This is a genomic window from Bacillus sp. JHAA (assembly GCF_036961585.1).
GTDB lineage: Bacteria > Bacillota > Bacilli > Bacillales > Bacillaceae > Bacillus > Bacillus velezensis.
Genome location: NZ_JBAMDE010000009.1, coordinates 57,672 through 115,342, shown reverse-complemented (window position 1 = coordinate 115,342; position 57,671 = coordinate 57,672). Strand labels below are relative to the sequence as shown.

The 57,671-nt window shown below is 46.5% G+C and carries 52 protein-coding genes and 1 pseudogene (2 of these 53 cut by a window edge); 29 read left to right on the top strand and 24 right to left on the bottom strand.

All coding sequences use genetic code 11. From position 1 onward, the window contains the following. Positions 1-865 (bottom strand): annotated as a pseudogene (locus V7728_RS18635) (ATP-binding protein) (its annotated part extends 449 nt beyond the left edge of the window); the annotation flags it as partial. An 804-nt stretch (positions 866-1,669) separates the two neighbouring features. Between V7728_RS18635 and V7728_RS18630 the strand changes: the two are divergent. From V7728_RS18630 to nosA, 9 genes are all read left to right on the top strand, one after another. After that, positions 1,670-2,746, top strand: a complete 1,077-nt coding sequence (locus V7728_RS18630; protein WP_099566487.1) for a response regulator — start codon at positions 1,670-1,672, stop codon at positions 2,744-2,746. Between the two features lie 179 nt (positions 2,747-2,925). Beyond that, the gene (locus V7728_RS18625; RefSeq protein ID WP_099566488.1) at positions 2,926-8,835 is read left to right on the top strand and encodes a SpaA isopeptide-forming pilin-related protein; all 5,910 of its coding nucleotides are present in this window, start codon (positions 2,926-2,928) and stop codon (positions 8,833-8,835) included. Between the two features lie 107 nt (positions 8,836-8,942). Then, a complete protein-coding gene (locus V7728_RS18620) occupies positions 8,943-9,596 on the top strand; it encodes a class A sortase (protein WP_025284410.1) in 654 nt (217 codons plus the stop codon). A 241-nt stretch (positions 9,597-9,837) separates the two neighbouring features. Further along, positions 9,838-11,442, top strand: coding sequence for a sensor histidine kinase (locus V7728_RS18615; RefSeq protein ID WP_085341813.1), 1,605 nt, complete (start codon positions 9,838-9,840; stop codon positions 11,440-11,442). After that, entirely contained in the window at positions 11,439-12,119 is a 681-nt protein-coding gene (locus V7728_RS18610) for a response regulator (RefSeq protein ID WP_012117060.1), read from the top strand. Before V7728_RS18615 ends, V7728_RS18610 begins: the two co-directional genes overlap by 4 nt. A 12-nt stretch (positions 12,120-12,131) precedes the next feature. Beyond that, positions 12,132-13,094: a tripartite tricarboxylate transporter substrate binding protein gene (locus V7728_RS18605; RefSeq protein ID WP_012117061.1), complete on the top strand. Its 963-nt coding sequence runs from the start codon at positions 12,132-12,134 to the stop codon at positions 13,092-13,094. Positions 13,095-13,286: 192 nt separating this feature from the next. Then, positions 13,287-14,585, top strand: a complete 1,299-nt coding sequence (locus V7728_RS18600) for a citrate:proton symporter (protein ID WP_099566489.1) — start codon at positions 13,287-13,289, stop codon at positions 14,583-14,585. A gap of 51 nt (positions 14,586-14,636) precedes the next feature. Next, a complete protein-coding gene (locus V7728_RS18595) occupies positions 14,637-15,431 on the top strand; it encodes an MBL fold metallo-hydrolase (protein WP_099566490.1) in 795 nt (264 codons plus the stop codon). Positions 15,432-15,554: 123 nt separating this feature from the next. Continuing rightward, positions 15,555-16,646, top strand: a complete 1,092-nt coding sequence (gene nosA, locus V7728_RS18590; protein WP_007408487.1) for a nitric oxide synthase — start codon at positions 15,555-15,557, stop codon at positions 16,644-16,646. Here nosA and V7728_RS18585 read toward each other — a convergent pair. Beyond that, the gene (locus tag V7728_RS18585) at positions 16,640-16,912 is read right to left on the bottom strand and encodes an acylphosphatase (protein WP_025284412.1); all 273 of its coding nucleotides are present in this window, start codon (positions 16,910-16,912) and stop codon (positions 16,640-16,642) included. The genes nosA and V7728_RS18585 overlap by 7 nt on opposite strands. 67 nt (positions 16,913-16,979) lie before the next feature. Between V7728_RS18585 and V7728_RS18580 the strand changes: the two genes are divergently transcribed. Next, positions 16,980-17,639, top strand: a complete 660-nt coding sequence (locus V7728_RS18580; RefSeq protein ID WP_015239385.1) for an MOSC domain-containing protein — start codon at positions 16,980-16,982, stop codon at positions 17,637-17,639. A gap of 39 nt (positions 17,640-17,678) precedes the next feature. On the opposite strand, the gene V7728_RS18575 is transcribed toward V7728_RS18580, so the two are convergent. The 4 genes from V7728_RS18575 to map form a co-directional block, all read right to left on the bottom strand. Beyond that, positions 17,679-17,813, bottom strand: a complete 135-nt coding sequence (locus tag V7728_RS18575; protein WP_003155609.1) for a YflJ family protein — start codon at positions 17,811-17,813, stop codon at positions 17,679-17,681. 179 nt (positions 17,814-17,992) lie between these two features. Beyond that, positions 17,993-18,148, bottom strand: coding sequence for a hypothetical protein (locus V7728_RS18570; RefSeq protein WP_007610027.1), 156 nt, complete (start codon positions 18,146-18,148; stop codon positions 17,993-17,995). 82 nt (positions 18,149-18,230) lie between these two features. Beyond that, positions 18,231-18,542 (bottom strand): DUF3243 domain-containing protein, encoded by a 312-nt coding sequence (locus V7728_RS18565; protein ID WP_003155607.1) that lies wholly within the window; start codon positions 18,540-18,542, stop codon positions 18,231-18,233. A 56-nt stretch (positions 18,543-18,598) separates the two neighbouring features. Further along, complete coding sequence (gene map, locus V7728_RS18560) at positions 18,599-19,348, bottom strand: type I methionyl aminopeptidase (RefSeq protein ID WP_007408490.1); 750 nt, start codon at positions 19,346-19,348, stop codon at positions 18,599-18,601. Between the two features lie 164 nt (positions 19,349-19,512). Here map and nagE point away from each other — a divergent pair, with 164 nt between their 5' ends. Both nagE and V7728_RS18550 read left to right on the top strand, forming a co-directional pair. Continuing rightward, positions 19,513-20,895 (top strand): N-acetylglucosamine-specific PTS transporter subunit IIBC, encoded by a 1,383-nt coding sequence (nagE, locus tag V7728_RS18555; protein ID WP_012117066.1) that lies wholly within the window; start codon positions 19,513-19,515, stop codon positions 20,893-20,895. 126 nt (positions 20,896-21,021) lie between these two features. Next, entirely contained in the window at positions 21,022-21,465 is a 444-nt protein-coding gene (locus V7728_RS18550; RefSeq protein WP_007408492.1) for a YfmQ family protein, read from the top strand. A gap of 40 nt (positions 21,466-21,505) precedes the next feature. Here the strand turns inward: V7728_RS18550 and V7728_RS18545 are convergent, their stop codons facing one another. Continuing rightward, positions 21,506-23,443 carry an LTA synthase family protein gene (locus V7728_RS18545; RefSeq protein WP_007610031.1) on the bottom strand — a complete coding sequence of 646 codons (1,938 nt, stop codon included), beginning with the start codon at positions 23,441-23,443 and terminating at the stop codon, positions 21,506-21,508. A 245-nt stretch (positions 23,444-23,688) separates the two neighbouring features. Here V7728_RS18545 and V7728_RS18540 point away from each other — a divergent pair, with 245 nt between their 5' ends. Beyond that, complete coding sequence (locus V7728_RS18540) at positions 23,689-24,066, top strand: J-domain-containing protein (RefSeq protein WP_007610033.1); 378 nt, start codon at positions 23,689-23,691, stop codon at positions 24,064-24,066. 9 nt (positions 24,067-24,075) lie between these two features. Here V7728_RS18540 and V7728_RS18535 read toward each other — a convergent pair whose 3' ends face one another. The 3 genes from V7728_RS18535 to V7728_RS18525 are packed head-to-tail and all read right to left on the bottom strand — an operon-like array spanning position 24,076 to position 25,040. Continuing rightward, on the bottom strand, positions 24,076-24,507 hold the full coding sequence (locus V7728_RS18535) for an Hsp20/alpha crystallin family protein (protein WP_003155596.1): 432 nt from the start codon (positions 24,505-24,507) through the stop codon (positions 24,076-24,078). A 15-nt stretch (positions 24,508-24,522) separates the two neighbouring features. Next, positions 24,523-24,765, bottom strand: a complete 243-nt coding sequence (locus V7728_RS18530; RefSeq protein WP_003155595.1) for a spore germination protein — start codon at positions 24,763-24,765, stop codon at positions 24,523-24,525. 14 nt (positions 24,766-24,779) lie between these two features. Continuing rightward, positions 24,780-25,040 (bottom strand): spore germination protein, encoded by a 261-nt coding sequence (locus V7728_RS18525; RefSeq protein WP_007408496.1) that lies wholly within the window; start codon positions 25,038-25,040, stop codon positions 24,780-24,782. Positions 25,041-25,310: 270 nt separating this feature from the next. Between V7728_RS18525 and treP the strand changes: the two genes are divergently transcribed. The 4 genes from treP (at position 25,311) to V7728_RS18505 (ending at position 30,023) form a co-directional block, all read left to right on the top strand. Beyond that, positions 25,311-26,726, top strand: a complete 1,416-nt coding sequence (gene treP / locus V7728_RS18520) for a PTS system trehalose-specific EIIBC component (RefSeq protein ID WP_021493878.1) — start codon at positions 25,311-25,313, stop codon at positions 26,724-26,726. A gap of 75 nt (positions 26,727-26,801) precedes the next feature. Then, on the top strand, positions 26,802-28,487 hold the full coding sequence (treC, locus tag V7728_RS18515; RefSeq protein ID WP_099566491.1) for an alpha,alpha-phosphotrehalase: 1,686 nt from the start codon (positions 26,802-26,804) through the stop codon (positions 28,485-28,487). A 21-nt stretch (positions 28,488-28,508) separates the two neighbouring features. After that, positions 28,509-29,225: a trehalose operon repressor gene (gene treR, locus V7728_RS18510; protein ID WP_012117069.1), complete on the top strand. Its 717-nt coding sequence runs from the start codon at positions 28,509-28,511 to the stop codon at positions 29,223-29,225. Between the two features lie 132 nt (positions 29,226-29,357). Then, entirely contained in the window at positions 29,358-30,023 is a 666-nt protein-coding gene (locus tag V7728_RS18505; protein WP_003155588.1) for an NAD(P)H-dependent oxidoreductase, read from the top strand. A 35-nt stretch (positions 30,024-30,058) separates the two neighbouring features. On the opposite strand, the gene V7728_RS18500 is transcribed toward V7728_RS18505, so the two are convergent. The 3 genes from V7728_RS18500 to V7728_RS18490 form a co-directional block, all read right to left on the bottom strand. Continuing rightward, positions 30,059-30,820 carry a YibE/F family protein gene (locus tag V7728_RS18500; protein ID WP_007408500.1) on the bottom strand — a complete coding sequence of 254 codons (762 nt, stop codon included), beginning with the start codon at positions 30,818-30,820 and terminating at the stop codon, positions 30,059-30,061. Then, entirely contained in the window at positions 30,817-31,956 is a 1,140-nt protein-coding gene (locus tag V7728_RS18495) for a YibE/F family protein (RefSeq protein WP_046702352.1), read from the bottom strand. The genes V7728_RS18500 and V7728_RS18495 overlap by 4 nt, the downstream gene beginning before the upstream one ends. A 209-nt stretch (positions 31,957-32,165) precedes the next feature. Further along, positions 32,166-36,458 (bottom strand): multifunctional 2',3'-cyclic-nucleotide 2'-phosphodiesterase/3'-nucleotidase/5'-nucleotidase, encoded by a 4,293-nt coding sequence (locus V7728_RS18490; RefSeq protein ID WP_099566492.1) that lies wholly within the window; start codon positions 36,456-36,458, stop codon positions 32,166-32,168. A gap of 220 nt (positions 36,459-36,678) precedes the next feature. On the opposite strand from V7728_RS18490, the gene V7728_RS18485 reads away from it, so the two are divergent. After that, positions 36,679-37,194, top strand: a complete 516-nt coding sequence (locus V7728_RS18485) for a type 1 glutamine amidotransferase domain-containing protein (RefSeq protein WP_003155578.1) — start codon at positions 36,679-36,681, stop codon at positions 37,192-37,194. 20 nt (positions 37,195-37,214) lie between these two features. Here V7728_RS18485 and V7728_RS18480 read toward each other — a convergent pair whose 3' ends face one another. The 5 genes from V7728_RS18480 to V7728_RS18460 all read right to left on the bottom strand — a co-directional run bounded on the left by V7728_RS18480 (position 37,215) and on the right by V7728_RS18460 (position 41,866). Further along, complete coding sequence (locus tag V7728_RS18480) at positions 37,215-38,246, bottom strand: LacI family DNA-binding transcriptional regulator (RefSeq protein ID WP_015417030.1); 1,032 nt, start codon at positions 38,244-38,246, stop codon at positions 37,215-37,217. A gap of 136 nt (positions 38,247-38,382) precedes the next feature. Continuing rightward, positions 38,383-39,267 carry a shikimate dehydrogenase gene (locus V7728_RS18475; protein WP_085341822.1) on the bottom strand — a complete coding sequence of 295 codons (885 nt, stop codon included), beginning with the start codon at positions 39,265-39,267 and terminating at the stop codon, positions 38,383-38,385. Between the two features lie 65 nt (positions 39,268-39,332). Continuing rightward, positions 39,333-40,094, bottom strand: coding sequence for a type I 3-dehydroquinate dehydratase (gene aroD, locus V7728_RS18470; RefSeq protein ID WP_099566494.1), 762 nt, complete (start codon positions 40,092-40,094; stop codon positions 39,333-39,335). A 26-nt stretch (positions 40,095-40,120) separates the two neighbouring features. Further along, entirely contained in the window at positions 40,121-41,314 is a 1,194-nt protein-coding gene (locus tag V7728_RS18465) for an MFS transporter (RefSeq protein WP_007408506.1), read from the bottom strand. 336 nt (positions 41,315-41,650) lie between these two features. After that, positions 41,651-41,866 carry a DUF1128 domain-containing protein gene (locus V7728_RS18460; RefSeq protein ID WP_003155571.1) on the bottom strand — a complete coding sequence of 72 codons (216 nt, stop codon included), beginning with the start codon at positions 41,864-41,866 and terminating at the stop codon, positions 41,651-41,653. Between the two features lie 155 nt (positions 41,867-42,021). Here V7728_RS18460 and V7728_RS18455 point away from each other — a divergent pair, with 155 nt between their 5' ends. Genes V7728_RS18455 through V7728_RS18445 form a run of 3 tightly spaced genes read left to right on the top strand, consistent with a single transcriptional unit; the run spans position 42,022 to position 43,686 of the window. After that, positions 42,022-42,495 carry a low molecular weight protein-tyrosine-phosphatase gene (locus V7728_RS18455; RefSeq protein WP_012117078.1) on the top strand — a complete coding sequence of 158 codons (474 nt, stop codon included), beginning with the start codon at positions 42,022-42,024 and terminating at the stop codon, positions 42,493-42,495. 13 nt (positions 42,496-42,508) lie between these two features. After that, positions 42,509-42,835: a hypothetical protein gene (locus tag V7728_RS18450; RefSeq protein ID WP_015239397.1), complete on the top strand. Its 327-nt coding sequence runs from the start codon at positions 42,509-42,511 to the stop codon at positions 42,833-42,835. An 11-nt stretch (positions 42,836-42,846) separates the two neighbouring features. Continuing rightward, the gene (locus tag V7728_RS18445; protein WP_007408509.1) at positions 42,847-43,686 is read left to right on the top strand and encodes a YihY family inner membrane protein; all 840 of its coding nucleotides are present in this window, start codon (positions 42,847-42,849) and stop codon (positions 43,684-43,686) included. A gap of 185 nt (positions 43,687-43,871) precedes the next feature. On the opposite strand, the gene V7728_RS18440 is transcribed toward V7728_RS18445, so the two are convergent. Further along, entirely contained in the window at positions 43,872-45,050 is a 1,179-nt protein-coding gene (locus tag V7728_RS18440) for an MFS transporter (RefSeq protein ID WP_025284425.1), read from the bottom strand. Positions 45,051-45,208: 158 nt separating this feature from the next. On the opposite strand from V7728_RS18440, the gene cax reads away from it, so the two are divergent. Together cax and V7728_RS18430 are read left to right on the top strand one after the other, a co-directional pair. Beyond that, the gene (cax, locus tag V7728_RS18435; protein WP_007408511.1) at positions 45,209-46,264 is read left to right on the top strand and encodes a calcium/proton exchanger; all 1,056 of its coding nucleotides are present in this window, start codon (positions 45,209-45,211) and stop codon (positions 46,262-46,264) included. 70 nt (positions 46,265-46,334) lie between these two features. Beyond that, on the top strand, positions 46,335-47,129 hold the full coding sequence (locus V7728_RS18430; protein WP_099566495.1) for a YfkD famly protein: 795 nt from the start codon (positions 46,335-46,337) through the stop codon (positions 47,127-47,129). A 28-nt stretch (positions 47,130-47,157) separates the two neighbouring features. Here V7728_RS18430 and V7728_RS18425 read toward each other — a convergent pair whose 3' ends face one another. Next, complete coding sequence (locus tag V7728_RS18425; protein ID WP_043020670.1) at positions 47,158-47,991, bottom strand: mechanosensitive ion channel family protein; 834 nt, start codon at positions 47,989-47,991, stop codon at positions 47,158-47,160. 6 nt (positions 47,992-47,997) lie between these two features. After that, positions 47,998-49,119, bottom strand: a complete 1,122-nt coding sequence (yfkAB, locus tag V7728_RS18420) for a radical SAM/CxCxxxxC motif protein YfkAB (RefSeq protein ID WP_045206980.1) — start codon at positions 49,117-49,119, stop codon at positions 47,998-48,000. 146 nt (positions 49,120-49,265) lie between these two features. Here yfkAB and V7728_RS18415 point away from each other — a divergent pair, with 146 nt between their 5' ends. Beyond that, a complete protein-coding gene (locus V7728_RS18415) occupies positions 49,266-49,451 on the top strand; it encodes an SE1561 family protein (protein WP_003155558.1) in 186 nt (61 codons plus the stop codon). A gap of 100 nt (positions 49,452-49,551) precedes the next feature. Next, entirely contained in the window at positions 49,552-50,343 is a 792-nt protein-coding gene (gene pdaA / locus V7728_RS18410; RefSeq protein ID WP_003155556.1) for a delta-lactam-biosynthetic de-N-acetylase, read from the top strand. 37 nt (positions 50,344-50,380) lie between these two features. Here the strand turns inward: pdaA and V7728_RS18405 are convergent, their stop codons facing one another. From V7728_RS18405 to corA, 3 genes are all read right to left on the bottom strand, one after another. Then, positions 50,381-51,241 (bottom strand): NAD(P)-dependent oxidoreductase, encoded by an 861-nt coding sequence (locus V7728_RS18405; RefSeq protein WP_099566496.1) that lies wholly within the window; start codon positions 51,239-51,241, stop codon positions 50,381-50,383. Positions 51,242-51,291: 50 nt separating this feature from the next. Next, on the bottom strand, positions 51,292-51,939 hold the full coding sequence (locus V7728_RS18400; protein WP_015239402.1) for a hypothetical protein: 648 nt from the start codon (positions 51,937-51,939) through the stop codon (positions 51,292-51,294). A 63-nt stretch (positions 51,940-52,002) separates the two neighbouring features. Continuing rightward, the gene (corA, locus tag V7728_RS18395; RefSeq protein ID WP_007408518.1) at positions 52,003-52,962 is read right to left on the bottom strand and encodes a magnesium/cobalt transporter CorA; all 960 of its coding nucleotides are present in this window, start codon (positions 52,960-52,962) and stop codon (positions 52,003-52,005) included. A 106-nt stretch (positions 52,963-53,068) separates the two neighbouring features. On the opposite strand from corA, the gene V7728_RS18390 reads away from it, so the two are divergent. The 4 genes from V7728_RS18390 to V7728_RS18375 all read left to right on the top strand — a co-directional run. Further along, positions 53,069-53,932 carry a DNA-3-methyladenine glycosylase family protein gene (locus V7728_RS18390; protein ID WP_015239403.1) on the top strand — a complete coding sequence of 288 codons (864 nt, stop codon included), beginning with the start codon at positions 53,069-53,071 and terminating at the stop codon, positions 53,930-53,932. Between the two features lie 134 nt (positions 53,933-54,066). Then, positions 54,067-55,467: a 23S rRNA (uracil(1939)-C(5))-methyltransferase RlmD gene (gene rlmD, locus V7728_RS18385; RefSeq protein ID WP_099566497.1), complete on the top strand. Its 1,401-nt coding sequence runs from the start codon at positions 54,067-54,069 to the stop codon at positions 55,465-55,467. 792 nt (positions 55,468-56,259) lie between these two features. Beyond that, entirely contained in the window at positions 56,260-56,559 is a 300-nt protein-coding gene (locus V7728_RS18380; RefSeq protein ID WP_099567261.1) for a YfzA family protein, read from the top strand. Between the two features lie 795 nt (positions 56,560-57,354). Next, positions 57,355-57,671 carry the 5' end (the start) of a tRNA dihydrouridine synthase gene (locus V7728_RS18375; protein WP_060562266.1) on the top strand. The gene runs 667 nt beyond the window's last position, so 317 of the gene's 984 nt are visible here — the first part of the coding sequence; its start codon is at positions 57,355-57,357; its stop codon lies off the right edge, out of view.

Here is a 57,671-nt window from a genome sequence, read left to right as displayed (position 1 = left end):
TACCCTGCTTCATTTTTTCCAAATCAAGAATATCATTTACGAGATCGGAAAGTCTGTAGCCCATACGGATGATCAGCTGCATATTTTCTTTCTCTTCCTCTATCGTCTTCTTTTTTCTGCCGGCTACAAGAGTTTGGCATATATTAATAATGCTGTTCAGCGGCGTCTTGAATTCGTGTGAAGTTTTGGCGATAAATTCATCTTTCAGTTGGTCGATTTTGACTAATTTCCGTGAGAGGACTTCATTGTCCCGGAAAGCTCCGGCGAATTGCTGCGCCATCAGAAGAACCACCGCCAATAAAGCGATGACTGTCGGCAATGAATAGAGCGAATTAAAAGAAAAAGCCGTTTTGCCGCTGTAAGCTGAAATGGTCGTAAGAATCACAAAAGCGCTCATCGAGACGGATGCGAGTGTAAGGTACGTGCTTCCTTTTATTTTTCTTATGGCGGCAATCGTAAAAATATATGTAATATAAAACAGAGTCGTAACGGCAAGCACAGAATGTAAAATGTATGAGAGATGGTCAATGAAACTTCCGGACATAAAATCAGTGATCAAGATGGTCCCGGATAAAGCGGTTAAAATGGTGATCGTCGTTTTTGAAACAATTTCTCTGTATGCATAAAAGAGATAAAGAAAAACCGCCATGCTGACAAGCACGGTTGAGATGATACGCAAGGAATTCAGCAATGAAAATGAAATAGACGGAAAGAGGAGAAAGATAATTCTTTCTTTCCCGATCATAAGAATAATGGCAGAAAAAAGCAGACACATCACGGAAAAGAACAATAAATGTTTATCCTTTGTCCGTTGCAGAAAAAAGCCGAGAAAATATAAACCGGTAATGAAAAAAGCCGTAATCATAATGGAATCATTGAAAAAGGAAATTTGATTCTCACGTATAATTTGTTCTTGAGTCCCAAACGTTATTGGTTTTGCGATCCCCCAGCCGGGAACTTTTCCGAAATTCGAAAAATGCAGGACAAGTTCATTGTCACCCTTGTGAAGCCTGAAAAAACTGCTGTACGGTTTGTTCTGCGCCTTAAAATCAGCTTTTTCTGAAGGATTGCCGCTCTGTCCGATTACTTTTCCATTAAGGTAAAGGCGGTTTGAACTGTAGATAAAAGATGTGCTGATCCCCAAAACCTGATTGTCTTCATTTGATCGGATTGTCAGTTTGTACGTCCCGTAATCCACATCGGCCGTTTTGCCGAACAGCTTCACATTGACAGGGACATCAACGAGTACGGGATTTTTTCCTTTTGCTGAATGAAGCGCCTGCGGTGACAGCATCTGATTTGGATATAGAATCCATTTCCCGTTCAGCTGGACATTTCCATCCTTTTGAAAATCCCACTTTTCCAGATTGATCACGCCCTGTTCCGCTTGGGGGAGGGATGATCCTGAAAAATGATTCAGGACCATAAAAATCATAAAGAAAGCAGCGTAGCCGCAAATAATCGAAATGGAAATAAATTTTTCTTTCACATCATTACTCCTTTATCCCATTCAGGGGCATTCTATTATCCTATGTAATGTATAAATATTGTAATCACAAACGTTGTAATACAACAAGAGAAAGAAAAAGAATCCAACTATATAGGGCATTGGACATGGTATAATTGAAATTATTTTCAGATATATCTATATTGACGGGTGGGATGCGGTTTGAAAGCGTTAATTGTGGATGATGAGGAACTGGCATTGCTTCATTTTAATCGTATGCTTGAGCGGACAAACGCCTTTCAATCTATTATAACGTTTCAAGATCCGGCGGAAGTTCTGGAGCATTCGGAGCTTTCATCAGCTGATGCGGTGTTTCTTGACATTGAAATGCCCGGGATAAACGGTATTGAGCTTGCTGAATCGATTCAGGAGGTCAATGAAAATATCCAAGTTATTTTTATCACCGCTTATAATGAATTCGCGATCAAAGCGTTTGAATTAAATGCTGTCGATTATCTTTTGAAACCGGTTGACAATGCCCGGCTGCTGACAACTGTTGAGCGAATCCGAATGAATAAAAAACTCAGGACGGCAGAAGAGAATACCGGGACGGATTATGTTATACAATGTTTTGGGAACCTGGACTTTTATCAATCGGTAAATGGTGTCAAAACATACATAACAGTCAAGTGGAGAACATCCAAAGCCCGTGAACTGTATGCATTTTTACTTCTTAATCAAGGGCGCACGGTCAGTAAAGACATGCTGATGGAAATGTTTTGGCCTGCTTATGATATATCAAAAGCAAGCACCCAGCTCTACTCGACAATATATCAGATACGGAAATTAATCGGTCAGCTGCCCTTCAGCCAATCAATAGAAAATACCGATATAGGATACATTCTCCGGCTTTCCGGGGTAAAGGTTGATACAGTTGAATGGGAAAAAACATTAAAAGAGGCTCCTCCGCTCAGCGCAGCTGCACTAACCCGGCATATGGACATTGTCATGTCATATGAAAACCATTATCTCATGGAGAATGGCTATCTGTGGGCGGAGCCGGAAAAAGCGCGTCTGGCCCATTTGTGGCTCAGCAAAGCGTACGAACTGATTGGTTTTCTCATCCAAGAGAAGAATGATCATCAAGCGATGGACATTTGCCTGCAGGTTGAGAAAATAGAGCCCGGTGACGATAAAATTATACAATACAAACTGCAGTTATTTAATAAACTGGGAAAGGTAGAAGAGGCGATAAAGGAATACGAACGCTATAAACAATTAAAAGATAAAATCAATTGACGATTGAATGACCGGACCGGCTGATGCCGGTCTTTTTTTGTGCGCTATTTCTGAAATGATCCCATGTACAGAATTTGTATAGGCCGATTTCATACAATGTAGTTTGGTTCGGATAAGGAGAATCCCATGCTTACCGGCTTGTTCGAACGTAAGTCTATATAAAAGGGGAGGAATAAGACTTGGGAGTGAGGAACTTTTCGTTCAGCCCGAAAAAAAGCAAAAGGCTGAGGCCGGCATTGATTTCATGCTTCACGCTGTTTTTCATCTTCAGCCAGGTTGTCAGCTTTACTCCGATCGCAGCCGCTTCCGGATCACAACAAAGCGAGAGCGGGTTCTTTGATTCAGTTGCAGTCAAAGACGGCAGACAGCAGACTGTTGACGGGTCAAAAGCCAGTGAACCGGCTTTAGCACCGGGAGATAAAGTGACACTGACATACGAATGGTCACTAAAAAACAAGGAAGATGCAAGCGACCGGAATATCACCATAAAGATTCCGGAAAGTTTTACATTAGATAACGATGCCGAAGGTGAGCTGACATCAGCTGATCGGGTGATCGGTATATATAAAGCTGAAGCAAACAGCAGCACGCTGGAAGTGAAAGTGAACGATGCTGGAGCGGATGCCGGGGATGCCAAAGGCTCCATTACACTGTCGGCGAAGTTTACTCCCGACATAACAGATGAGACGAAAATGGCAAAAGCTCTTTTTCAACTGGATGCCGGCAAGACCCAGCAGGTGTTAATACCTGTGAAGAAAGACGGAACAACGGATTCCGAAACAGAAAAAAACACCTCTTCAACACCTGCTGAACCTCAGGAAAAGACAGAGAAAAAATCAGCATCTGCAGACGGCGGGGAGAAAGCAGAACAGACAACGAAACCAAAACCTTCTGCTAAACGCAGTCAATCAAAAATGGCGGTTTCAAGCAAATCTGCCGCTAAAAGCCTTCAATCAGGCGGAAGCCGGATTACGCAAAATATTTTAACTGATGTGAAATTGACTGATGAAAAAGGAAAACCATATGACAAAAACAACCCTGCGAATACGAACTCTCCGGCAAATATCACCATTCAATGGGCGATTCCGAATGAGCTGGGGAAAACAATAAACGACGGTGATCGATATGAATTTGATCTGCCTAAAGAATTTATCATGCATAATGACATTACGAACCAGCCATTGACCGACGGCGATAGTACGTACGGAACTTTTTCCATTAATACGAGCGGCCATGTCATCATGACGTTTAACGGCGAGGTAAAAGAAGATTCTAACGTCAAGGGGTCATTGTATGTAAACACCCAATTCAATCAGAAAGAAATAAAAGGATCAACCACACAAAAGATTAAGTTTCCGGTTAACTCTGATACGCCGGACGTAACGGTTTATTTTAAACCGAATGTCAATAAAACCATTGAGAAATCAGGGTCATTCGATAAAGGTATTAATCCCGGAAAGGTAACGTGGACGGTTGATCTTAATAAAAAGGAAGAAGAAGTTAAAAATGCGAAATTGACTGAAAGCCTTCCGGACGAATTGATTTTCCGCTCTGTGAAAGTGTATGAACTTGATGTGAATATTGACGGCTCGGTGAGTCAGGGAAATGAGATAACTTCAGGTTATACCGTTGGCGAAAACGGTAGTGTCACCTTCGCCGGGACGATCGATTCAGCCTACCGGCTCATATATGACACGGAAATTAAAGATGAGGCAAAGCCGGGTAAAGGCGGAAACATCACGCTGACAAACAAGGCGGCATTCAGCGGAGACAATGCGGAGCCGATTTCTGCGGAAGCTTCCGTAACAGCGGGTTACGGAAAAATGATAGAAAAATCTTCGACAGGTTATAAAGGAGAATCCCAAACGTTCAGCTGGGCTGTTATGTACAACTACGGTGAGAAAAAGATTGATCAATCCAAAGCCGGCATCAAGGATACGTTCGGATCAGACGATCTGCATCTTGTTCCCGGTTCATTGAAAATCCTTCCGATTACATTCAGCCAGAACGGCAGCGAACAAGAGGGCGCCCCATTAAAAGAGGGTGAGGATTATACGCTGACTGATAACGGGAACGGGTTTGAAATAAAATTCAAGCAAACTGTCACAGGAGCATATAAGATCATTTATCAATCTCAAGTCAACGATGGGGTCATTATTGACAGTCCTGTCAAATACACCAATACAGCAATGACAGATACAGGGGAATCAAAGGAAACTCCGGGAACCGCCATTCAGCAGAATCTGATCAAAAATTATTCAAATGCAGACTATGAGAAGAAGACGGTTGATTGGACAATCACAGTTAATAAAAACGGTTACACAATGAAAGACTGGACGCTGGATGATCAATTCACCAGCGGAGGCCTGGCGCTCATTGACGATTCATTTCACATGCAAGACACGACTGATAACAAAACGCTGAAAGAAGGAACAGACTATACATTAACAAAAAAACCCGGAAATCAAGGCTTTACAATAGCATTGATCGGGGATTATGCAGAAACAAACAGTCAGTTTAAGATCACGTATAAGACAAAATTCAACGCTGACTTTTCAAACGAACCCATTAAGAATACGGCTGAGTCGACATGGACGGATAAAAACGGCGGCAAACGCACAAATAAGGAATCGAGCGGCTTCACACCGAACAATCAGACGTCCCATAATGGATTCAAAAACGGCTCATACAACGCCGTTTCAAAAGAAATCACATGGAAAGTCGGCATTAATTACAATGGCGAACCTTCAAAGAATCCTTATATAAAAGATACGATCACAGATGGTCAGCAATTTTTGCATGGGTCGGTTGCTGTTAAAACGTATACCATCAGCAAAAACGGCTCCATCACTGAAGGAGAGGCGCTGGATTCTTCAAAATATGAAATAGAGGAGCCGTCAGACGGCAACAAAAATACGTTAACCGTACGTCTCAAAACAGATGACGCTGTACCATACCTGATTGAATTTAAAACGTCATTAAAAGGCCAGGTCATTAAACAGAGTCAATACACAAACAAAGCAGAGTACTTTAATAATGACCACGCAGACCGAACGCTGACGGGTTCAGTTTCCATCGCAAACGGAGGAAACCTGATTTCTAAAGGCGGCAAACAGAACGGAAACGATATCGATTGGAGCATCAATGTCAATGCCAGCCAATCGACACTGGATGACGTAAAAGTCAAAGACACCCCGGATGAGAATCAAATAATAGATGAAGATTCTTTTAAAGTATATCAAGCAAAATATAATGAGAACGGCGTTATGAAAGACAGCAGCGGAAACCTTATTCCGGGTGATGTGAAGCTTGAAAAAGATAAGGACTATAAACTAGATATAAAAACTGACAATGCCACCGGCGAACAATCATTTGTCCTTACCTTTACAGGCAGCTATAAACAAATCGACCGCGCGTATGTCATACAATATCGTTCTCTCATTAATATTTCCGGCAGCAGCGGTCAGGTCAGCAACAAAGTGTCGATATCAGGGACAAATGTTGAGGAGCAGACCCAAGAGAACAACAGCTCAGTGTTTGTCGCCATTTCAAGCGGCGGCGGCTCAGGATCAGGAGAGAAGGGAAGCCTGACGATATCTAAAACAGGATCAGACGGAACATCTCTTTCAGGAGCCGGCTTTCAATTATGGTCTAAAGACGGCAAGCAGCTGCTGCGTACGGGCACAACAGACGATGCCGGTAAACTTACGTTTGGGAATATCCGTTACGGAACCTATGTACTGAAAGAAATAAAAGCTCCGGACGGCTACACCATCAGCGATGCTTATGTAAACGGGGTCTCCGTTACGATTGACGGCAAATCCTCCGCTGCAGGAGCACTCTATAAAGTCATAAATCAAAAAAATAAGGTGACGCTTATCAAAAAAGACGAAAACAACAAGCCTTTGGCCGGTGCTGTATTTAAGCTTGAGAAAAAATCAAGCGACGGCACCTATACTCTGATAAAAAATAATATTGAAAGCGATAAAAATGGGAAAGTTGAGATCAACGGTTTGCCCGCCGGATACTATCGGCTGATGGAGACGAAAGCCCCATCAGGGTTTATCGTAAACACAAAAGCCATTCACTTCTCAATCGCAAAGAACGAAAAGAATCAAGTACCTGATGTTGAATTGGGATCAATGGTGAATTATCAAGGAAAAGCCGCATTAACGAAGAAAGATGCAGACGGCGGGAATCTTGAAGGCGCAGTTTTCAAAATCATCGACAGTGATGGAAAAACGGTTCAGAAAGATCTGGTTTCAGATAAGGATGGAAAAATAGAAACATCCGGCCTTGCACCCGGTCATTACGCCTTCATCGAAACGAAAGCGCCCAACGGATATGTGTTAAATACGGAGAAAGTGGAGTTTACCATCTCAGAAACAGCGGAAGGAAAGCCGGAGTCAACTGACGCAGGAACGGCCGTCAACTATAAAGGCTCTGTCCGGCTGACGAAGGAAGATGCGGAAGGCCGAAACCTTGAAGGCGCAGTCTTCAAAATCGTCGACAGTGATGGAAAAACGGTTAAAGAAGATCTGGTTTCAGATAAGGACGGAAAAGTAGAAACATCCGGCCTTGCACCCGGTCATTACGCCTTCATCGAAACGAAAGCGCCCAACGGTTATGTGTTAAATACGGAGAAAGTGGAGTTTACCATCTCAGAATCGGCGGAAGGAAAGCCGGAGTCAACTGACGCAGGAACGGCCGTCAACTATAAAGGCTCTGTCCGGCTGACGAAGGTAGATGCGGAAGGCAAGAAGCTTGAAGGTGCAGTCTTCAAAATCGTCGACAGTGATGGAAAAACGGTTAAAGAAGATCTGGTTTCAGATAAGGACGGAAAAGTAGAAACATCCGGTCTTGCACCGGGTCATTACGCCTTCATCGAAACGAAAGCACCCGACGGTTATGTGTTAAATACGGAGAAAAAAGAGTTTACCATCTCAGAAACAGCGGAAGGAAAGCCGGAGTCAACTGACGCAGGAACGGCCGTCAACTATAAAGGCTCTGTCCAGCTGATCAAGAAGGATCAAGACGGAAACGTTTTAGACGGTGCAGTATTTAAAATCATTGACAGTGATGGAAAAACCGTAAGAGACGATCTGATGACAAAAGAAGGCGGCAAAATTGACGCCGGCGGTTTGGCGCCCGGAAACTATCAATTTGTTGAAACAAAAGCGCCGGATGGTTATCTGCTGTCAACAACCCCTGTGCCGTTTACGATTAAGGCTGAGAACAGCGGAAAACCGAATCAGGCTGCCCTGACTGCAGTTAACATCAAGAACAGCGTTGTTCTCACAAAATTGGATCAAGGTGACAAACGGAAAGTCCTGCAAGGTGCGAAGTTTAATCTGACAGATGCAAACGGCAAAGTACTGACAGAGGGTCTGACGACAGATGAGCACGGACAAATTATTGTACGGGGACTGAAAGCGGGCGAATATCAATTTATCGAAACAAAAGCGCCTGAACTTTACAGTTTGGATCAAACGCCAATATCATTCAAGATCACAAATACCGACATAAAACCAGTCGAAATCAGTGCGGAGAATACACTGACGCCTGGTGATGTCACACTGACAAAAGTGGATCATGACGATAAAAATAAGGTGCTGGAAGGTGCTGAATTCAAGATCACGGATTCTGCCGGACATCCGGTAAACACCGGCGGCAGCAAAGAACGGCCGGCGGTATGGAAGACGGATCAAAAGGGCCGGTTTACGGTGAAAGGATTAGCGCCCGGGCAGTATCGATTTATCGAAACAAAAGCGCCTGACGGCTATCAGCTGAACGAAAAACCAATTGAATTCACAATTGAAAAAGGACAGTTAAAAGCCGTTGAGGTCGTCGTTTCTAATAAGAAATTAAAAAATCCCGCACCTGGGAAAGACACACCGAATCATCAAACGAATCAAGGCGGGCATCATCCTGATACCAATGGTAAAACCAATCACTCGGATACAGGCAAAAACCTGCCGAAAACCGGTGATACGGACGGTATGATGCCGGTCACGGCCGGTATTCTGCTGCTATTAGCCGGCGGAGCCGCGGCTGTTGTATCAAGAAAGAAGAAAGCAAGGAATAGATAGACGTTATCGCACCTGATCATGTAAGAATCGATCAGGTGCTTTTTTAAAAAGAGAATCATTTCTCACCAAATATTCACCGCATGACGTACAAGAAAGGAATTTTCTTCATGGTTAAAAAAATGATCATTGCCGTTCTTATTTTGTCCGGGCTGCTTCTCATTTCCTCTCCTCTCATGAAAGGCTGTTTGATCGCGTACCTCAGTAAAAGCCAAATTGAATCGGAATTGACCGCAGAACAAGCGCGGAAAAATAACATGAAAAAAGCGGACTATGATTTTGAATCCATTCATCCGCCCGGTTTCAGGGAAACAGTTCAGTCAAGTTTTAATCGCAAACCAAAACCGATAATCGGACGGATAACCATCAGCAGCATCGATTTAGACCTTCCGATTTTAAAAGGCACAACCAATGAAAACCTGCTGATCGGCGCGGCAACTATGCGTCCGGATCAGAAAATGGGCGAGGGAAACTACCCGTTGGCAGGCCACCATCTGAAGCAGGAGAACCTATTGTTCGGCCCTCTTTTACACATAAAAAAAGGCGCGCAAATCGTGATGACCGACTTTAGAAAAGACTATATTTATTCTGTAACATCAAAAACCATGATTTCAGAAATAGAAGCAAACGCAATTCAGGAGACAAAAGATAAAGAGATTACATTAATCACATGCGACAAAGCGGTAAGAACCGAAGGACGCCTGGCCGTCAAAGGGAAATTGATTGATATTTCCGGTCATTCAAATGTATCTCGGCCATCATAGAGAAACACTTTTTCAACTGAATATACGTCCGCTGTTAAACATCCCGAGACTGGCTTCTGTCAGTCTTTTTTTGCGCAGCGATTATAAAAAGTTCATCCTTCTTATCTCTCTTGAGGGAAATTATACCAGACTGCACTTTTTGAAAGAAATGACAAGAGAAAAAGATCACGAAAATTCTAAAAAGTGAGAAACAAAGATTTAAAAAGTGGTATGATTTTAGGAGGAAAGGACGGCTGGTGCTGTGTTGGAAGCGAAGCGGTTTTATGTCTCTCTGCAAATGAAAATCGCCGGATTAATTGCGGCTTTATTAATACTTGTCATCGGAACGCTCACAGTTATATTTGCCTTTCAGCAATTAAAGGAAGGCCAGAAGCAGGCTGAACAGCTGGCGGTGCAAACGGCAAAAACCATTTCATACATGCCTCCTGTAAAAGAGGCGTTCCGGCTTGCGGATCAAGAGGCTTTTACAAAGTTAGATGTCATTGAACAAATGAAAGAACAGGCAGGCGCGCACGCCGTCTACATCACTGATCAAAAAGGGCATGTTGCATTTCATTCGGCCCGAAGCAGTATTCCGAAAGAAAATCAAAATCTGCAAAATAAAACCGTCATGTTCGGCGGGTCACCGGTTTCCGACGGAATGAAGGCTGTCCGGGGGAGCGCCCCGGTTATTTTGGAGGAAAAAAATCATAACGAAGTCGTCGGAACGGTGACAGTCGAGTTTTTACAAGATGAGATAGAAAAAGATATGAAAGCGCATCTGCGGCATTTAGGCTATTTTGCATGTTTGGTGTTTCTTATCGGCATCGGGGGAGCGGCGGCGCTCGCAAAAAGCATCCGTAAAGATACACTCGGCCTTGAACCGCATGAAATTGCAGCGCTGTACAGGGAGCGCAATGCGATGCTCCTTGCGATTAAAGAAGGGATTATCGCCGTAAACAAAGAAGGCGCGGTAACCATGATGAATTTATCTGCGGCTGATATGCTGAATCTTCCGGAACCGATGATCGGAAGGCATATAAAAGAAATCATGCCGGGCGCAAATCTCATGCCGGTGTTGGCAGGGGGAGAATTACCGCCGAACGTGGAGGTGCGTGCCGGAGATAAAGTATTTATCTTAAACGTGAAAGAAATGAAGCAGACCGGACAAGTATACGGAGCGGTGATCAGCTTCCGCGAAAAAACGGAGCTCAAGAAACTCATTAACAAGCTGACTGAAATGAAAAAATACTCAGAGGATCTTCGGGCGCAAACGCATGAATTCTCGAATAAGCTTTACGCGATCCTCGGTCTGTTAGAGCTGGGAGAATATAATGAAGCCATTGAACTGATAAAAGAAGAGTACGCCATCCAGAATGAACAGCACGAAATCCTCTTTCAAAACATTCATTCACAGCGGGTTCAGGCCATACTATTAGGAAAAATGGGAAAGGCGTCTGAGAAGAAAGTGAAGCTTTCAATAGATGAAAACAGCTTTTTAGAATCGCTGCCGGAGCATGTGGGTTCATCTCAGCTCATTACGATCATCGGAAATCTTATTGATAACGCTTTCGAAGCCGTCGCCGAAAAAGAGAAAAAAGAGGTCGCCTTTTTTATGACCGATATCGGCAGGGATATCGTCATCGAAGTGGCGGACTCAGGAGACGGCGTGCCTCAGGAAAAAACAGAAACGATATTTGAAAAGGGCTACTCTTCAAAGGGGACGAGGAGAGGATACGGCTTAGCCAATCTGAAAGAAGCCGTCAGTGAATTGCAGGGATCGATAGAGATTTCGCAGCAAAAGAGCGGCGGTGCCGTATTTACGGTGTTTATACCGAAAGAAACGCCAAAGGGGGAATCTTTGTGATTAACATCGCGATTGCAGAGGACGACTTTCGAATAGCGCAAATTCACGAAAAATTTATCGAACATCTTGATGGATTCAATGTCATCGGTAAAGCAATCAATGCCAAAGACACCATATCGCTGCTTGAGAAACGGCAGCCTGATCTGCTGCTTTTGGATATTTATATGCCTGATGAGCTGGGGACAGATCTGCTTCCCCTTATCCGCGGCCGTTTTCCTTCCGTTGATATCATCATTATTACGGCTTCTGCCGAAACAAGACTGCTGCAGGAAGCGCTCAGGTCAGGCGTTTCCCACTATGTCATAAAGCCGGTGTCGGCACATAAATTTACAGAAGTGCTTTTGCAGTACCGGGAAAAAAGAGAATGGCTGCACTCACAGCCGGAGCTGAGCCAGTCCGTTATCGACATGTTTTTCGGAAGCGGTCAGAAAGAACAAAAACAGCTCAATGATCTGCCGACCGGGATTAATTCGATTACACTTCAAAAAATCAAAAACGCGCTCAGGGAAGCCCAAAAAGGGATGACGGCCGAAGAACTGGGCGAAAAAATGGGCGCCTCCAGAACAACGGCGCGGCGCTACGCCGAGTTTCTCGTTTCTCAGGAAGAAGCGCTCGCTGAATTAGAGTACGGCATTATCGGCAGGCCGGAACGGAAATATTATTTAGCACATGAATAAGGGATGGGAGAAATGAAGCGGTTGGGAGTGCTTCTTGTCATGCTGGCGGCGCTGGTTTCTTTTGACGGACGGCAGATGGCGGGCATCCGTTCAGCCGAAGGGCCGGTTGAAATTGTCGTCCCGGCGGCGCCTCAAGGGGGCTGGGACGTAACGGCAAAAGCTTTGCAATCGGTTATAGAGCGGAAGCAAATATTAGGCCGTCCCGTAAAGATCGTCTATAAACCCGGCGGAGGCGGAGACAGCGGCTGGAAATATGTAAACGAACGAAAAACGGATGTCATCAGTATGAATTCAAGCCTGCTGTTAAGCAATGAAATTTTGGGACAAAGCCGGCTGAAGGCAGCTGATTTTACGCCTTTGGCCATTATCGCAAAAGAGTGGCAGACCGTCGCTCTTCCGAAGGATTCAAAGATAAAAAGCGGAAAGCGGCTGCTCGGCGATATTAAAGCACATCCGGGCGGCATAAAAATCGGATTTGCGCCCGGCCTCGGAAATGATGACCAGCTCTCCTTTGCGAGAGCGGCGGAAATGGCCGGAATTTCTCCGTTTGATATCCGCTTTTTTCAATACGGGAGCAGCAATGAAGTCATTGAAGCTCTTATCAGCCACGAGATAGACGCCGCCTCAATGACCATTTCAGAAGCGAGAGACGCCTATCGGAAAGGGAAAATCACATTGGCGGCCGTTACGTCGGACAAAAGGCTCTCCGGCTTCAGCGATGTGCCGACATGGAAAGAGCAGGGGGTGCCGTTTGTCTTTGCGCACTGGAGAGGCATCATGGGGCCGAAAGACATGACCGAAGGCGAGATCGCCTATTGGGATCAGGCTTTGAAACAGATTACCTCATCCGCGGAGTGGAAGCAAATGTTGAAAAAACGGGATTGGGAGAGCTTTTATAAAAACAGCAGCGGCGCAAAACGCTTTTTAGAAGAGCAGACCGAGTTTTATAAAGAGATGATGAGCAGCGAAAAATAAGCCTTCCGCATATTTGCGGGAGGCTTTTTATTTATAAATGAACAAAATGAACGAAAAGGTTATAAAAAATTAAAAATCTTTAAAATCCAAAATATTTACTTCAATATCCAATTCTCATAAGATAGCAAAAAGGCGGATAAAGGGGATCGGGCCTTTAAAATGTAAGCGTATTCATGATAAGGGGGACATACTGTGTTAGCAATCTTAGGCTTTCTTATGATGCTTGTTTTTATGGTGCTGATTATGACAAAACGGCTTTCAGTGTTAACGGCGCTCGTATTAACGCCGATCGTGTTTGCGCTGTTTGCCGGGTTTTCTTTTAACCGGGTCGGCGAGATGATGATTTCCGGGATTGAACAGGTGGCGCCGATTGCAGTCATGATTATGTTTGCGATTCTTTATTTCGGCATTATGATTGATACCGGTTTATTTGATCCGATGGTGTCGCGTATTTTAAAGCTGGTTAAAGGCGACCCGCTCAAAATTGTAGTCGGAACAGCCGTTTTAACCATGCTTGTCGCACTGGACGGAGACGGCTCGACGACGTATATGATTACGACAAGCGCAATGCTGCCTTTGTATATCATGCTCGGAATCCGTCCGATTATTTTAGCGGGAATCGCCGGTGTCGGCATGGGTATCATGAACACGATACCATGGGGCGGCGCGACGCCGCGTGCGGCGAGTGCGCTCGGCGTTGACCCGGCAGAGCTGACGGGGCCGATGCTGCCTGTCATTGCCAGCGGAATGGTGTGTATGATTGTGGTCGCTTATGTACTCGGAAGGATGGAAAGGAAACGGCTCGGGGTGATCGAATTAAAGCAGCCGTCCCATACAAATGAAACGGCTGCGGCTGAGGAAGATGAATGGAGGCGGCCGAAACTGTGGTGGTTCAATTTACTGTTAACGCTTTCTTTAGTGGGATTTTTAGTGTCAGGAAAAGTGAATTTAACCGTGCTGTTCATCATTGCGTTTTGTATCGCGCTGATTGTCAACTATCCGAAGCTTAACGATCAAAGGGAGCGTATTTCAGCCCATTCGAGCAATGTGCTTGCGATCGGTTCGATGATTTTTGCCGCAGGCGTGTTTACCGGAATTTTAACGGGGACGAAGATGGTTGATGAGATGGCCATTTCCCTCGTATCGCTTATTCCGGAACAGATGGGGGGATTTATTCCGGCAATTGTTGCCTTAACGAGCGGTATTTTTACATTTCTGATGCCTAATGACGCCTATTTTTACGGCGTGCTGCCCATTTTATCCGAGACCGCCGTGGCGTACGGTGTAGATAAGGTGGAAATCGCCCGCGCTTCGATCATCGGCCAGCCGATTCATATGTTAAGCCCGCTCGTGCCGTCGACGCATTTATTAGTCGGGCTTGCCGGGGTCACCATTGATGAACACCAGAAATTTGCCATGAAATGGGCGGTTCTTGCCGTTATCGTCATGACGGCCTTTGCGCTCATCATCGGCGCAATCACGATTTTTTAACATAAAACACCCGGTTCGTCGCACACTAAAGGCATCAGAGGAGGTGCCATGATGAGTGATCCGTTTATGCCGCTTTTTTCAGTGAGAAGCGGGGCCGGTTTTAAAGCGGCGGACGGCGTTTACGGACTGACCGTGCAGATTGCGAATGTTTACTTTATCGAAAATCCCTCAGCTCCGCGGGAAATCATTCTGGTTGACGCTGGAATGCCTCAATCGGCGGAGATGATAACAGAAGAAATGAAACGCCGGTTCAAAGAGGGGTATCAGCTGAAGGCGGTCATTTTGACACACGGTCATTTTGATCATGTCGGTGCGATTGAAGAGCTGCTTGAGCTTTGGGATGTGCCGGTTTACATTCATGAAAAGGAGCTCCCGTACGTCACGGGGAAAGCGGATTATCCGCCTGCCAGGCCCGATGTGAAAAAGGGGCTTGTCGCAAAGCTGTCACCGCTGTTTCCGCGCCATACGATCCGCATTCCGTCCGTTCAGGCACTGCCTTCAGACGGTACCGTTCCGTTTCTTGAAGAATGGAAATGGGTGCATACGCCCGGCCACACACCCGGCCATATTTCATTATTCCGGGATAAAGACCGCGTTCTGCTTGCCGGTGATGCCGTGATCACTGTTGAACAGGAATCGCTTGCGGACGTTGTCATTCAAAAGCAAGAGCTTCACGGGCCGCCCGCTTATTTTACAGCGGATACGCAGACGGCGGCCGCATCCGTTCAGAAACTGGCCGAACTGGAGCCGGAAGCGCTTTTGACGGGTCACGGAATTCCGATGACGGGAAAAAACTACCGTGAGGATTTGCTTACACTGGCTGAAAAACTGCATTCCGTTTTGTAAAACACCTGCGAACATCACAGGTGTTTTTTCTTTGCAGTTTCCAGTATGATACAAAAAAACCATTGTGTTCACTCCTAAAAACGATACAATGGGAAACAGATGTAAATTGAAGGAGAGAGTTTTTTGAAACATACGGAAATACTTTGGGATGAGGCGAAGGATTTTATTGATGTCTGCTATCAGGAACTCGGAATGGAATCGCAAATCAACGCGCGTCTGCACGCGATAAAAGATGAGATAGATCGGACGGGAAGTTACGTCCATACGGCGGAAGAGCTTGAACACGGGGCGAAAATGGCGTGGCGCAACAGCAACCGCTGTATCGGGCGTCTGTTCTGGCAATCGCTGAACGTCATTGACCGGCGCGGTGTGAACACGAAAGAAGAGGTTCGCGACGCATTATTTGAACATATCAAAATCGCCACGAACGGCGGAAAAATTAAACCGACGATTACGATTTTCCCTCCTGAGAAGAATGGGGAAAAACAAGTGGAGATCTGGAATCACCAGCTCATCCGCTATGCGGGATATGAGACTGAAAAAGGAAGAGTCGGTGATCCGGCATCATATGAGCTGACGGCTGTCTGCGAAAAACTCGGCTGGCGCGGGAAGCGGACCGATTTTGATATTCTGCCGCTGCTTTTCCGGATGAAAGGGGACGGGCAGCCGGTCTGGTATGACCTGCCTCAGACGCTCGTGAAAGAAGTGCCGATCACCCATCCGGATATTGAAGAGTTTGCCGATTTAAATCTCAGATGGTACGGGGTTCCGATTATCGCCGATATGAGGCTTGAAATCGGCGGGCTGTCGTACAACGCGGCGCCTTTTAACGGATGGTATATGGGAACCGAAATCGGCGCAAGGAACCTTGCTGACGAAAAACGGTATGATATGCTCAAAAAAGCCGCTGCGGTCATGGGGATTTCCGCCAGCCTGAATACCGACCTGTGGAAGGATCAGGTGCTGGTGGAACTGAATAAGGCAGTGCTCTATTCATACAAAAAACACGGTGTCAGCATTGTCGATCACCATACGGCGGCGAATCAATTTAAACGCTTTGAAGAACAGGAACAAGACGCGGGAAGAAAGCTGACGGGCGACTGGACCTGGCTGATTCCGCCGATCTCGCCGGCTTCCACCCACATTTTCCATAAATCATATGACAATACGATTGTGAAGCCGAATTATTATTATCAGGACAAGCCTTATCAGTAACTGATGGTAAAAGTGCGGTACCCTTTCAGACGGTGTGATTCTTCGATGGTTATGCCGGTGACATTTGAGAAGGGGCTGCCTTTTCTGACTGCTTCGGCAAATTGTTTTAACGACTCTTCAGGACCTTCGGCAAGGATTTCCACCCGGCCGTCATCACGGTTTTTTACCCAGCCGGCTACCTTATGTCTGTCGGCTTCCATCTGGACGAAGTAGCGAAAACCTACGCCCTGAACCCGGCCGTCTGCAATCATATGATATTGAAGCATGGAAAAACCACCTTTTTCTTACTATGATAAAGGAAAGATATGAGATTTCGCAAAGGATGTGAACGAGGTGACGCAAGACTATTCTGTCTTATCTATCAATCTCGGAAAGCCCGCAATTCATGAATTTGCCGGCAGACAAATCAATTCCGGCATCATAAAGCGGCCCGCAGATTCTCCCGTCATGCTGTATAAAACCCATTTTGACGGGGACGGGCAAGCCGACTTGAAGCATCACGGAGGCCCCGATAAAGCGGTGTGCGTGTATCCCGCCGAGCATTATTCATATTGGGAAACAACGCTCGCGAGAAAACTTCCCGCCGCCGCGTTCGGGGAGAATGTAACGGTCAAAGGACTGGCCGAACAAGACGTGTGGATCGGAGACGTCTTTCAGCTGGGGGAAGCCGTCGTTCAAGTAAGCCAGCCGCGCCAGCCCTGCGTCAAACTCGCGCTCAAATATGGCATCAAAGATATGGTGCTCCGTGTACAGCAGACGGGATTTACCGGCTTTTATTTCAGGGTGCTTGAAGAAGGATATGTCGATCCGCGTCCCGTCCTCAAGCGTCTGTCGAGAGGAAAAGAAAGCATTTCCGTCTGGTATGCGAATGAAGTGAAATATCGTGATTCCGGCAATCTGTCAGCGATTGAAGAAATACTGCGGGAAGAAGCGCTGTCAGAAAGCTGGAGGGAGTCCTTCCTTAAAAAAAGAGACAGGCTCACTAATGTATAGAAAAAAGCCGTGCTGCACTGACAGCACGGCTGATTTACGTTATGCTTGTTTTTTTGTTTCCAGCAGATTGGCAAGGAAGTACTTTTTGAAGCTTTGAAGCTTTCTTCCTTCATAGTGGGTAATTCCTTTTTTCTTTAACTCTTCTACATACCAGCCTTTACTGCCATAATGCATGTCAGAAAACTCCTTTCTCCGTTCTCCCGTTGAGGAGAGTTTCTTCAGTTTTTGCCAAACTTTTGGCATTGTAACATCTATAAAAAGACGCTGAAAAGGGATAACGCAAAAACTGAGACTTCAGATTCAGAGATGTAAAGCTTTCTTACATATATATGTAAAGGGCGGTCTTTTCATGCTTAATGGCCGGTTAATTTTAACAGCACCGTTCCGAGTGTCATGATTCCGAAAACGACGCCGAAATAAACCAGCATCCCCTTCTTTTTCTTCACTCCGTAAACGGTAAGAATGATGCTTTCAATAAAGAAAATAAACCCGAAGATAATAAACCACATGTTGAAAAATGGCTCCTTTCACAGACATATGTCCAGTGTAGCACAACTCTTATAACGGAGCATAAAAAAGCCGGGCACTGTATCAGTGTCCGGCAAGTTTGACGAGAAGCTGGGCCAAATGCTGTTTTTCATTGTCATCCGCAATGTCCCACAGTTCTTGTAAGAGTTTTTCTTCCGCATTGCGGGGCTCCTCGTGTTTGGCGAGATAGTCCCCGAGGATGGCGGCGCTTTTGATGATTTTGCTGTCATCCAGACCCAGTTTTTTTCCGGCGGAAATTTTCTGATGAAGGTACGCCTTAAATTCCTCGAAATCCTCTAAAATCTGCTGTTTCGTTACGCCGTGCATGGCGTGTATTTCGTTTTCGATTTTGATTTTTTCTTTATCTTTTTTCATGCGTCTCCCTCCTTCGGGTTAGTTGTTGTATACCTGTTTGGAAGGGAGATGAAACATTACAATGCAGTTAAAATAATCGGTTTGTCTTTTGTGATCACGATGGTGTGTTCCACTTGGGCGACAAGGCTTTTATCCGGCGTTTTAAACGTCCAGCCGTCTCCCGCTTCAACAATCGTTTCCGCTTTCGTGGAAATAAACGGCTCAAGCGCGATCACGGTTCCGTTTTTAAACAGCGCGTTATCAAACGGATCATAGTAATTCATGATGTGGTTCGGCGCTTCATGGAGGTTTCTGCCGATTCCGTGGCCCGTCAGCGTTTTAATAACGGTAAATCCATTGGAGCGGGCTTCATGATAGACGGCTCTGCCGATCTGGTTTTGGCGTTTGCCGGCTTTTGCCTGATCCAATCCTTTCTGAAATGCGGATGCTGCGCAATTACAAAGCTTTTGCAGACGTTCATCGCCTTCTCCGAGCACAAATGAAATTCCCGTATCGGAATAAAAACCGCCGAACTCCGCCGAAATATCGATATTTACAAGATCTCCGGCTTTTAAGATTTTAGAGGCGCTCGGGATGCCGTGAGCGACTTCGTCATTTACGCTGATGCATGTCACGCCCGGGAAATCGTATTCCTTCTCCGGAGCGGAAGCGGCTCCGTGCTCGTCAAGCACCGCCTTTCCGATCAGGTCAAGATCTTTCGTGCTCATGCCGGGCTCGGCTTTTTTCTTCATTTCTTCACGCGCCAGCGCGACGATTCTGCCGATTTTTTTAAGGCCTTCTAATTCTTGATCGTTCGTTACAATCATTGTCATTCCCGCTTTCTATTTTTAATCATCTGATTCAAGCTTACCACAACTGGTTTATAAATAGAAAACCAACAAGCCTTATGTGAATAAATGAAGGAAAATTGGTATAGATCACTAGATAACTTATGTGGTATATTTAAGAAAAAAGAAGGGGGATGGGTAAAATGCTTCAATTTTTGCAAAAACTCGGAAAATCATTTATGCTTCCGATTGCCGTTCTGCCCGCCGTTGGTATTATTTTGGCCATTGGCAGAGAGGACTTATTAAATATTCCGTTCATTTACGCGGCGGGGACCGCGGTATTTGATCATCTGCCGCTGATTTTCGCGATCGGAATCGCGATCGGGATTTCGAAAGACAGCAACGGGGCCGCCGCTCTGTCGGGAGCAATTTCTTATATCATGCTGGACGCGGCTGTAAAATCAATCAATTCGACAAATAATATGGCCGTTTTCGGAGGGATAATCGCGGGGTTAATTGCGGGATACACGTATAATCGCTTTAAGGATACGAAGCTGCCCGAATATCTCGGGTTTTTCAGCGGGCGCAGGCTCGTTCCGATTGTAACGGCGCTGATTACCATTATTTTGGCGGGGATCTTCGGATTTGTGTGGCCGCCGATTCAGTCGGTGATTACGTCTTTCGGGGAATGGATGATCGGGCTTGGCGGAATCGGCGCCGGGATTTACGGGATTTTTAACCGGCTTTTGATTCCATTCGGTCTTCATCATGTGCTGAATAATATTTTTTGGTTCCAGTTTGGCGATTTTCACGGAAAAACGGGAGATCTGGCCCGCTTCTTTGCGAAAGATCCGACGGCGGGAACTTATATGACGGGATTCTTCCCGATTATGATGTTCGGGCTTCCGGCCGCATGTCTGGCAATGATTGCCGCGGCTAAGCCAAGTAAGCGCAAAGCGACGGCCGGAATGATGATCGGTCTCGCGCTGACGGCATTTATTACCGGAATTACAGAGCCGATTGAATTTGCATTTATGTTTTTATCACCGCTTTTATACGGGGTTCATGCTATATTAACCGGGTTCTCTTTATTTATCGTGAATGTTCTCGGAATCAGGTCAGGTTTTTCATTCTCGGCGGGGGCGATCGATTATCTCCTCAGCTACGGCATTGCCGAAAAACCGCTTTTGCTGCTCGTTGTCGGGCTTTGTTATGCAGTGATCTATTTTGTCGTCTTCTATATGCTCATCAAAACGTTAAACTTGAAAACGCCGGGACGGGAAGATGATGAGGAAGAGGAAGAAGTGCTTAGTGAAGATACGGCCGGTTCCGTCGAAGAACATGCCATGCTCAAGGGGCTCGGCGGCAGGCAAAACCTCGAAACGATTGATCACTGTGCGACCCGCCTCAGGCTGACTGTGCAGGATACGTCTCTCATTAATGAAGCGGCGCTTAAAAAAGCGGGAGCAAAAGGGGTTATCAAAACGGGGAATAAAACGGCACAGGTCATTATCGGGCCGAACGTCGAATTTGTCGCGGAAGAGCTGAGAGAAGCCGTCCGCCTTGACGATCAGAAGCAGACTTGATAAATCCGGATCACCTATGTGATCCGGATTTTTTTTGAACATATATCAAGTTTCACATAATGTACAAAAAACAACGTTTTCTTCTATGTTAAGATTCATGTAGAACAAGTATGGAGATGATGTAAGGTGACATGGATTGCAGTTGTTTCAATTGTTGTCATAAGCCTGATTAAGATTGTGCTGACATGCCTTCCTACCGGAGCGGTGGAATGGATCCTCCGCAAGTTTGAAACCCATTCAAAGCTCAGTGACGCGTCCGCTGCCGTTTCCCTCGGCGGAAAACGTCTGGAAGGCGAAGACAAACGCCGGGTGATTGATGATTTTAACGAAGCCGTGTTTATCGAACGGCATTATATATACCCAGGGGATGAAGAGCGTTATCTTCATCCGCAAAACGGAGCTGATCCGCTTGTCATTAAGACGAGAAAAGGGAAAAAAGATGTGACGGTGTTTGTATACAGCTACGAAGATCATGTAGATGTCGTCAAACAGCAGAAAAAGAAAGTCGTCGCTTATTCAGTTCTTTCCGACAGCCTGCAAAAGCGCTCTATGGCCGCCGCCGGGAGCTGAACATAAAAAAGCCAGATCATTGATATGATCTGGCTTTTGTTTATTCTTTTTGATCATCTGCTGAGGAATCTTCACGCTTCGTATAATCGAATTGTGAAGGATCCACTTTCTTAAAGCCTTTCGGCTGATAGAAACGAAGCAGATCGCCGTTGATGATCTTATCAGACATTTCAAGCTCAGTCTTGACGAGAGAGTCTTCTTTTTTGTCGACTTCTGAATCATCTAAAAGTCTTCCGGTTTTCGTATCGTAATACTTGCCGGACACTTTCGTATAGTTCGGCGAGATGAAGTCTCCGTTACGGAACGGAATGACTTCTCTGTGCTCTTTCGATAAGATATCTGAACCTGACATGAGATAATCTTTCGTATCGACGCCGAGCAGATGAAGAACGGTCGGCGCGACATCGACTTCACCGGCAAATTTATGATTGCGGCCGCCTTTCACGCCGGGAGCGTGGATAAAGAGCGGCACCCGCTGAAGCTGGGCATTGTCGTATTCAGTGATCTCATCTTTGCCGAGCACTTTCGCCATCGCTTTATTATGGTTTTCGGAGATGCCGTAGTGGTCTCCGTACATCACGATAATCGACTTATCGTACAGGCCGTCTTTTTTCAGGTCATGAAAGAACTGTTCAATTGATTCATCCAGATAGTTCGCGGACTGGAAGTAATTATTAACGACTGAATCGCCAAAGTCTCCCGCAGGGAAGTCCGTGTCTTCTTTATCCATTCCGAACGGGAAGTGGTTGGACAGCGTAATGAACTTCGTATAGAACGGCTGCGGCAGGCTCTTTAAGAGCGGCATGGATTCTTTGAAATACGGTTTATCTTTCATGCCGTAGTTTTTCGTGTTTTCTTCGCTCATGTCATAATAAGCGGAATCGAAAAACTTATCGATGCCTTCCGCTTTGTACATTTCGTTACGGTTCCAGAAAGTCTGCGTATTTCCGTGGAAAGCGGCAGACGTGTACTTTTTGCCTTTTAAGATCGCAGGAACGGACTGCAGCGTGTTTTGCGCTTTATTGACGAAAACCGAACCTTGCGAAAGCGGGTACAGAGAGTTCTCCATCATAAATTCCGCATCAGATGTTTTACCTTGTCCCGTTTGGTGGAAAAAGTTATCAAAGTAGAATGTTTGATTATCGTGCGCCAGCTTATTTAAAAACGGCGTCACTTCCTTGCCGTTAATTTTATAGTCAATGATAAAGGATTGCAGAGACTCTAATGAGACGTAGATGACGTTTTTTCCTTCGGCTTTTCCGAAGTAGACGTTATTCGGCACGTCATAGTTGGCCTTCATATAGTTTTCCACATCCGTTACATCGCTTGAATCGGCAAGCGCGCGCTGGCTGTTTGATTTCACATTCTGCACGGCATCGTAAATCGTAAAGTTGTACGTGCCCAAGTATTTCACCAGATAGTTTCGGTCAAATGAGCGTGTCAAAAGCTCAGGACGGTCGGATTCCGCGACGGCGAGGTTGATCAGGAACATAAGCACGGCGGAAGCCAAAACGATTCTGAATGATTTCTTCGCCGGTTTTTCAGCCGGTTTTCTCATCTTAAGGGCCAAAATAATCAAAATGACGGTATCCAGGAAGTAGAAGGCGTCTGTCCATCTCATTAACGAGAACGCGCTGTCTCCGAGCTGGCCGCCGTTTGTCTTTGCCTGCATCATGACCGGGATGGTAATGAAATCATTAAAGAATCTATAATAGACGATGTTTGCAAAAAGCAAAAAAGACAATAAAAAATGAATCACAATAATGGCTGTCTGCTGTAATTTTTTCTTGAAAAGAAGCCCAAATCCAAGAAAGAACAAGCTGGAGCTCAGCGGATTCACAAAAAGCAATATTTTCTGGATCGTGTTGTCTATGCCGAGGTTAAAGTTTAAAATATAAGCGACATATGTTTTCACCCACAATAACACGACCGCTATCAAGAAGAAGGCAAGTCCTCTTTCTTTTATAAATGTTTTCATTGTTACACTCCTTTTTTCCGATCACGGTTTAAACGGAACGATAGAAAAAACGAACGTAATCAATATACCATGAAACCAGCAAATAGAAAAGGTGGAAAAGGCTCATCGGAAAAAGGGCGAAAAACGCTGTCGCAACGGCGGTTAATCTGTTGAATGACAGCTTTAAAACATATAAATGGCACAAACTGGGATTTGTGTTTCCGTATGATCATACCCGGTTCTATTGAAAAAAGAGGTGAACAGTGATGGATATTGCCCATATCGTGGCTGAAGATAAAATCAAGCGCGCCATTAAGGACGGAGAGTTCGCCGGCATCAAAGGAATGGGAAAGCCCCTGCCGAAAGACGATGCCGCACATCTTCCGGAGTCGCTCAGAATGGGCTACCGCATATTAAAAAACGCCGGGATCGCCGAGGATGAGGGCGCGCTGAAGAAAGAGCTGATGACGCTCGATTATTTGATCGCCAAGTGCCGCAATGAACAGGAGCGGGATCACTTGCGGAACAAACGGACGGAAAAACAAGTCAGACTCGACAAACTGACGGAGGAGAAAGCCATGTTCTCAAAACCCGCATCTTCTCATTATAAGGAGAAAGTGTACAGACGGCTGGGCCGCCCGTAAGCCGGCTCTTTAGATTTTTTTCTGAAAAGGAATGTGCTCCATAAGGCGCGGGTAGGAAATGTGGAGCAGGCCGTTTACGCACTGCGCCTGTAACAGGTGGGGCTCAGCCGGTTCAGGAAGCTCAATCGTCTCATCGATTTCCCCGTAATACCGGTTTTGGCAGACGCCCATGTTCTTTGGAAAAAGGGGTGTGATGTTTCCTCTGATATGCAGCCGTGTTCTTGACAGCAGCCTCAATGTCAATTCTTCTTCGTAAACGCCGGGCATTTCCACAATGACGAATGTGTGCTGTTCATCCTGATAAATATCATAAGTCAGGGTGTTTTTTTGTAAGGAGAAAAAATCTTCGGGAGATTTCCGTTTCAGGACATTGGTCCAAAAGTCGCTGGGCTTGTGCTCGTTCGTAATCTCAAGCCACTTTCTCATTTTTTCGATATCCACTTCGGCAGAACCTCCCTATATTTGATTTGCGATCGGCATTGACGGGTTGGCGATCTGATCCTGATCGCTCACGTCAGGGTCAAGATGGCCCGAATTCAAACATCCGGCGGCCGGCGAAAAATCCCCTAAAGAAAAGTTCGCGCCGACAAATTTGCTGTTGGCGGTGTGGCTGTTTTGTACGGTCTGACCGATATCGACGTTTCCGTTTTGCGTTGCTCCGTTTACTTTTATATTGACGACGTTAATTTGGTAAGGCATTCATAAAAACCCCTTTAATCTATAATGGGCGGCACCGGCGTAATATTTGCGGTATCTGCGGTTCCGATGGCTGTCTGGTCGTTGACATCAGGATCATTTAACAAGTTCTCCATCATCGATTCTATAGGTGACGTATCGCCGAATGAAGAGTTCAGTCCTTGTGATTTGTTATTTGTGGTGGGACTGTTGTATGCCGCTTCCCCAATCGTAATAGATCCGTTGCCAGAAATACTGTTAATCTTCAAATAGTACAGGTTGATAACAGTGGATGGCATCTCTTCACACCTCTTTAACTTAGTTGTACAGTACTGTATGCTTTTTGTGCTCCTGTTGTGAATTCCGCCCGGACATGTTCCCGATAAAACAAGAAGTCAAGGCCCGGTTCCGGCGGGGCTTTTTTTGTTTCAGGGTCTTTCGCAGTATATTTGTGATGAAAGCGCTATAAAAATAGATTGACGACATGTATATACATCATTACAATAGAGTCATAAACATGTATATACAAGTTTGTAAGACAAAATGAAAACGGTTACGGAGGGGTTGGCATGGGTGAGTTTAACCGGGCTGCGCGGCAGATCGCTGAAGCTGTCGGCGGAATCGAAAATATTGAGGCGGCGACTCATTGTGTGACGCGTTTGCGGTTTGCATTAATAGATGAAACCAAAGTAAACCAAAAAATGCTTGATGCAATAGACATTGTCAAAGGATCTTTTGCGGTAAACGGGCAGTTTCAAGTCGTGATCGGGCAGGGGACGGTCAACAAAGTATATGCGGAATTAGTGAAGGAAACGGGGATGGGTGAAGCGTCCAAGGATGACGTGAAGAAGGCGGCAGCGCAAAAAATGAATCCTTTACAGCGTGCTGTGAAAACGCTTGCGGACATCTTTATTCCGATCTTGCCGGCGATCGTCACGGCCGGGCTTTTAATGGGTCTGAACAACATCTTAACGGCGGAAGGCATTTTCTACAGCGCCAAATCGATTGTCCAAGTGTATCCGCAATGGGCGGATCTCGCCAATATGATTAATCTGATCGCGGGGACGGCCTTCGCTTTTCTGCCGGCTTTAATCGGCTGGTCGGCAGTGAAGCGGTTCGGAGGAAGCCCGCTCTTGGGTATCGTGCTAGGGCTGATGCTGGTGCATCCTGATCTGTTAAACGCATGGGGCTACGGGGCTGCCGAGCAGAGCGGCGATATTCCGGTGTGGAACCTGTTCGGCCTTGAGGTGCAGAAAGTCGGGTATCAAGGTCAGGTGCTCCCAATTCTGCTGGCGTCTTATTTACTTGCCAGGCTTGAGCTCTTTTTGACGAAACGGACGCCGGAGGGCATTCAGCTGTTAGTCGTCGCGCCGGTGACGCTTTTGGTCATCGGTTTTCTATCCTTTGTCATCATCGGTCCGATCACCTTTGCGATCGGTAACGCGCTGACGGCGGGATTGATTGCCGTTTTCGGCCAATTCTCCGCCATCGGAGGCCTGCTGTACGGAGGGCTGTATTCGGCGCTTGTGATCACGGGGATGCACCATACGTTTCTCGCGGTCGATCTTCAATTAATCGGATCAAAGCTCGGCGGCACATTTTTATGGCCGATGCTCGCATTGTCAAATATCGCTCAAGGGTCGGCAGCTTTGGCCATGATGTTGATTACAAAAGATAAAAAACAGCGGGGGCTTTCACTGACGGCCGGCATTTCCGCATATTTGGGCATTACCGAACCGGCGATTTTCGGCGTGAATCTGCGTTACAAATTTCCGTTTGTGATCGCCATGATCAGCTCGGGAATCGCGGGGATGTTCATCTCCGTCAAAGGCGTTCTCGCAAGCTCGGTCGGAGTCGGCGGCGTGCCGGGGATCTTCTCCATTATGAGTCAGTACTGGGGTCCGTTTGCGATCGGAATGCTGATCGTACTGATTCTCCCGTTTGCGGGAACATACGGGTATGCGAGGCTGAAACGGCAAAAATAGAAAACCTGCTGGGCGCCTTCTATCAGGCTGTCCCTTTTCCCTTTCAATTCAAAACATTACAGGCGGTGAAGAAAAATGAAAACAGACAGCACACCATGGTGGAAAAAGGCAGCGGTATATCAAATTTATCCGAAGAGCTTTAATGATACGACGGGAAACGGGATCGGTGATCTGAACGGTATTATCGAGAAGCTTGATTATTTGCAGAAGCTTTTAATTGATGTCATTTGGCTTACGCCGATTTACGATTCGCCGCAGAATGACAACGGTTATGACATTCGCGATTATTGCACCATTTATGAAGAATACGGAACGATGGAGGATTTTGAACGCCTTATCGATGAAGCGCACAAAAGAGGAATCAAGGTCGTCATGGATCTTGTCGTAAACCATACATCAGTCGAGCATCGGTGGTTCAAAGAAGCGGTCTCGTCACCCGACAGTCCGTATCGGGATTTTTACATTTGGAAAGACGGAAAGGAAGACGGCCGGGCGCCGAACAACTGGGAATCAAAATTCGGCGGTTCCGCTTGGGAGCTCGACCCGGCGTCAGGCCAGCACTACCTGCATTTATTTGATGTGTCGCAGGCCGATTTGAACTGGGAAAATGAAGAGATGAGAAAACAGGTTTACGACATGATGCATTTTTGGTTCCGGAAAGGGATCGACGGCTTCCGGCTGGATGTGATCAACCTCATTTCTAAAGACCAATCGTTTCCTGATGCCAAAGATGGGCGTGACGGGCGCCCTTATTATACGGACGGGCCGCGCGTGCACGAATTTCTCCATGAGATGAACCGGGAAGTGTTTTCGAAATATGACAGTATGACGGTCGGTGAAATGTCCTCGACAACGGCTGACCACTGCATCCGGTACACAAACCCTGAGAATAAAGAACTCGATATGACTTTTAACTTTCATCATTTAAAAGTGGATTATCCGAATGGTGAAAAATGGGCGCTCGCTCCGTTTGATTTTCTGAAGCTGAAACGGATTTTAGCGTTTTGGCAGACGGAGATGCAAAAAGGCGGAGGCTGGAACGCATTATTCTGGTGCAACCATGACCAGCCGCGGGCCGTATCCAGATACGGAGACGACGGCGTATACCGGACGAAATCAGCCAAAATGCTGGCGGCGGCCATTCATATGATGCAGGGCACGCCTTACATTTATCAAGGTGAAGAGATCGGCATGGGCAATTCGAAATTCGATGACATCGGCTCATACCGCGATGTCGAATCATTGAACATTTACAAAAAGATGAAGGAAGAAGGCGTGCCCGAAAAAGACATTATCGCCATTTTAAAAGAGAAATCAAGAGACAATGCAAGAACCCCCATTCAGTGGAACAGCGGGCCGCACGGCGGTTTCACGACGGGAACGCCTTGGATTCCGGCGGCGGATGATTATCGGGACGTTAACGCGGAAGCGGCTTTGCGGGACCCGGATTCAATTTTCTATCATTATCAGAAGCTCATCAAGCTCAGAAAAGAATATGACATCGTGACGGAAGGAACGTTTGAGCTGCTTGCTGAAGACGATCCGGCGGTTCTGGCGTACGTCAGACACGGCAAGGATGAAAAACTGCTGTGCATCAACAACTTCTACGGGAAAGAAGCGGACTTTACGGTTCCGCTTAAAGACACGGACGGCTGGCGGTTTACGGTGCTGCTGACGAATGATGAACCGAGGGATGGGCGGCCGGAACGATTGACGCTCCGTCCGTATGAATCGATCGTTTATCATCTGACAAAAGCGTGATACACTAATCTGGGTGGTCAAATGAAAGTGAATAAATACATCACAATCTATAAAGATATGGTGCGGCAGATCGAAAGCGGCCAGCGGAAGGCTGAAGACGTTCTTCCGTCTGAAAATGATTTGTGCGATCAATACGGCACATCACGAGAAACCGTCCGCAAAGCGCTCAATATGCTGGCGCAAAACGGCTACATCCAGAAAATCAAAGGCAAAGGCTCCGTCATATTAGACAGAGAAAAAATGCGTTTTCCCGTCTCAGGCCTGATCAGCTTCAAAGAGCTTTCGGAAACGCTCGGAAAAGAGACGAGAACGACGGTTCACCGTCTCGGGCTGATCCTGCCTCCCTCAGAAGCCGCAAAAGAGCTTGGTACAGAAGCGGATGAAAAGGTGTGGGAAGTCGTCAGATCAAGACGGATTGACGGAGAACATATTATTTTGGACAAGGATTACTTTGTGAAAAAACATGTGCCTCTATTGACGAAGGCGATTTGTGAAGATTCGATCTATGAGTATCTCGAAGGAGAGCTCGGCTTGTCCATCAGCTACGCGCAAAAGGAAATTGTCGTGGAGCCGGCGGGGGAAGAGGACCGGAAGTATTTGGATCTCGGCGGATTCAGCCATATGGCGGTCGTGAAAAACCGCGTCTTTTTGGAGGATACCAGCCTCTTTCAGTACACGGAAAGCCGGCACAGGCTCGATAAATTCCGTTTCGTCGACTTTGCGAGAAGAGAAAAATAAAAACGGACTGCCGCGGCAGCCCGTTTTTTTGTCAGTATCAAAATGAATACTATCCAACAAAAATGTGCGTACTGGTACTTTCAAAAATAATGGCTACAATAGTACATAACGATTGAAAAGGAGAGATCATGAATGTCAGATAAAAAACAGCAGATCATCGAAGCGTATCAATTCAGACACGCCACAAAGGAATTTGATCCTGAGAAAAAAATTTCAGAAAGCGATTTTGAATTCATTTTAGAAACGGGAAGATTATCCCCAAGCTCACTCGGTTTGGAGCCTTGGAAATTTGTCGTCGTTCAAAATCCGGAGCTTCGTGAAAAACTCCGCGAGTTCACCTGGGGCGCGCAAAAGCAGCTGCCGACCGCAAGCCATTTCGTACTTCTGCTTGCCCGGACGGCAAAGGATATCCGTTTTGACGCCGACTATGTCAAAAACCACTTGCGGGAAGTCAAAAAAATGCCGGAAGATATGTATGAAGGCTATATCAGCAAAACGGAAGACTTCCAGAAAAATGATTTCAATCTGCTAGAATCAGATCGCGCGCTGTTTGACTGGGCATCCAAACAGACTTACATCGCCCTCGGCAATATGATGACAGCCGCTGCGCAGATCGGAATCGACTCCTGCCCTGTAGAAGGCTTCAACTACAAAGAAATTCACCGGATTCTTGAAGAAGAAGGGCTTCTGGAAAACGGAAGTTTCGACATCTCTGTTATGGCCGCATTCGGCTACCGTGTCAGAGAACCGCGCCCGAAAACAAGATCTGCCTCAAAAGACGTTGTAAAGTGGGTATAAGATAAAAAAGGCTGCCGGGCGTGTCCCGGCAGCTTTTAACGTTTATTTGGTTTTGCTAAAAAACAGGCGGTGATCCAGGACGTAACGGGAATGATGATGCCGATCCCGATTCCGGCACAAAGAATGGTAACGGCTTCCGCACTGAATACTTTTGAGTTCACTATTTTTTCAGCTGAGTATGATAAGTCTTTAAACCAGATAATTAAAGCCAAATAGCTGCCGAAAAAAGCAAAGAATAACGTATTCGTATTCGTTCCTAAAATATCTCTCCCGATGCTTAATCCGAATGTGTACAGATCTTTTCTGCTCATGGACGGATTATGACTGTAAATTTCCCGCATGGGTGAAGTAATGGAAATCGCGACATCGGTAATCGCCCCTATCGTGCCCATGATGATCATGGCTGCGGTAACCTTCACAAAATCCACCCCGACAAACAGTGTGAATATGCCGATATCACCCAATTCTTCTTCACCGAATCCCTGAATCGAAGTATGTTTTGTTACAGACATAATAAAAAACAGCAGCAGTACAATCGTCAGCATTGCAGAAATAAAGGCGGTTACGGTTTTGACGTTTCCTCCATTAATATAAAAAAGAGTAATGCTGCAAATCACGGCGGAAGAGAGCAATGTTAAAACAATCGGATTGATATGCGGGTCTGTCATGAAAATGATGGTGAGAAAGAGAACACCGAAATTTAAGAATAACGCAATAAAAGACCTCGCTCCTTTTTTTCCGCCGATGATGACCATCAATAGAAATAAAATCGCCGCGAGAATTACGATGACATTCATGAGCTTGCCTTCTTTCGTTTAATAAAAAAGATAGAAGCATACAGACTGGCGGGTATGGCTAATACAATTCCGATCCCTCCGGCCAATGCTCTGGCTATTTCCAAGGAAATGTTCATAGAAAGAGTGAATCCTATCGGGGAATCATTTTTCAAATACAACAGCATCATCGGAATAGAGCCGCTTATATAAGCAAAAAACAGAATGTTGGTCATCGCCCCCATGATGTCTTTTCCGATCTCCATCCCTGAACGTCTGAGAGCTTGTAATGAGATACCCTTGTTTTCTTCATATAATCCGAAGACAGATGATGTCATGGTAATGGCTACATCCATGACCGCTCCCAGTGATCCGATAAATACCCCGGCCATAAACACCGTGTGATAAGGGCGGGTTAAATACTGCATTTCCTCATATCTGAGACCTTTCTCTCCGGTTGCCAGCATCACCAGATACGTAATCAGCAGGGAAACGAAAGTGCCTGCGAGCGTCGCGGCAATGGCGGCGTATGTTTTCGCGTGAAAACCGCTGACAAGCAGCAATGAGATGACAGTAAAGATGAGAATACAGATACCGCAGATGAAAATTAACCCTATATTAGGATGCTTCCTGTACAAATCTAATGCAAACGACAGTAAAACGGCGTTAAACATCAGGCTGACGATCGAAAAGAAGCCTTGTTTTTTTCCGACGATAAGCAAGGTGAAAATGAAAACCCACGCGATCAGCAAAAGCTGTTTATCCCGTTTTTTATCTATAATGCTTCCCGATATATCCTTGTTTGATGGTTTCCCTTTATCAATAGAAACGAATACTTCATCGCCAATCGAATATTTCTGATCGTTCGCTCCGGATGATGAATACTGATTGGGCAAATGAATGAGCTGTCCTTTCTGACTGCCGTTTTCAAGTCTGGCAGTGATCGTCTGATTGAAAATCTTATCTTTGTTTTTATGCATGTCCTGTACGTCAGACTGATGTTCCAATGTTGTTTTCGTCACTTTGGCAATCGGCCGCTCATAAAAAGAAGCGTTGTGAGTGACGAAAATGAGCGAGCTGATAAAACAGAGCGCTGTTATCACGTAAAACAGCTTTTTCTTGTAAGACATGCGGTTTCGTTTGTGTCCTGTTATCTTCAAAAAAAGTCCTCCAAACAGGCGGCGCCGTATGAAAGAGAGGCCCTGCCGTGAAGTGTTAAACGATGCGGATGTATGTCTCTCGCGAATAACGTTCATATTTTATCACTCGGCCTTACGGCTGTCGACTAAGAGGGGGACCGAGAGAAAAAGCTCCCCTGAAATCAGATCAGGAGAGCTTTTGGATGAACCGCCCGATAAAAGCGGTCTTTTTATGCTTCGTTCACTTTTTTTGCTTTTCTTCTTTGATGCAGATACAGTGCCGTTCCGAGCGCGCTGATGAGTAACCCGGCAAGAAGGATGGAATACATCGTTGTGGCCGTATCAGGAAGCAGGCCGCCCGGCGATACTCCGTCCTGCGCAGGGCCGGATGACGGTTTTTGTCCGCTTGGCTGCTTTCCGGAGCCTTGGTCTCCGCTTGGCGGCGGCGCGCTCTTCGTGTTTGCGTTTAATATGGTGTATTCACTGAAATGATTTGTATAGCCCGTGACGAGATCGTGTGAAACCGAACCGTTGTCTGTTTTTGTATAGACGTTCTTTTTCCGGTCTACATGGTAAATGCCCGGCTGTTTCGCCTTTTTCGTATTCTCAATGCGCAGGGTGAGCTTTACCGGCGCTTTGAATGTTTTGATGTCTTTGTTTTTCTGCTTCATTGTAAAGTCGTATACATTTGAAAGCGCCCCGCTTACTTTTCCTTTCGGCGTCACGCCGAATCGTGTATCAGCTGAAGCAGCGTTTGCCATCGGCATTTTCATGCTGAACTTGTCATGCAGGATCGTAAGGGAAGAATCCGATGTTCTGTCCTTTAACAGGCCGATTTGTTTTTTGGTCACGCTGAGATCAATCGGCTTTTTGGCGCCGTCATTCTTATCGTAATACACGATCGGCGTGTTTGCGTTTTTGGCATAGGCGGCAAATGCGCTGTCACCTTCAAGCGTCCACGAACCGTTTTTTTGTTTCGTCGGCAGGTACACTTCCTGCGCGCGGCCGTCAACTTTCGGTTCCACCGCTTTTCCCGCTTTTTCAAGCTGCTCGGTGAAGACCTCATAGTCGACAAAGCCAAGGTCTTCTTTATGGGACGCTTCGTTAAAGACGGAATATCCGTCTCCGCCTTCACCGACAAAGTTACTGGTGGCGACTCTGTATGTCTTCTTATCAGAAATCGGCTTTACGCTGCCGTCATCCTGTACGGCCGCAGCTTGAAGAACGCGGTGTCCCGGCTTTTTATTCAGTGTAAACGTGTATGTTAAACCGGCAACTTGAGGGAAGGCGCCGCCTTGAGCCTCAATTCCGCTTAACCCTTGTTCCAAGGCTTGTTTGATCTGTTTTCCGGTTAAATCCGCGACGTAAAGCGTGTTGCCGAACGGCATCACATTCAGCACATCGCCGAGTGTGATGTCTCCTTTATCAATGCCCGCGCGGATGCCGCCCCCGTTTGTGATCGCGATTTGGGCGCCGGCCGCTTCCTTCGCTTTTTGCAGCATGCCGTCCGCGATGAAGTTTCCGAGATTGGTTTCTTTGGAGCGGACATGCTCGCGCTGGCCGTCAAGTGCGACCTTCGTTGAGCCGACTTTTTCATTTTTGACTGAGACGAGCTCTTTTTTAAACGGATCAAGCTCTTTTTTCAGATCCGGGTCTTCTTTCGTCTGCTCGTTCACTGGAATCGCCTGAAGAGAGGATTGTTCCGGCAGGACGATGCCGTTTTTGTCAAATGCGACATCTGCCCGGCCTAAATATTCGCCGTATTCTTTTGCTTGGGCGACGATGGTCGGCTCTTCGTTTTTGACAACTTCCATTTTATTTACAAGCGTATGCGTATGTCCGCCGACGATCAAGTCGATGCCTTTTACCTTTTTGGCAAGATCGAGATCACGCTGATGCCCGATATGTGTCAGGGCGATAATTTTATTGACATGTTCCTTATTCTGTATTTCTTTTACTGTATCTTGTGCGGATTGGAAGGCATCATGAAAGACAATGCTTTTTCCCGGGCTTGATGTGACGGACGTATCTTCTGTCGTTAAGCCGAATACGGCGACTTTTTCTCCGTTTACATCAAGCAGAATGTATGGATAGATGCCTGCTTTTTTCTTTTTCCCTGCCGTAAATGTGTCTGCTTTTTTCATGAATGGTCTGAGTTTTGACTCTTTGGACACATCGACATTTGAGCTGACGAGCGGAAAGTCAGGCGCTTGAAAATTGTATTTTCCGGACGGGTCAGCCGCGCTCCCGTTACCGCTCAGGAAGCTGGCGAGAGCACCCGGACCTTTATCAAACTCATGATTTCCGAAGGTCATTGCGTCGTAGCCCATGCGGTTCATCAATTTTAAATCAGCCAGCCCCTGCCACTTTGTGAAATAGAGATCGCCTGAGAAAACGTCTCCCGCATCCAGCAAAATGCTGCGGTCGGTTTCGCTTCTGATTTCTTTGATTTTCGTCATCCGCCTCGCCGCGTTATCAAGGTGGGCGTGCGTGTCGTTTGTATGCATAACGGTGAGTTTCCATGCATCATCTTTCGGCGGATCTGTGCCCGGTTCATCATCTTTGAATTGGAGCTTGTACTGTCCGTAGCCCGCGTTTTGTGATTCACCGATATAGGCGACGTCATCTGCGCGGTCGGCAAACGGCTTTGCGGCCAAGGAAGATTCAAATGTCAGGTTTGTCCCTTTGACCGGAAGGATGGACCAGTTATGATCAGCCTGCGGATTAATCGTTTTCTGCTGGATGATGTAATCCATTAAGACCTGCCTGTTCTCATCGGCAGAAGAGTATACGATTTTATCATTGCTTAAGTGAGGGAATCCTCCGCCGCCTGAAGCGCGGTAATTATTTGTGACGATCAGAAATTCCTGCTTGGCGCTGACGGGCTTTCCTTGATAAGAAAGGTTGACGATCCGGCTTGCATCGGGATGAATGACTGTTCCGTTTTCGTTGTATTTCGCCGGTTTTGTGACATCGACCTGATAGGTGACACCGTCAATGACATCAAAATTGTATGAGCGGTAGGCGTCATTTAAAAGCGCTTGGCTGCCGCCTTTTGCCTGATCGATCTGATTAAATTGCCCCGCGGACATTTCGAGCCAGTCTTTCACTTCGCTTCCGTTCAGCTTGACGATCTGAACCGTGTTGTCATACAGGTACAAATCGCCGATGTTTTTGATGGCGAGGTCGCCAGCGGAAATGTTTGTATAGTAGTTTGAGCCGTTCCGCCCGCCGGCTTTAAACGGGGCGCCCGCCGAGAGGATAGGCAGATCTTTGTATTCCGTATCCTTCATCTTATTTTCGGCGTACCATTTTTGCGCATCCGTTACGATTTGAATGGACGGATCATCTTTGACTTGGGCGAAGAAACTGTTGATATCGGCTTTTGTCTGGCCGACGGGTTCTCTGATGTATTTCAATGTGCCTTCGTGCGCTTTTTTGACGGTATTGACGACGGTTTCGTTTTCCGACGTCACATTGCCGGCAATCGGCTCGATGCTGCCTTTTGCATCTTCCACATGCCACGCGCTGTCTGTTTTTTCAAGCCGGAGGTCGATGACGCCCGCATATTTGCCCCAGCTGCTTGACATGACAACGGGGATGCCGTTAATCGTGCCTTTATCGATGTCAAATTGATCAGCGCCTTTGTATTCGGCATCAGGGAAAAGCCCGTGCTGATGGCCGGATACGATCGCATCAATTCCGCTGACTTTCGTTGCCAGGTCAAAAACGGCGTTTTCCGCTCCGGAAGACTGCGCTTTTTTTTCGATGCCGCTGTGGGCGAGGGCGATGACGATATCGGCTCCTTCAGCTTTCATTTTCGGAACGGTTTTCTTTGCGGATTCCACAATGTCTTCGACCTGAACGCGGCCTTCGAGATTTTTCTTATCCCACGTCATGATCTGGGGAGGAACAAAGCCGATGTAGCCGACTTTTATCTGATGCTTGCCGCCGTTTTCATCCGTGACGGTTATGTCTTTTATGACATAAGGCGTATAACGGTTTTCGCCGCTTAATGTTTTCACATTGGCGTTAACGATCGGATAATCAGCGCCTTTGATTGTCCCGTCCAGAAATTCAAGCCCGTAATTAAATTCATGATTGCCGAGTGTTCCTGCGTCATAATGCAGACTGTTCATCACTTCAATGATCGGATGGGTCTTTGCGCCTGAAATAATATCATTTTTCTCATATTTTACGGCGTATTCTCCGAGGGGATTCCCCTGAATCAGGTCTCCGTTATCGACAAGCAGCGTATTCGGGTTTTCGCGCCTGTGCTTCTCAATAAGCTGAGCCGTTCGGGCCAGCCCGAATTCCGTTGTCGGTTTGTCGCTGTAGTAATCGTAGTCCATCATGTTAGCGTGAACGTCAGTTGTGGCTAAAATGCTGAGATTCACACTGGAGGATTTGTTTTCTTCTGCTTTAATGGGTGATGTTGGGAGGATTAGACTAAGTATCATAACTAGTGGCAGCAGAATACGGAGTGTCATATTGACGCTGCATCGTCTTTTCTGTATTCTCACCTGTTCTCCACCTTTCAACAAATTTTGTCATGCAGTACCATTGTAAGAATATTTTGTGAAAGTTCATATAGATTTCATGATGATTCTTGTAAAAAGATGAAAAATGAGGATAATGACCTATGTGAAACGGATGAGCGGCAAACGCGTTACCTATGTTTGATGTTAGTGTGGCTGGGGTACATGGATTTATGTAGACTTCATCAAGCAGGAGGTAGTAACTATGGGTAAAAAAATTGCAGTTGTATTAACCGATTATTTTGAGGATGTCGAGTATACTGAACCTGCGAAAGCTTTTAAAGATGCGGGTCATGAATTAACCGTAATTGAACAGGAAAAAGGAAAAACAGTCAAAGGCAAACAAGGGGAAGCGGAAGTGAAAGTGGATGCGTCCATCGATGATGTAAATCCGAAAGACTTTGACGCATTGCTGATCCCGGGCGGATTCTCTCCTGACATGCTGCGTGCGGATGACCGTTTCGTCCAATTTGCCAAAGCGTTTATGGATGATAAAAAACCGGTGTTCGCCATCTGCCACGGACCTCAGCTTCTCATCAACGCGAAAGCATTGGACGGGCGCAAAGCGACAGGGTTTACATCAATCCGAATCGACATGGAAAACGCGGGCGCAAATGTGGTGGATGAAGAAGTCGTCGTCTGCCAGAACCAGCTGGTCACAAGCCGCACACCGGATGACATACCGGCATTCAACCGCGAATCATTAAAACTGCTTGCGTAATATAAAAGCGGAGCGCCGTATCAGGCGTTCCGCTTTTTTTGTGAAGATTCCCGGATAACCAGCTCAGGCGCCAGAATAATGCGTTGTTTTTTGTGCTGGGAACTGGTGATTTTATGATGCAGCAATTGAGCCGCTTCTTTTCCCGACTGCCGCGGAAAGGAAGAAACAGTTGTAAGCGGGGGATAAGAAATTTCAGCTTCCGGCACGTTATCAAAGCCGACAATGTCAATATCTTCGCCCGGAATGAGCCCGGCTTTTCTGATCCCTTGCATGACGCCGAACGCGACCAAATCACTGAAGCAGAAAATCGCGGTCGGGCGCTCAGACCGGCGGAGGAGCTCCGTCACGGCTTCACAGCCTGCTTCGCGGGTCGGCGCGCTGTCAATGACATAGTCATTTTTCACTTCCAGATCCGCTTCACGGAGCGCTTTTTTAAACCCTTTCATGCGCTTCGTCCATGTTGATGAGTGCTTCACGCCGCCCAGAAACGCAATCTCCTGATGGCCTTTCTCAATGAAATGACGCACTGCCTTATAGGTGCCTTCCTCATAATCGGCTCCGACAAAATCACAGTCGGCATCGGCAATCTCCCTGACGGCGAGCACGACCGGAATGTCAAGCTGCTCAAGGCGGGAAAGGGTTTCCTCAGCCGTACCTGAAACCGGACACAAAATCAATCCGCCGACCCTGTGCTCCAGCATGGTCGAGATCAGCTGCTCCTGCTTGGCGACGGAATCAAATGTCGTGCCTAACAGCACTGTTAATCCGACTTCCTCAAGCGTATTCTGAACGCCGATCAGAAACTCTGAGAAAAACGTATTGGAAATGTCAGTAATAATCAATCCTACCGTTGTGGACGTCTGTGATCGTAAATTCGCGGCGACCCGATCATATACGTACCCCAGCTCCCGCATGGATTGCAGCACTTTCTCACGGGTCGCTTCGGAAATTCGCGGATTATTGCGGACGATTAATGAAGCGGTGGATGTTGAGACGCCGGCATGTTCAGCGACCTGCTGCAATGTCACCCGGCGTTTTTTTTGCTGTTTCATACGTCGTATTCCTCACTTGGTTTTTATTCGTTACATCCATTATAAGCGTTTTGGCGCATGAGAAGAAAGAGAGAGGGGGAGAAAATGATAAAGCGCCGGAAGACGGATTGTCCTTCGGCGCTTCTGTCACAATAGGTTATTCAAACATTTGCTCTTTAATATACTGAACAGGCATTTCACGGCCTGTCCAATATTCAAACGCCATGGCGCCCTGCCAAAGCATCATGCCGAGGCCGTTAATCGTGTTGCAGCCGGCCGCTTGAGCTTGTTCAAGCAATTTCGACGTAACGGGGTTGTAAACGACGTCTGTCACAATCAAATCAGGACGGAGCATGGATGTATCTTCAATGACGCTCAAGCCTTCAAGCGGTTTCATGCCGACACCTGTTCCGTTTGTGAAAATATCGCTTGAAGCGATTTCAGCACGCAGCGCATCTTGATCTTCGAGCGGGAAGACTTTCGCTTTGCAAGAAGATCCCTTCATTTCTTCATTGATGATGCGGACGTTTTCTTCCGCTTTTTCGAAAAACGCGTCATTGCGGGCGAAAATAGAGATTTCTCCGAGACCTTCCAATGCGGATTGAATCGCTATCGGAGTGGCGGCCCCGCCGGAACCGACCAGCGTCATTTTTTTGCCTGTGATATCGATGCCGTGTTCTTTTAAGTTGCGGACGTATCCCATACCGTCAGTGGAGTGTCCGATCAGTCTGCCGTTTTCATTAACGACTGTATTCACCGCGCCGGTGAATTTCGCTGAATCCGCGAGTTCATCGAGGTAAGGGAGAATGTTCATCTTGTTCGGCATCGAGACATTGAAGCCTCTGACGTTTAAGGCGCGCATTCCCGTTACCACATCTTCCAGCTGTTCATTGCCGACTTCAAACGCGAGGTAAGCGTAGTTCAATCCTAATTTTTTAAACGCCAGGTTGTGCATCGTTGGAGATAAAGAGTGTCCGATCGGTGTTGCGAATAATCCGATAAGCTGAGTTTTTCCGTTAATCCGTCCTAAATCTTTCTTCATGATGTATTCCTCCGTTAGTCCATTCATTTGTTTTTCATCCCGCTTTGAGGGCAGAAAAACGCTGATTACATATGTTTATTTAAAATGCTGAGTACGCTGCGCAATTCTTCAACGGGAATCTGTCCGGGCGCTGATGCTTCTTTCCCCGCGCCGAACGTGCACGCTGAGCCGAAGACTTCGCCGGCCAGGCGGCTGATCAGGCCTGTTCCCGCCATTGACATCGTGATGATCGGCCGGTCTGCGTATTGTGTTTTCATCGTATGAGTGGCATCCAATAAGACGAAAACATCTTCAGTGCTTTGCGGCATCACCGCGATTTTCGGAATGTGCGCGCCGTACGCCTGCATGTTCCGCAGCCGGGAAATGATTTCTTCTTTTTTCGGTGTCTGATGAAAATCATGATTGGACATGACGACATATACGCCGTTGTCTTCAGCGGTTTTCACAATTGATTTGACTTCCGCTTCTCCCGTAAACAACTCAACGTCTGCAAGGTCAGTGTGTTTTGTTTCGATGGCGGTTTTAAGCAATTCAATGTAAAAGCGGTCATCAATAACTTTATTTCCGCCTTCTTTATGAGTTCTGAATGTGAAAAGCAGCGGTGTTGCGCCTGCGGCTTTCCGCAGCATTTCAAGCATGTCTTTTACGGCGTCCAGGCTGTCAACATGCTCGTACACATCCGCCCGCCACTCAATGATATCCGGGCGAAGCCTGTTGACGGCTTCAATTTCTTCGAGCAGTTCTTTCTCTCCGGCCGCCATCAGCGGCACAATGATCTTCGGAAGCCCTTCGCCGATGACCGTGTTTCTGATCGTGATAGATTGCATGATAAATCCTCTCCCTTAAAAAATAGTCAGGCTTTCATCACTTGCTTAAAGCGGATTCCGATAAACAATGCGAGAAGGGCGCTGACGGCCGCAATTCCGATATCAAGCAGAAAAACAGGCGTCAGGCCGGCCGCTTTGGATATCGCTCCCGTTACAAGCGGAATGACAATAAAAGATAAGCTTGATGCTATATTAACAAAAGATGTGATTGTACCTTTATTTTTAGGGAATAAAACAGCCATAACCGTCATCGCCAATTGCAGAATGCCCGCAGTTGAAAGTCCGATGACAAAGGAGCTGATGACTGATACGGCCGGCTGATGAATGAAAATCAGAGCAAGCAGCGCGATTGCCGCGATCACAGGGTACAGCACCATTACCGTAATCGGCTGAATCACTCTGTTTAACAGCACAGCCAGCAATAATACGGACACAAGCGCACCGATGCTGTAATAGCTCAGCAATTTGACAGCCTGCACCTCAGGCATGCCCAAAACGGTTTGCCCGAACTTAGGAAGCCATACTTGAACGAGCATAAACAGCGCCGTAGATGAAAAGCCTAACAGAATGATCGCAAGACCTTCGCGCCATATCGACGGCTGTGATGTGAACGCGTCATCAGACGGAGAGGCTTCCGTCCGGCCGCCGTCTTCTTTTTGCTTATGATTCGGAAACGGAACTTTTAACAGGAAAAAGCCGTTCAGGAAGAAAATAATGCCCGGTACGAAAAACGTCCAGCCGTAAAACAAATGCCTGTCCGCAATAAACGCGATGAAAAACGGAAGCACCGTCGCGCCGATGGATACAAACGCTTTGATTAACACGGTTGCAGAGCTTGCGTTTTTCGGAAATCCTTCAATAAGCGCCGGATATGTCCCGGAATCCAAGAAGGAATTGGCGATCCCTGCGAAAATGGCGAAGATAAACGCGGCCGTATAGTTTGTCGAAAGCGGAATTCCGATTAGGAAAATCAGATACAGAAAGGCGCCCGACACGATAAACGGCCGTCTCCCGAATGTATCCGAAAGCTTCCCGGCAAACAGAAGCGAAATCAGCTTCCCGATCCCGATGGCGGAGACCAAATAGCTGACCCCGGCTGCGGATGTATGAAGCTGTTTTGATAATGCCTCCATATTGGATGCGATAATAATATTGATCATGCCCAGCAGGAAATAATTAATATAAAGACCCGCTGCCATTTTGGTGTATATGTTTTTCATGGTGACATCCCCTAATGCGGTTAATAAAGAATTAAATTAATTTTTAAATTAACAAAAGCACAGAACCATTCCCCTTTATTGAACCACTGCCTTTCTTTGAAAACTGGTTTGATAAAACGGTTGCAGATACAAACTTGAATAACGCTGATATCACAACGAGTATATCGTTCTACTAAATAAAAAAAGATAAGCGGCCCGCTCATTTAGTATATCGTTCTACCAAGTTCACAGTTACTATACTCCTTCTTTTTATATGTGTCAAACCGATGAACTTTTATTTTTCACTTTTTTAAATCAAAAAAAGACCCGCCGTTTTTCGGCAGGTCTGACATGGGTTTATTTTCTGAGAGAGGCGAGCTCCTCGGCAATGGCCTGCATTTCACTCGGGCTGAATGATGCTTTTTTCATGACCATTTGATGAAGGTATGTAAGATCTTCTATTTTTTCATCACTGAAATCTTCCGCTCTGATGACGCCGACATTGAGCATGTTGAGCTTTTGCGAAATGTCTTCAATCATTTTGTTTAACGTTTCTGTTTGTTGGCTCGGCAAATTCATGCATCCTTTCATGACCGTTTTCGTACCCTTTATTCTAACAGAATTCATTTAGAATAAAAGCTTATTTCCACAGCAGCAGAAAAGTTGCTAAGATGATGATAAGGTTTTTGATCCTCAAAATGCGGGGAAAGAATAGGGAGGTTATCGATATGATACATGTGCTGTTTGTCTGTCTGGGAAATATTTGCCGGTCGCCTATGGCAGAGGCGGTATTTTCTGATATGGTGAAGAAAAACGGGCTGAACGGGCAGATTAACATTGATTCAGCGGGAATCGGCGCCTGGCATGCGGGAAATCCGCCGCATGAAGGGACAAAGGAGATCCTAAAGAAGAAAGGGATCAGCGCAAGCGGCATCACGGCGAGGCAGGTGCGTGAGTCTGATCTGACCGATTTTGATTACGTCATTGCGATGGATGCAGAAAATATCGGACATCTGCGCAGCATGGCCGGTTATAAAAAAGCGGCGCCGCGTATTGCAAGGCTGCTTGATTATGTACCGGAGTCGGACCTTGCGGACGTGCCCGATCCGTATTATACCGGGAATTTCAGCGAGGTGTACGCTTTGGTCGAGTCCGGGTGCCGTCATTTGCTGGAGACAATAAAGAAAGACCATCATTTATAAGGGGGATTGACCGATGAAGCAGACACGCATCATGGCAAAAGCGATTCTGATCGGCGCTGCCGCCGGCGGAGCACTGTCCTTATTACATAAGCCGACAAGAGAGGCATGTTTCCGGAACATGGACGCGTGCAGGCAGCGTGCGGCATTCTACCGAAAACATCCTGAAGTGCTGAAACAGCAGGCATCTGCAAAACTTGATCAAGTGAAGACCATCGCCAATACCGTATCGGATGATCTGAGTTTTTTAAACGGCCAGATCACTAAGCTGAAGCAGACGACACCGCAGGTCATTGACCTGTTAAAAGAAACGAAGGAGCATTTTTCGAAAAACGATCATTGAGGTGGGATGTCATGAGTTTTATAAAGGAGCTGTTTGCAAGGTTTTCTCTCCATGAAGGACAAAGTAAATCGGCGGAGCTGGCGTATTTTTTCCTGCTGTCATTGTTTCCGTTAATGATTTTCATGCTGACGCTCACCGCCTATCTTCCCATATCGGCAGAAGACGTGCTCGGGGCGGTCGATCAATACGCGCCCGACAGCGCCATGTCTATGGTGAAATCCATAACGGAGCAAACGCTGAACAAGCGCAGCGGCGGGCTTTTGTCATTCGGGATTATCGCCGTCATCTGGTCGGCTTCGAATGGTATGAACGCGATTGTCAGAGCATTTAACCATGCCTACGAAGTCGAGGAAAACCGCTCATTTATCATCATTCGCCTGACCTCAATTTTTTTAACCATCGCGATGGTGGTTACGATTTTAATCGCATTGCTTCTGCCGGTGTTCGGCAGAGAAATCGGAATGCTGGCCGCAGATTTCATCGGCGCCTCCGGCCTGTTTTTGCAGGTGTGGTCGGTTGTCCGCTGGGGTATCAGTCCGCTTATCCTTTTAATCGTGTTTACCGCGCTTTACATTTTCGCGCCGAATAAAAGGCTTTCCCTCCGTTTTGTGCTGCCGGGAGCCGTATTTGCGGCAGCCGGCTGGATTATCGTCAGTATGCTGTTCTCATTTTACGTTGGCACCTTTGCCAACTACAGCGCCACATACGGGAGCATCGGGGGAATTATCGTCCTTATGATCTGGTTTTATCTTACGGGAACACTGCTGATTTTAGGAGGAGAAATCAACGCGCTTTTACATAAACGTAAAAAGCTTCCTGATGAAAATCCGTACCGCGGGAGCAAGCTATAGAGGAACGGATGACGTTCAAGCTGAAAAACGGAGGGAATCGGCTATGACCAAGCATACGAAAAAAGGCGGAAGCCATAATAAACAAAACTCAAAAAACGGCCCGAAGAAGAAAACAAGCGGAAGCGCTAACGGGCAGAACGGATACCATTAGAAAGAAGCCGCCTGACTTAGATCAGGCGGCTTTTTTATGAGGCCGGAAAAGAATGGGATTCGGATGCGGGGCTGTGCTTTGTTTTCCCGAAGACGAGCGCAAGCCAAATACAGACCAGAATCACCGTAATAAAGTAAAACAAATTGGCGCTTTCAAACCGCTGCATATACCAGCCGCCCGCCACCGGGCCGATCATGCTGCCGAGGCTGAAGGAAATGCCGCAGAGCAGATTGCCCGCCGGCAGCAGATGGGACGGCAGCAGGTCGCTCATATAGCTGATGCCGAGGGAAAACATACTGCCGACCGCCATTCCCGCCGTGAAAAAGCAGCAGCCGATGACAGAAGGCGACGGAAACAGTCCGGCCGTCAAAAAGCAAAGGGCACCCGTTAATAAGATGACGAGCAGGACACGTTTTCTCCCGAATCGATCGCTTAATAAACCGAGAGGGAACTGGAATACAATACTTCCGATGGCAAAAGCGGGCAATATCAGCGCGACGGCATCGACGGATATGCCTAAGCGCAGGGCGTACACAGGAAAGCTTCCGTTCAGCGCCGTTTCTAAAAAACCGTACCCGAAAGCCGGGAGAAAAGCGACCCAGCCGAAAAGAAGGGCGCGGTAAAAACGTTTTGCGCTGTTGTCCCCGGATGTTTCATCCGGACCTTGCGCCGGGTACTCGTTACGTAAGACAAATACAAACAGCCAGGCGGCAAGACTGATACAGCCGGATACGATAAACGGAAGGGACGGACTTGTTTTCACAAGAGGGACCATGAACGGGCCGACAGCGAATCCAAGCCCGAAGGACAGTCCGTACAGCGAAATGTTTCTTCCTCTGTTTCGGGGCGTTGACTTTGACGTCACCCACGTTTGGGTTGAAAAATGCAGCATATGATCCCCGATTCCGATAAGCAGCCGAAGAAAAAACCATAACCATATGGATTGAAGCCAAATAAAACTGAATAAGCTGATGATAACAAGAAATCCGCCCATGACCATCAGAGGTTTGAATCCGAGCTTGCGCAACGGGGCCTCCATAAACGGCGACGCCAGAAGCACGCCGATATAAAGGCCGGTTGCGTGAAGTCCGTTTATAGCGGCTGATTCCCCGTTCGTTTCAAAAATGACGGAGATCACCGGCAGAAGCATGCCTTGGGAAAATCCGGAGATGGAAACAAGCAGAACCAAAATAAAGAAGTACAGTCGTGACATCGCGTATTTCTCCTTCTTCAGTATCTTTCTTGATCGTACACGGATTTGCTGCGTCCGGCAACCTGAAAATGCCAATTCGGGCTGCCGCGGAAGTGTAATTGAGGGAGTTTTTGAGAAGGATATAAGAAGACTCATTCGAAAAAAGGAGCCAGGCAGATATGAATCGGATTTTTTTCTTTACGGCTGCGGCGGGAGTGCCGCTTTCAGTCATCGGCGGCCTGATGCACTGGCCGTCAGCGGTTTTGTTTATTATTTATTGCTTGACGATTATTGCGCTTGCAAGTTATATGGGGAGAGCGACTGAATCTCTTGCCATTATCGCGGGACCGCGGATCGGCGGTCTGCTGAATGCCACGTTCGGCAATGCGGTAGAGCTGATTATATCGCTTTTCGCCTTAAAAGAAGGGCTGACGGGCATCGTGCTTGCTTCACTGACCGGTTCGGTGCTCGGCAATCTTCTGCTCGTCGCGGGACTGTCGTTTTTTATCGGCGGTTTGAAATACAAGCGGCAGGAATTCAATATTCATGATGCCCGGCATAATTCTGGCCTGCTGATTTTTGCCATTATCGTTGCTTTTGTCATTCCCGAAGTGTTTTCCATGGATATGGGGGAAAAAAACAAGCTTGATTTGAGTGTCGGCATCAGCATCATCATGATCCTTTTGTACGTGGCAGCTCTTTATTTCAAGCTCGTCACCCACCGCGGTGTTTATCAGCCGAATCAGCCGGAGGCAAAGGAAGAAGAGGAGCAGCCTGAGTGGTCGGGGAAAAGAGCGACAGCCGTCTTATTTATTTCAACCATTATCGTCGCCTACATATCTGAAAACCTTGTCCATACGTTTCATGCGGTGGCTGAACAGTTCGGCTGGAGCGAGCTGTTTATCGGAGTGATTATCGTCGCAATCGTCGGAAATGCCGCAGAGCATGCGTCGGCGATTATTATGGCGTACAAAGACAAGATGGATGTCGCCGTTGAAATCGCGGTAGGCTCGACTTTGCAGATCGCCATGTTTGTGGCTCCGGTTCTTGTGATCTGTTCCATCTTTTTTCCGGTCAATATGCCGCTTGTATTCACATTGCCCGAGCTTGTCGCGATGATCTCATCCGTCCTTTTGATGACGATGATTTCAAATGACGGTGATTCGAACTGGTTTGAAGGGGCTACGCTCCTTGCCGCTTATGTCATTATGGCGATCGGTTTTTTCCTGCTTTAACCTGTAAAAAATGCGGATAACAACGATTGCGGAGGAAAAGACTAAAGGAAAATGCTATAGAAAGAGTGATATGATGAGAAAGCTGTTTCATGCCACACTGATTCTGCTGTTATCCTTTAGTTTTTTCGCAACGCCGTCTGCCGCTGCAAAAAAACCGTTTAAAGTTCCCAACTCTGTCGTAAGCATTTCAAAGGAAAATACGTATCCGAATGCTTCACAGGACCAGCCGATGCTTCAGCCGAGCAAACTGGCGAAGGAATTGTTAGATACATCAGAGATCAACATCGAAAATCCGCATCTGATAAAGATGCTGAATGAATCCTCGGTTTCCGGTTCACCGCTTGCCATCGGATACCGGGCGACAATATTTCTCGGGAAATGGGCGCTCGGCTATCAGTCGAACGAAACGGTCGCCAACTGGGAATATAAAAAAATCAACACAAACAGAGCGGATAACCGGGGCGGACAGCAAACCGCGGTTATCTCATACGCCCAAGAACAGCAATACAAAATCAAAGGCGGGCTCACAGCGAAGGTGCCGAACACAGAAGACGTAAAAAGCATGATGATGCAAAAAGCGATGAAGAAAACAAAACTGCCGCTCGCGTTTGAAACGGTTATCGGCGCAGGCACAAAACGCGATCAAACCTACAAAATTTCTCCGCAGCGGCTCGGCTACCTGCACGCCTACGCTCCGGCCGTTAATGAAAAAGGAAAAGTAACATACGGTGAAGTGTATTTGGTGCTGAAAGGCAGCAAGCGGAAACTTGTCGTCAAAAATGTGACTTCGCAAGGAATCGGAGCTTGGATTCCGGTGCAGGATCACGTCACATTCGGTTTTCAAATGACAGCGCAGCCGAGATAAATAAAAAAAGCTGATTCCGGTTCGGGAATCAGCTTTTTTGTGTGTGATACATTTCCTCGAGCAATTGCACATTGTTGTTGTACAGCTCCCGGGCAAGAACGCGTCTCACCGCAAGGCTCGCCGAGAAGTATTCTGTGTCTTGAACCATGCCTTTTACTGTAAATTCAATGCCTCTGGTTAATTTGTTCAGACTCATAATTCCATGCACTTGAAACGGCTCCGTCGCATTGAGAAATTCATCCCGCTTCAGTGAATCGCGAAGCTCATCATTGAGCATATCGCAGGCTTTTTCTAAGACGGCATATACCCGCTCGGGATCTTCCTTGTAACTGATCACGACGGACTCGGTAATCCGCATAAAATCAATGTTATAGTTTTGAAGCTGTCTGACCTCACCGTTAGATATGGTAAGCAGCTTGCCGGTCCACTCACGGATCTGGAGGGAACGGAGTCCGATTTCTTCGACTGTGCCGTTGAACAGATTGTTAATCGTCACATAATCACCTTTATGAAGCTGGCGTTCGTATATTAAAAAGACACCGGCCAATATGTCCTTGATTAACGACTGGGCGCCAAAACCGATGACGATACCGGCAACACCCGCCCCGGCTAAAATTCGGCCGAAATCATGAACGAATAAAGAAATGACGTAAAAGATAAAACCGATCGTCGCCGTATACTGGGTGATGGATCGGACGAGGCTTTCAATCGTCTTCCCTTTCCGTTCCTCCAAGAAATCCGTGCGTTTAAATAACACCTGGACAAAGCGGTTGATCAGAAAAACACCGACGTAAAGCACGAGAGCGACGATGATGATCTCAACCACTTTGCTTTTCAAAATGTCCGTAATTGTCGTTTCCATCTTTTGTTAACCTCTGGCTTTTCGTAATGAAAAATCTGTGTCCTGATAATAACTGTTTTTGACAAGGACGTTCGGGCCGAGGCACCGGACGTTTGTGCAGCGGCAGTTCAGCTCTTTGCTCAGCTTCGTCTGTCTCCACTTGTCATATGCTTCAGGAAGGCTGTCTGTTTTAATATTGCCGAGCGGCGGTGTATCGCCGAAATCCGTGACAATGATATTTCCGTCAAAAATGTTGACATTCAGGCGGGAGCGGCCGTCAGGGTCGTTTCGCACCGTAACGTTTTTCGCTTCCCGCAGGCGGAGGAGGAGCTTCTGATCTTCTTCATCAGGGCTGCATGCGTAAAACGGGAGCGTACCGAACAGCATCCATGTCTCTTCATCGCGAATGTCGAGCAGATGATGAATGGCCTGTCTCATGTCCGTCAGGCTGAGTGATTCAAGCGCGCTGGCGAAATCACTCGGATACATCGGATGGACTTCGTGCCGCTGGCATTTCATTTCTTCCGTAATTTGCCGGTGAATATGTTCAATATGCGGCAGCGTCCGTTTGTTCAGCATCGTTTCCGCTGAAACCATTACGCCTGCTTCGACCAGCGTGCGGCTGTTTTCAATCATTTTGTCGAAATAGCGCGCCCGCTGTTCAAATGTCGGTTTCTTCTCCATCATCGCAAATCCGATGTCGGCAAAGTCCTCGACCGTTCCCCAATTGTGAGAAATGTGAAGAACGTCCAGATAGGGAATAATCCGTTCGTAGCGCCCGATATCAAGCGTCAGGTTTGAATTGATCTGTGTGCGCACGCCGCGTTCATGGGCATATTTCAAAAGCGGGACGACGTATTCCTTTACCGATTTCAGCGAAAGCATCGGTTCGCCGCCCGTAATGCTGATAGAGCGTAACAGAGGAATTTCATCAAGCCGCTTTAATAAAAGGTCGATCGGCAGCGCATTCGGGTCTTTCGGCTGGAGCGTGTACCCGACGGCGCAGTGCTCGCATCTCATATTGCACAAAGTCGTCGTTGTGAATTCAACGTTCGTCAGTTTCATATCTCCATACTGGTCGACATCCATGTACGCTTCCCAAGGATCGTACTCCGGTGTGATCGGACGCAGTGTTGTGTTTTGTGTCATGACTATCTAACTCCTTTATAAATGGGGCATACTAACGTCTGCCAACTGTTAATTTTAGACCTGATCTGCCAAGATCGCAAGTAGCGGAACCATTGAAAAACGGCAAAAAATACGCTACCATTATAAAAAATGAATGGAGTGGAAGTATGGGGAATGCAGTAAACAGCAAAGATCAGCAGCTCGATTACCTGAAGAACAGACTCGATATGTTTATGAATGTCATTGATTCATTAGACCCTGAATCAACGGACGTTGAAGATATAGACCGGCTCATCGGCATGCTTGATGATCTGGAAGCAAAATACGAACGCTTTAAAAAGGATTGGGAATAAACCCCGGCGGATGCCGGGGTTTTTCTTTTTCCATAATGCGGCTGTATAAAAGGGCAGAGCCTACTGCAAAATAAGGAAAAATGCAGAAGGAGTGCTGGTCATGAAATGGTTTTGTTCAATTTGCTGCATGGCCGTTTTACTTGCGGGGGGCATCAACAGCGCAGAAGCCGTGCCGAATGAACGGATAAACTGGGGATTTAAACGCAGCGTCAATCATCAGCCGCCGGATGCCGGCAGACAGCTGGACAATCTGGTCAAAAAATATGATGCCTTTTATTTGGGCAATACGAAAGAAAAGACCATCTATTTAACGTTTGATAATGGATATGAAAACGGGTACACCCCGAAAGTGCTTGATGTGTTAAAAAAACATCACGTCACGGGCACTTTTTTTGTCACGGGTCATTTTGTGAAAGAGCAGCCTGATTTGATTAAACGGATGTCAAAGGAAGGCCATATCATTGGCAATCATTCTTTTCATCATCCTGATCTGACGACAAAAACGGGCGATCAGATTCAAGACGAACTCGATTCCGTCACGGAAGCTGTGTACAACATTACCGGAAAGCGGGACAACCTGTATCTCCGTCCGCCGCGCGGCGTATTCAGCGAATATGTCCTGAAAGAAACGAAGCGCCTCGGCTACCAAACCGTTTTCTGGTCCGTCGCATTTGTCGACTGGAAGGTTAACGAGCAAAAAGGGAAACAATACGCCTATGATCACATGATAAAGCAGGCTCATCCCGGCGCGATCTACCTTCTCCACACCGTTTCAAAGGACAATTCAGAAGCTCTGGACGATGCCATTACCGATTTGAAAAAAGAAGGCTACACGTTTAAAAGCATTGATGACCTGATGTTTGAGAAAGAAATGAAGCTGCCGCGCCTGTAGAAAACACCTCTCCTGGTAATGGAGAGGTGTTATTTTGTTATTTTAAGCTTTTAATCAGTGCAGCCCAATCCAGATCCCCGAAGCCTTGTGCGATCCCGCTTTCAAAATGGCTCTTGGCCAGTTCGGCAAGAGGGAGTTTTGCAGAAACCTGTTCTGCGGCGGCGAGCGCCAGATTGGTATCCTTCAGCCCTAAAGACATTTTGAAACCGGCCGGCTCAAATTTCTGCTCAGCCATGATCGTGCCGTAATTTTGATAGACGGGAGAGCCAAAGAGCGCGCCAGCGATTTCTAAAAATTGTTTTTGCTCTAACCCGTACTTCTCCATCATTAAGAATGATTCAGATAACGCCTCCAGCATAGAAACGAGCAAGAAATTGATGCTGATTTTCGCGGCATTGGCCGTTTTTGTTTCTTCACCAGTGTCAAATACTTGCTGACTCAGGATGTTAAGCAGCGGTTCGGCCTTTTTCTTCGCTTCTGCCGGTCCGGCTGTGATGATGCGAAGCTCGGCCTTCTCGGCGGCATCGGGGCGGCCGAGGACGGGAGCGGCAATAAAGGACTGCCCTCTGCCCGAATGTGCGGCGGAAAGCTGTTCTGACAGCGCCGTACTGATCGTGCTCATTGAAATATGAATGCCGTTTTCAGATAACCCGGCAATAATGCCGCAAGCTCCGAAAGTCACGTCTGTTACGGCGTCATCGTCTGACAGCATGGACAGCACGATGTCGGCATGTTCAGCTGCCTGGCGGGGCGTTTCGGCATATCCGGCCCCTTTTTCCAGCAGGTCAGCCGCTTTTTCTTTCGTCCGGTTATATACAGTCAGGCTGTATCCGGCTTTCATGATATTTTCGGCGATGGGGCGGCCCATATTGCCGAGTCCGACGATGGCGATCTTCATTTCACAGTCCCTCCAATGAAAAGTTTTCCACCATTATACATGCAAAATGGTTAATCTGCTGTGTACAGGATTGCCACTTTCAGTTCAGGTTCTGAAGACCATCCGGAGTCTGAGGCGGCTTTCCCCTTATAAAATCCGGTAAATCGGGTTTTGATGATTGTTTTTGAACGGGGTTTTACAGTGAACGTTTTTGATTTGAATGTGACGTCCTTTATGTTTTCTGATAAATCCGGGGTGACAGAAATGGTTTGTTCCCCTTTTCCGTAATGATTGATATAAAGCGTGCAGCTCATGCCCGCTCTTTTTCGCTCAACCAGATGACTGCATTCGCTGCGGTGCTTCAAATACTCGACAGCCTCTTTTTCGGGCGCGAACTGTTTTAAGGAAAAAACGGCATATTCGGTGGCAGGACTGATACCGGAAGCGGCCCCCATACTGAGAAAGATCAGAAACAGCCCCGCCGCGGGAAGCGTCCGCCTGAACGCGGCGGCACACCAGATTAACGCCGCAAAGTAAAGCACGACCCCGGGAATGACGGAGATATGGGCTCCATCTTCCGGCCAAGAGGAAAAGCCGAGTAACTCAAAGATGTAATCAGACACCGTACGGCCGTTATACAGCGGGGCAATGGACATGACACTGAAAGCCAGGAGGACAGAAGAAATGATTTTGTGAGAAAGGATGGTAACGGCGCACACCTCTTTACGTTTTTTTCCAGACTATCATGTTTTCTCAAAAAAAAGAACAGCCGGCAGCCGTTCTTACTTGAAAATATTAAACCAGCCTTTGCGGGCGAACCAAAACAGCATGGCGGCCACAAGAACGGCCATTACGCCCAAAACGATAAAATACCCGTATTTCCAATGAAGCTCAGGCATGTTATCGAAATTCATGCCGTAAACCCCTGCGATGAACGTCAGCGGGATAAAAATGGTCGAGACGATGGTTAATGTCATCATAATGGCGTTCATCCGGTTTGAATTCAGCGTCACATAGCTGTCCCGCAAATCTGACGTCATATCACGGTTTGACTCGATCAGCTCAGCCAGTTTTAACAGGTGGTCATAAATATCGCTGAAATACGCTTTCGTTTCACGGCTTTCTTTTACATGGTCAAGGCTCAAAATCCGGTACATTAAATCGCGCATCGGAATGATCGTCCGCCTCAGGTTCAAAAGATCAGTCCGCAATTCAAACACTTCATTCATTAAAGTGCCGTAAGATTTATGTGTTCTGCTGTCTTCAATTTCATTCAGCCGGTCTTCAATTTTGTACAGCACGGGGAAATATTCATCGACAAGCTGATCCATAATCATATAAGTGATGTGCCCAGGCCCTTTTTTGGCTAATCCCGGAGAAGCGAAAAACCGTTCTCTCACCTTTGAGACGCCGGGCGATTCGTGCAAATGGAAGCTGACGATGAAACGGTCGGACTGAAAAATGTCCACCTCTTCCATTTCCAGTGTGTCCGGGTTCAGAGCGTGGAGCACATAAAAACGGTAGCCGTCATAATGGTCGATTTTCGGCCGCTGCATATGCTGAAAGCAATCCTCGATCGCAAGCGGATGAAAGTGAAAATAATCACGCAGCAGCTCGGTTTCATGCATCTCAGCGCCGAAAAAATCAATCCAGTACCATGCGATGTCCGGTTGTTCTGTACGTGATAGGGGGATATTATCTAATATCTCATTATGTGTTGTGATTGCGGTTATATGTATCATAAACAACCCTCCGCCTGCCATTATATCATGCGGCGTTATGAAGAAAAGTATACGAATTGCCGCCCGGCCGCTTCATGATATACTTGGACAAAAAGGGGTGGAGCATATGTGGAAGGAAACGGTTTCGGTCACACCGCCGTATCATTTTGATAAAGTCCTTGAAAGGCTGTCGCTCGATCCGCTGAATGCGGTCGATCTTCATGCAAGATCAATCAAAGTGCCGCTCAGAACACGGGACGGCAAACTGTCCGTCATCACGGTTCAAGCGGAAGGCACCGCCGCAGACCCGGTCTTCCTCGTCAGCGGAGAAACGGACCGCGAGGAGATGATTGAACGGATCAAACACATTTTTCAGTGGGAGCAGCCGCTTCAGCCTGTGCTTGATCATTTCTCAAAAACAAATCTGTCGGCGCTTTTTGAGGAGCATGCGGGAACCCCGCTCGTCTTGGAATATGACGTCTACAACTGTCTCATGAAATGCATCATCCACCAGCAGCTCAACCTGTCCTTCGCTTTTACTTTAACGGAACGGTTCGTCCATGCCTTCGGTGAACAAAAAGACGGCGTCTGGTGCTATCCCGAGCCGAAAACGATCGCGGGGCTTGAGTATCAGGACTTGCGGGAGCTCCAGTTCAGCATGAGAAAAGCGGAATATGCGATTGACATTTCACGGATGATTGCAGAAGGAGCGCTCAATCTGGCGGAACTTACCCATTTGTCGGATGAAGACATTATGAAAAAGCTGATCACCATCAGAGGCATCGGCCCGTGGACCGTCCAAAACGTCCTCATGTTCGGCCTCGGCCGCCCGAATCTGTTTCCTTTGGCGGATATCGGCCTGCAAAACGCCGTCAAACGCCGCTTCGCCCTAGAGGATAAACCGTCAAAAGACGTGATGCTCCAGGTAAGCAGCGAATGGGCGCCGTATTTAAGCTATGCGTCCTTGTACTTGTGGAGAAGTATTGAATGATGAGGATTTTTGGAAACTTCCAGTGAAAAACATGAAGGAACCGCCGGCTGCATGTTATACTGAAAAGATGTGATATTTCAAAGCAGCCGTTTTCCCAGGAGAAAGGCTTTATATAGAAACGGAGAGAAAAAAACGTGAATCAACATCAAAAAAAGGCGCCTGCCGAATTGAAAATCGGACAGACATTTCCGCTGACCATCAAACGTCTCGGCATTAACGGAGAGGGCGTCGGCTATTTTAAGAAAAAAGTTGTCTTCGTTCCCGGCGCTCTGCCCGGTGAAGAAGTCGTTGCCGAAGCGACAAATGTGCAGCCGAAATTTTCAGAAGCACGCGTCAAAAAAATCCGCAAGCCGTCTGAACACCGCGTCACGCCGCCATGCCCGGTCTACGACCAGTGCGGCGGCTGTCAGCTTCAGCATCTGGCATACACCCAGCAGCTTCGCGAAAAACGCGACATCGTCATTCAGTCTCTGGAACGTCATACGAAATTCAATGTCGAAGAAATGAACATTAAAGATACGATCGGAATGGACAACCCTTGGAATTACCGGAACAAAAGCCAGTTTCAAGTCGGACGCTCGCAAAGCGGCAGCATCATTGCCGGCTTATACGGACTTGATTCCCATAAAATCGTTCCGATTAAGGAATGCATTGTCCAGCATCCGGCGACAAACAAAACAACGGGTATCGTCCGCCGTATTTTGGAAAAACACAACGTATCCGTTTATAACGAACGGACCAAAAAAGGCGATGTCCGCACCATCGTGACGAGAGTCGGTTTTGAAACAGGCGAAGTGCAGGTCGTGCTTGTCACCGCGAAAGAGACACTGCCGAATAAAGACGAAATCGTCAAAGCCATTCAGAACCGTCTGCCGGAAGTGAAATCGATTATTCAAAACGTCAACGGCGCGCGCACATCCGTCATTTTCGGTGACAAAACAAAAGCGCTGGCCGGAAGCCATGCCATTCAAGAAGTGCTCGGCGACGTGTCATTTGAACTGAGCGCCCGCGCCTTCTTCCAGCTCAACCCTGAGCAGACGGTCAAGCTGTATGACGAAGTGAAACAAGCGGCTCAGCTGACAGGAAAAGAAAAAGTCGTAGACGCGTATTGCGGCGTCGGTACGATCGGCATGTGGGTCTCAAGCGGCGCAAAAGAGATCCGCGGCATGGACGTCATTAAAGAATCAATTGACGATGCGAAGAAAAACGCCAAAAAACACGGCATCAAAAACGCGGCATATGTCACAGGAACAGCCGAACACTGGCTCCCGAAATGGACGAAAGAAGGCTTCCGTCCTGACGTGGTCATCGTCGACCCGCCGAGAACCGGCTGTGACAGAACATTTTTAGATACCATCAAAAAAGTAAAACCGAAACGCTTCGTCTACGTATCCTGCAATCCTTCCACACTGGCGAAAGACTTGCAGACGCTGTCGAAGGACTATCGCGTCGAATATATTCAGCCTGTTGATATGTTTCCGCAGACGGCTCATGTGGAAGCCGTGGCGAAGCTTGTATTAAAATCGTCTAACTAAAATAAACAATTCGTAATCAGACCTGGATTTCGGTAAATTAAACAATTCCGATTTCCGGGTTTTTTCATGTTTTGCCCTTGTCCTATCTGTCTTTTGTCTTTATTTAACTGATAAAAAGAGTTGAAAAAAACGTATGGAAAAGCAAGTGGAAAACAGCCAAGTAGGCTGCTTTCTATTAACACTTTCTTTTTTTCGTTTGGAAACGGCATTACAGACAAAATATGAAGATATTGTTGTGAACCAGAAGCAATAACAAGTCGTCCAAGTTCCGTGAATACTTGTAATTTCAGTTAATATTTTGTAAACTTCTTTCTTAAAGAATAAAGTCCCCGACACTCATCGGCACATCTACTATTGGCGATAGTTGTAATAAATGATAAAAAGGAGGTGAAACCGAATGAGAGATATTGGAACCTCAACCACTGAACGAAGGTTCTGAAGCAGAAGCTGTAAAAGGCAAGGTTGCTTACTTACACTAATCACAACGGCAGTTGGCACATCTACTATTAGCAACAACTGTGGATAAAAGATCAAACACACTAAAAAAGCATGTTTGGTCGTTATACATGATATGAAAGCCTAAACAGGAAAAAAGGACCCCGATTATTTTCCTTATTCCCAAAGAAGAAATAAATCCGAGGCGGAAACGCAAGTGATAACAACTATTACAGTAATACCTGCGATGGTTATATCCTTAATAAGTAATTATCGCGACAATCATGCTTCATCATATAATGATGTTAGATTGACACTTGGCTAAAAAGTATTGCAGAAAAGGAAATGGATAATGAAATGGATAAAGTAAACAAAAAACGACCGTTGTATAAAAAAAGTTGGTTTCTCACGGTTTTGGCATTTTTAGTTTCACAGCTTTATTTTAATTTTGCAGAATTAACGGGATGGGGTCCTAATTATAGAGAAATGAATGGATTCCCAGCAAACATAGCTGAACTGGATTTCTTTCAAACATATCTTTCATTCTATGATAATCCATGGTTTAATATTGTCACTGTTTTCTTGGGGGTTTTTACTGTTATACACATAATCATAGGTATAACAAAGGATATTCGAAATGAAAGCAATAACTTCTGATGCCTTATTTAATGATGAAAGAAAATGAACACTTTCTTATTAATCTTATGAATGAGACTGCGACACTTAGTCAGCAGTCTATTTTATTGGTTTTGGATCAGGATTACCGAATCGTAACCTTATACAAACTTTTATAGGTAATTGTATAAAGATATTAACATATGGCCCTCTTTACTCCATGTGATTCACAAGCGGTAAGTTAAGGCTTTTTCTTTTTACATTCTCTTCAGTACTCAGATATACCACCCCCAGCCCCATTTGCTTAATCAAATGATTTTTTCGCAAAATGATATTGAGATACGGATATGGTGCACGTTAAATATTTTATCTTCGATAACAGGACAATTATTTTGCATTGGTAATAGGGAGAACTCATATGATATTCTATTTAGGTTGGAATCCTTTTGTCCAAAAAGAGCAAAAGTAAGGCCGCCTAAGAAAAATGAAGGTCAGCGCTACTATTAATAAACCACAATATAAATAAAAAATAGGTGTAGATAATCATCACACTTTTCTCTCTCAAACCCTTTTAAAGGTTAAGGAGTTGGCTGAGTTGATCAGAAATGAGCGATATGGGGTTAACTATAGCGATAGTCTATTACGTTAACTCAATTAAGGCGTTCTGCTTCAGTTTGCTTTTCACTTTTTCACGTGTAAAAAGTGAAATGTTCAAAATTTACTATCGTTTGATAAGAAGTGCTGACACATGCTATAAGTGTAAAAGAAGCATGGTCAGTTTTTAATTTTGGGATAAAGGTTTGGCTGTATCCCATCATGAAAGGATTTGGATTTGTTATGACAGATAATTTCTGGCGTGAATTACCGCGGCCATTTTTTGTACTGGCACCAATGGAAGATGTGACGGATGTCGTTTTTCGCCATGTTGTGAGTGAAGCAGGCAGACCTGATGTGTTTTTCACAGAGTTTACAAACTCAGAAAGCTATTGTCACCCGGATGGGAAGGATAGTGTGCGCGGCCGTTTGACTTTCACGGAGGATGAACAGCCGATGGTTGCCCACATATGGGGAGATAAGCCTGAAAACTTTCGCCAAATGAGTATTGGGATGGCGGAATTAGGGTTTAAGGGCCTGGATATCAATATGGGCTGTCC

Coding starts and splice junctions, on each gene's coding strand:
- V7728_RS18620 (WP_025284410.1), top strand. CDS start 8,943: ATGGTTAAAAAAATGATCATTGCCGTTCTTATTTTGTCCGGGCTGCTT.
- V7728_RS18605 (WP_012117061.1), top strand. CDS start 12,132: ATGAAGCGGTTGGGAGTGCTTCTTGTCATGCTGGCGGCGCTGGTTTCT.
- V7728_RS18595 (WP_099566490.1), top strand. CDS start 14,637: ATGAGTGATCCGTTTATGCCGCTTTTTTCAGTGAGAAGCGGGGCCGGT.
- V7728_RS18585 (WP_025284412.1), bottom strand. CDS start 16,912: ATGCTTCAATATCATATGATTGCAGACGGCCGGGTTCAGGGCGTAGGT.
- V7728_RS18575 (WP_003155609.1), bottom strand. CDS start 17,813: ATGCATTATGGCAGTAAAGGCTGGTATGTAGAAGAGTTAAAGAAAAAA.
- V7728_RS18570 (WP_007610027.1), bottom strand. CDS start 18,148: ATGTGGTTTATTATCTTCGGGTTTATTTTCTTTATTGAAAGCATCATT.
- V7728_RS18565 (WP_003155607.1), bottom strand. CDS start 18,542: ATGAAAAAAGATAAAGAAAAAATCAAAATCGAAAACGAAATACACGCC.
- map (WP_007408490.1), bottom strand. CDS start 19,348: ATGATTGTAACGAACGATCAAGAATTAGAAGGCCTTAAAAAAATCGGC.
- nagE (WP_012117066.1), top strand. CDS start 19,513: ATGCTTCAATTTTTGCAAAAACTCGGAAAATCATTTATGCTTCCGATT.
- V7728_RS18545 (WP_007610031.1), bottom strand. CDS start 23,443: ATGAAAACATTTATAAAAGAAAGAGGACTTGCCTTCTTCTTGATAGCG.
- V7728_RS18540 (WP_007610033.1), top strand. CDS start 23,689: ATGGATATTGCCCATATCGTGGCTGAAGATAAAATCAAGCGCGCCATT.
- V7728_RS18530 (WP_003155595.1), bottom strand. CDS start 24,765: ATGCCTTACCAAATTAACGTCGTCAATATAAAAGTAAACGGAGCAACG.
- V7728_RS18525 (WP_007408496.1), bottom strand. CDS start 25,040: ATGCCATCCACTGTTATCAACCTGTACTATTTGAAGATTAACAGTATT.
- treP (WP_021493878.1), top strand. CDS start 25,311: ATGGGTGAGTTTAACCGGGCTGCGCGGCAGATCGCTGAAGCTGTCGGC.
- treC (WP_099566491.1), top strand. CDS start 26,802: ATGAAAACAGACAGCACACCATGGTGGAAAAAGGCAGCGGTATATCAA.
- treR (WP_012117069.1), top strand. CDS start 28,509: ATGAAAGTGAATAAATACATCACAATCTATAAAGATATGGTGCGGCAG.
- V7728_RS18505 (WP_003155588.1), top strand. CDS start 29,358: ATGTCAGATAAAAAACAGCAGATCATCGAAGCGTATCAATTCAGACAC.
- V7728_RS18500 (WP_007408500.1), bottom strand. CDS start 30,820: ATGAATGTCATCGTAATTCTCGCGGCGATTTTATTTCTATTGATGGTC.
- V7728_RS18485 (WP_003155578.1), top strand. CDS start 36,679: ATGGGTAAAAAAATTGCAGTTGTATTAACCGATTATTTTGAGGATGTC.
- V7728_RS18480 (WP_015417030.1), bottom strand. CDS start 38,246: ATGAAACAGCAAAAAAAACGCCGGGTGACATTGCAGCAGGTCGCTGAA.
- V7728_RS18475 (WP_085341822.1), bottom strand. CDS start 39,267: ATGAAGAAAGATTTAGGACGGATTAACGGAAAAACTCAGCTTATCGGA.
- aroD (WP_099566494.1), bottom strand. CDS start 40,094: ATGCAATCTATCACGATCAGAAACACGGTCATCGGCGAAGGGCTTCCG.
- V7728_RS18465 (WP_007408506.1), bottom strand. CDS start 41,314: ATGAAAAACATATACACCAAAATGGCAGCGGGTCTTTATATTAATTAT.
- V7728_RS18455 (WP_012117078.1), top strand. CDS start 42,022: ATGATACATGTGCTGTTTGTCTGTCTGGGAAATATTTGCCGGTCGCCT.
- V7728_RS18450 (WP_015239397.1), top strand. CDS start 42,509: ATGAAGCAGACACGCATCATGGCAAAAGCGATTCTGATCGGCGCTGCC.
- V7728_RS18445 (WP_007408509.1), top strand. CDS start 42,847: ATGAGTTTTATAAAGGAGCTGTTTGCAAGGTTTTCTCTCCATGAAGGA.
- V7728_RS18440 (WP_025284425.1), bottom strand. CDS start 45,050: ATGTCACGACTGTACTTCTTTATTTTGGTTCTGCTTGTTTCCATCTCC.
- cax (WP_007408511.1), top strand. CDS start 45,209: ATGAATCGGATTTTTTTCTTTACGGCTGCGGCGGGAGTGCCGCTTTCA.
- V7728_RS18430 (WP_099566495.1), top strand. CDS start 46,335: ATGATGAGAAAGCTGTTTCATGCCACACTGATTCTGCTGTTATCCTTT.
- V7728_RS18425 (WP_043020670.1), bottom strand. CDS start 47,991: ATGGAAACGACAATTACGGACATTTTGAAAAGCAAAGTGGTTGAGATC.
- yfkAB (WP_045206980.1), bottom strand. CDS start 49,119: ATGACACAAAACACAACACTGCGTCCGATCACACCGGAGTACGATCCT.
- V7728_RS18415 (WP_003155558.1), top strand. CDS start 49,266: ATGGGGAATGCAGTAAACAGCAAAGATCAGCAGCTCGATTACCTGAAG.
- pdaA (WP_003155556.1), top strand. CDS start 49,552: ATGAAATGGTTTTGTTCAATTTGCTGCATGGCCGTTTTACTTGCGGGG.
- V7728_RS18405 (WP_099566496.1), bottom strand. CDS start 51,241: ATGAAGATCGCCATCGTCGGACTCGGCAATATGGGCCGCCCCATCGCC.
- corA (WP_007408518.1), bottom strand. CDS start 52,962: ATGATACATATAACCGCAATCACAACACATAATGAGATATTAGATAAT.
- V7728_RS18390 (WP_015239403.1), top strand. CDS start 53,069: ATGTGGAAGGAAACGGTTTCGGTCACACCGCCGTATCATTTTGATAAA.
- V7728_RS18380 (WP_099567261.1), top strand. CDS start 56,260: ATGGATAAAGTAAACAAAAAACGACCGTTGTATAAAAAAAGTTGGTTT.